This is a genomic window from Roseiflexus sp., from assembly GCF_057785375.1.
In genome coordinates, this window is the sequence record NZ_JBYNRX010000062.1 from 1 (window position 1) to 47,182 (window position 47,182).

Sequence of the window (47,182 nt, forward strand, 5' to 3'; positions counted from 1 at the left end):
ACGTGGTGCGGCTGACGCTGGCTGAGCCTGTCGAAGCCAACGTCAGCCGCACGACGGTCAACACGGACAATGATTGTGCACCATCTGGTTGATCTTCGCTATCAGGAGACGCGCATCCCGCCGCCGCGCGCCATCGACAACATACACCCCTACGCCTGCGAATCTCCTGCAAAAGCCTGATACAATACACAATACATGAGTCGACTGCACACCGGCTTAACCGCCAAGGACACAAAGCGCACGAAGGGAAAGAACCATGAAGCGCATTGCCTGGATGTCCCTTGGTGACTGCGTAACGCGGAATGTATTCCGCCCGTCTGCCGATAATGAGGCGCATGTCCTTCGTGTCCCTTGGTGACCTTCGTGGTTACAGCTTTTTGCAGTGAAGTCAATACATAAAATCGATAGCAATCCACGCTTCTGTTGAGATAATGAACCCATTTCGAGTCTTCTGGCAATCGGCACGCGACACGTTCGAGGACTTGTTGCCGCTCACGTTGATCGGCGCCGTCTGGTTGCTGGTCGTGCTGCCGCTCCCGCTGCTGTCAGGCGGATTCGCAGTCGGTGGCGCACCATTTGGCGCAGCGGCATTGCTGATGTTGACTACGCTGCCCATGGGGACGGCCAGTGCCGGGTTGACGGTCATTGCCCGACGGATTCACGAAGGGCGCACGGTGTCGTGGGGCGACTTCGTGGCAGGCGCGCGGCAACACTATCGCATTGGGTGGCAGGTGTACGGCGCGTGGCTTGCCGGGTTGCTGATTCTCCTGGTCAATGCCGCTTTCTACGCGCAGATGGACGCGCCAATCGGCATCTATCTGATGCTGCTGTTTGCCTATCTGCTGGTTGCGTGGGTCAGCCTGTTGATCTATCTCGGTCCGCTGACGCTGCTGCAAGAGCGCCCGAGTGTGCGTCTGGCGTTTCGCAATGCGTTCGTCCTGGCGTTCGGCAGACCGCTGTTTACTATTGTGACCCAGGTGTTGATGGGGATTCTTGTCTTTCTCTCGATGTGGCCGCCGCTGCTTCTGCTGCTGCTCATCATGCCCGCATTACTGGCAGTGTGGGGGTTTCGCGCCACAGTGGCGCTGATTGCCGATGCGGAAGCGCGGCGCCAGGCGCAGCAGGAGCGTGAACGCGCCGCAACGATGACGACCGCCAATCTGCCCGCCACCGAGAAAGGACGCGGCGGGCAGATCCGCCCGCGAGAATAGCATGTCGCCGCGACCGTCACACAGGAGGCGCTTTATGGACACGCCAGGCACATCGTTGACCGTATGGCGTCCGTTGGTTGCCGCAGTCGTTGTTGCGATGGCGGCCGTGGCGATCTGTTACCTGGCTGCGCCGGGCAATCTTGCGGCGGCGCCTCCTGCACAGATCGGCACGTTGAGCATGGAGATCTCGAAGCGCCTCCAGGGATCGGAGGTCATTCAGGTCGGACAGGAATTGACGTTCACAATTCGCATTACCAACACCGGCACGATCTCGATCACAACGCTGCCGTTGATCGATGAGTATGAGTCGAGCATTCTGCAACTCGAACGCACCGATCCGCTGTCATCGACCAACATCGTGACGCCGGCAACCGGCGGTGGATTGATCACCTGGAGCGATCTGACGACCGACACGGTGTTTGGTCCGCTCAATCCGGGGCAGTCGATTGAGATTATCACCGTCTTTCGCGCGATTGCGCCGCGGGTGGCGACGGTCAACCGGGCGCGTATCGGCGCCGCCGTGGGATTTGGCGGCGAGCAGTATGCCGGGGAAGGGCGCAGCAGCAGCGGTGATGCGATTGGCGGGCAGGTCATTGTGCGAAAAGAAGTCGTGACGGATACCGTCGCCGCCAGTGGCTTGCCGCTGACGTTTACCATTACGATCAGCAACGACGGCGCCGCCGACCTGACGCGCATTCCGCTGCGCGATACGTTCGATCCAACGTACCTGGCGTTTGCCAGCGCCGTTCCAACGCCAACGATCACTTCCACATCGTCGATCACCGAGAGCGTCCTGGAGTGGGACGATGTGCTGCCTGGTCTTGGGCTGACGCGGCTGCGTCCGGGTGAAGTGATCACAGTCACTACCGTCTTCACGGCGTTGCGCTCTGTCGATGCTGCATTCATCAACCGCGCCGACGCTGTGGGGGTGCGCGACGAGTTCGACGACGACGTGCAGGCGCCGCGTCAGGCGGAGGTCCCAATCCGAATTATTCCCGGACCAGCAGAGGCGACACGGACTCCTACACCGACCGCGACCTCCACGCCTACGGCGACCCCAATCCCGGCGTCTCCCGAAGAACCGCAACCGCGCCCGACGGACGTTCCGGCAACGCCAACTGAAACCCCAACGCCGACAGTCGAGGCGATCACCGCCACGGCGACCGCCGAAGCGACGGAGGCTGCGGCAACGCCGACGGTTCCGGCGCCGGCGACGCTGCCGCGCACCGGCGGGTCGGACGGCATCCTGTGGGTGGCGGCAGCCGTAGCGCTGGTTCTCGGCGCTGCGCTGGCGCTGCGCTCAAAAGTGCGATTCTGATATGTATTGGCGGTCACGTGTTATTCGATATGCGGTTGTCCCTTCCGCCTTTGGGCATATGCTGGCGGCGACGACTGAACATGGCATTTGTGCGGTTGCGCTCGGCGATGATCCGGCGATGGTGATCGCCGATCTGTCGCGTGCATTCAGCGATGCAACCCTCGCGCGGGATGAAGGGTTGCCCAATGGCTGGATGGATGCCCTGCTCGACTATCTGTGCGGCGAGCGGGTGAACCTCGATCTGCCGCTCGATGTGGCGGCAACGCCGTTTCAGCGGGAAGTCTGGAACGCACTTCGCACCATTCCTTACGGCGAAACACAGACCTATCAGCAGGTGGCGCAGCGGATCGGGCGCCCACGCGCAACCCGCGCCGTGGCGCGGGCTTGCGCCAGTAATCCGGTCGCGCTGATCATTCCGTGCCATCGCGTTGTGCGCACCAACGGCGCTCTGGGCGGGTATCGCTGGGGAGTGGAACGAAAACGCGCCCTGATCGCGCACGAGGCGGCGCATGTTGAACTTTGTGCATCTTGACACAAGTCTGGAAGGGCGTATAATGCCATACATCCGCGCAGAGAGGCGCAAGTAACGCCGCTGTGCGGCGCGTGCGCCCCGGTTGCTCCGTGACAACAAGGAGCCATTGATGTTGATCGACTACCTGCCGATTCTGACGCTGTTCCTGGTGGCGATGTTCATCGCCGTCTTCGTGATCGTGCTGTCGCGCTACCTGGGACCGCAGCGCCCCAGCCGGCGCAAGTTGATGCCGTATGAGTCGGGCATGGAGCCGATCGGTCCGGCACAGCGTCGTTTCCCGATCAAGTTCAACCTGGTGGCGATGCTGTTCATCCTTTTCGACATCGAGATCATCTTCCTTTTTCCCTACGCGCTGGTCTACCGGCAACTCGGCGTTCCAGGGCTGGCGGTCATGGGAGTGTTCTTCCTGGTGCTGGTGATCGGCCTGGTGTATGAGTGGCGGCGAGGAGCGTTGCGATGGGAATAGAGCAGAAAGCAGGCGACATGGGGATTGTCACCGCCTCGCTCGAGCAGGTGGTGAACTGGAGCCGTTCCAACGCGATGTGGCCCCTGTTGTTCGGGCTGGCGTGCTGCGCCATCGAAATGATGGGCGCGCAGAGCGCGAACTACGATCTGTCGCGGTTTGGCATGGAGATCAACCGCGCGTCGCCGCGTCAGGCGGACCTGATGATCGTCGCGGGGCGGGTGTCGCGTAAGATGGCGCCGGTCGTGCGTCGCCTCTACGATCAGATGGCAGACCCGAAATGGGTCATTGCCATGGGTGATTGTGCAGCGTGCGGCGGTGTGTTCAACAATTACGCTATCGTTCAAGGGGTCGATGAGATTGTGCCGGTCGATGTGTACGTCGCCGGATGCCCGCCGCGCCCCGAAGCATTGATCGACGGCATTATCCATTTGCACGAGAAAGTCCGACGGATGCGGCTCAACGGTACGCTGCGTGAGCCGGTGCACCTGTCGTAGACGAAACAATGCCGGGTGCGGCATCCTGCAGGTATGCGCAGCGTGACCCGCTGCCCGGCGCCGATGCCAGGAGAACGATCATGGCACTCGATAATCGAACCGTCCTGGCGCGATTGCAGACGGCGCTGCCTGATGCCATCCTCAGTTCGTCAGAGTTTCGCGGTGATCTGAGCGTGTATGTTCGCCCGGAACGGATCGTCGATGTTGCGCGCTTTCTGCGCGATGACCCTGAGTTGCGCTACAATTTCCTCGAAAACCTGTGCGGCGTCGATTATCTTGGTCGTGAGCCGCGCTTCGAGGTCGTCTATCATCTGCTGTCGTTCGCCAATCGCCACCGGCTCTGTCTGAAAGTCGGCGTCAGCGAACGCGACCCGTCGGTCCCATCGCTGACGGAACTCTGGCCCGGCGCCAATTACCACGAGCGAGAGGCGTTCGATATGTTTGGCATCACGTTCACGGGTCATCCCTGCCTTGATCGGATTCTGATGCCGGAGGAATGGGAAGGTCATCCGCTGCGGAAAGATGTGCCGCTCGGCGCCGAAGAAGTGGCGTTCACCTTCAACCAGGACCGCATCTACGCGCACAAGCCGTTTGCAAAGGAGTAGGCAGCGATGACGGTCACCGAAACCCGTGCGCGCAACCTGAGCATCCCCGCCCCCAGCCAGATCACCCGCCCGGCGCTCGAAGGGGCGAAAGAAACCATGGTGCTGAATATGGGTCCCCACCATCCCAGCACCCATGGCGTGCTGCGGCTGGTTGTCGAACTCGATGGCGAAACCGTGGTTGATACGGCGCCCGATATCGGGTATCTGCACACCGGCATCGAAAAAACGATGGAGAGCAAAACGTACCAGAAAGCCGTGGTGCTGACCGACCGCACCGATTATCTGGCGCCGCTCTCCAACAATCTGAGTTATGTGCTGGCAGTCGAGAAACTGCTCGGTTGCGAGATCCCCGAACGCGCAACCGTCGCGCGTGTGCTGCTGGTCGAACTGCAACGCATCGCCAGCCATCTGGTATGGCTCGGCACCCACGCGCTCGATCTGGCGGCAATGAGCGTGTTCCTCTACGGCTTCCGCGAACGTGAACAGATTCTCGACATCTTTGAACTGGTCTCGGGCGCGCGCATGATGACCAGTTATTTCCGTGTCGGCGGGCTGGCGTATGACCTGCCGGCCGAATTCGACGCCGCCGTTGAGGCGTTCCTGGAGATCATGCCAGGACGCATTGATGAGTATGAAGCCCTGCTGACCGATAATCCGCTCTGGATCGAGCGCACGCAGGGTATCGGCGCCATCGATAGCGATGCGGCGATTGCGCTGGGATTGACCGGCCCTGGTCTGCGCGCGACCGGCGTGGCATGGGATCTGCGCAAAACCATGCCCTACTGCGGCTACGAAACCTACTCGTTTGCCATCCCCACTGCTACCCACGGCGATATTTACGACCGCTACCTGGTGCGCATGGCGGAAATGCGCGAGAGCGTCTCGATCTGCCGTCAGGCGTTGCAGCGGCTGCGTGATATTGGTCCTGGACCGTACATGACGCCGGATCGCAAGATTGCGCCGCCGCCAAAGAGCGAGATCACGCACAGCATGGAAGCGCTCATCCATCATTTTAAGTTGTGGACCGAGGGCTTCAAGCCGCCGCGCGGCGATGCGCTGGCGGCGGTCGAGTCGCCGCGCGGCGAACTGGCGACCTATATCGTCAGCGATGGCAGCGCGAAACCGTATCGCGTCCATTTCCGCGCGCCCTCTTTTGTCAATCTCCAGTCGCTGCCGCATATGGCGCGCGGGCATCTGGTCGCCGATCTGGTGGCCCTCATCGCCTCGCTCGACCCGGTGCTCGGCGAAGTTGATCGCTGAACCCTGAAAGAACACGAGAACCTTGTATGTCCCTGACCGAAAAATACGGCGCCGAGATCGAAGCGATCGTGGCGCGTTACCCCCACAAACGCAGCGCGGTTCTGCCGTTGCTCTTCATTGCCCAGGATGAGTATGGGTATCTGACCGATGCAGCCGTGCGCGAAGTGGCGGATCTGCTCGACATGCCGCCAACCGATGTGTTCGAGGTTGCCGGTTTTTACTCGCTGCTGTATAAACAGCCGGTCGGCAAGTGGGTCTTGCAGGTGTGCGATGATGTGCCGTGCGCCTTTTGCGGCGCTGAGGACCTGATCGCCGCGCTGCAAGCGCAACTGGGCATCGCTGTGGACCAGACGACGCCCGACGGCATGTTTACGCTGCAACGGGTCAAATGCCTGGCGGACTGCGATCACGCGCCGGTGTTACAGGCGAACCTGGAGTACTACCACAACCTGACCGCGCCAGAGCACGTCGAAGCGGTGCTGGCGGAACTCCGACGGCGCGCAGAGTCTGGCGAGCCACTCAGCATTTCGGGGCGGTACGCAGACCGGTAACCTGTTTGCGAGGAGCGTCGTGTCGGACCACTCGCTCGATCAGCTTGCGGCAATGTCGCCGCTCGAAGTTTGCGCCGCGCTGCAGACCGCGCCTCACGGTCTTGATGAAGCCGAGGCGCGTAAACGCCGTGAACGCTACGGACCCAACGCGATTGCCGATACCCTGTCGGTCTCTACACTACGCCGTCTCATCGCGTCGTTCATCAACTGGATTTCGCTGATCCTGTTGATCGCCGGCCTGCTGGCGTTTCTCAGCGATACGCCGATCATTGGCTGGATCATCCTGGTCGTCGCCCTTCTCAACGGAATCTTCACCGCCTGGCAGGAATATCTCGCCGAACGCGCCATCGCCGCACTCCGTCAACTGTTGCCGGCAAACGCCTATGTGCGTCGCGCCGGGCAGGTGCGCCAGATTCCGACGACCGAGGTCGTCCCTGGTGATATTCTGCCCCTGAAACCGGGCACAGTCGTGGTCGCAGACGGCTACCTTATCTCCAGCGATGGGTTGCGCGTCAAGCAGACCGCACTAACCGGCAATGCCGCGCCGGTCACTAAAGTGGCCGGCGCCATGCCCGATCCGACGCTGGCGCTGGCGGAACGCCCCAATATTCTGCTGGCGGGTACGGTCGTGTTCGAGGGGCAGGGCAGCCTAGTCGTGGTGCATACCGGTATGCAGACTCTGCTGGGCACGATTGCCGAAAGCACTGCGGCGCTGCGCGCCGAGCCAAGCCCGCTGGGGCAGGCGTTGAACGCCCTTGCCGCCACGATAACCCGTGTCGCAATTGTCGCCGGTATTGGCGCGTTCCTGTTGACCGTTCTGGGGCAACAGTTTTCCATTCAGGCCGGCACCATTTTTGCCATCGGCATGATCGTCGCGTTTGTGCCGGAAGGGCTGTTGCCGACGGTCACGCTGGCGCTGGCGCTGGCGCGGCGGCGCCTGGCGCGCTATGGGGTGCTGGTGCGACGGCTGGCAGGAGTCGAAAGTCTGAGTTCGGCGACGGTGTTGTGCCTTGATCGGGTTGAGACGCTGACCACCAATGCGCTGACGGTCAACACCATCTGGGCTGGTGGGCGGGTCTACACCACGACCGGCAGCGATTATCGACCGGAGGGTGCGTTTCTGCACGAACGCGCCCTGGTGCGGGTGTCATCAGATCCCGACCTGACGGCAGTGTTGCGGGCTGCGGTGTTGTGCAACAACTCGCGTCTGTTGCCGCCTGACGCCACCAATCCCGACTGGCACATCGTCGGTGATTCACTGGAAGGCGCGCTGCTGGCGACTGCAGCGCGCGGCGGCATCACTGAAGCAACCATTGGCAACTGCGTGGTGCGCGTGCAGAGTTTCCCGTATGAGCCACGCCGCCAGCTTGGCAGCGTGATCGTGTCGCTCGAAGCCCACGGTAAACGCGAACTGGTGGCATATGTGCGCGGCGCCGGTCGTGTTGTGCTCTCGCTCTGCGCATCCATCCAGCGCCGGGGGGCGGTCACGACACTGGATGAAACCACACGGCGGGAAATCGAACAAGTCATTGACAATTACGCCCGCACCGGTCAGCGTGTGGTCGCCTTTGCCATGCGGATACTCGAAGAGCCGCAGGAAGGGATGATGTGGCGCGCGCGCGATATTGAACACGACCTGACCTTTCTCGGTTTCGCTACGCTCCAGGAACCGCCACAGCCAGAAGTCGTCCAACTGATCGAGGGATGCCGTAAGGCGGGTATTCGGGTGATCATTGTCACCGGTGCGTATGGACTGACCACTGAAGCGACCGCACGGCGAATCGGTCTGATCGACACGCCACACGTTCAGATTGTGACCGGCGCCGACCTCGACGACATGAGCAGCGCCAACCTCGGGTTGCTGCTTGCGCCGCTGGAAGATGTGGTATTCGCCCAAATGGACGCAGCGCATAAGCAACGAATCGTCGAAGCGTTGCAGCAGCGTGGTGAGGTGGTCGCATTTCTTGGTGACAGTATCAACGACGCGCCGGCGCTGCGGCAGGCGGAAATTGGCGTGGTCGTCAGCGCATCGGGAACGGCAGTCGCGCTGGCTGCCGCCGATATCGTGCTCAACGCGCAACACCCCGCCGGTCTGCTCCTGGCAATCGAGGAAGGGCGCGCGATCTTCGCCAATATCCAGAAACTCGCCGCGTATGTTTTTGCGCACAATGTCGCCGAAGCCGCCGTGATCGTCATCAGTGTCATCGCCGGCATCCCGCTGCCACTGACGGTGTTACAGGTGTTGGCAATTGACGTCGGAACAGAATTGCTGCCGTCGGTCGCGTTGAGCACCGAACCACCCGAACCAGGCATCCTGGAACAGCCGCCGCGCTCGCGCACCGCGCCGCTGCTCGACCGTGAGACGCTGCTGCGCACCTTCGCTATGCTGGGCGTGCTGGAAGGCGTGCTGGCGTTGCTGGCATTCTTCGCAGCGTACTGGAGCGCCGGGTGGCGACCAGGCATGCCGATGGATAACAGTGGCGATCTCTATGCCCAGGCGACGACCCTGACCTACATGGCGATTGTGATGGCGCAGGTGGGCGTGGCGTTCGCCAGCCGGACGCGCCGGAGTTCGGTCTTTCACATTGGGATCTTCACCAACCGGGCGCTGGTGATCGGAACGCTCCTCTCGGTCATCCTGATGCTGGCGCTGGTGTATATCGAGCCGCTGGCGGAACTCTTCAACTTTGTTCCGCCACATCCCGAACACTGGATCATGCTGATCTCCTTCCCGGCGATCATGCTGCTGGTGGACGAAATCTTCAAGTGGTGGCAGCGACGCCGCCAGACGGTACAGTTTGCCTTTTGATCCATTGCGAGCGACATGTGACCGAACAACGTGCTGCGCTGGCGCGCATTCTGGTCTGCATCAGTGAGGAAGAGCAATCGCAGGCGGTGATTCGCCATGCTGCGCGGGTGGGGGTTGAACTCGGCGCCGAACTCCTGGCGTTGCATGTCGAGCCGCCGGGCGCCGCCACCCGGCGTCCGGCGCGCGCTGCGCAGCAACTGGAGCGCAACCTGCGCCTGGCGCGCGACCTGGGCGCCCACGTGCGGGTGATCGACAGTCATCGCGTTGTATCTTCCATCCTCCAGTATGCGCACGATCACGGCGTGCAACGCATCATCGTCGGCAAGCCGCGCCCACGCACCTGGCGGCACTGGTTCACCGGCGACATTGTGACCCGGCTGCTCCGTGAGACCGATATTCCCATCGAAGTGGCGCCGGGGATCGCTGAAGAGCAGATCACGGTGGGTGGATAAGGGGGGATACGCAGGTCGCCGCTACCTCCTGCTCGTTTGTACTGGCTCAGAGTGAGGGTGTGCAAGATGCGCTCGCGCCGCTCGAAATCGGTGTTTTGCAACGCGAAGACGCGGAGGCGCAAAGGTTTTTCTTGGCGTCTTGGGGTTGCGATTTTGAACGCAAAGGCGCGGAGGCGCGAAGGGTTTCTATTTCTTTGTGCCGTGGCGTCTTGGGGTTGCGATTTTGAACGCAAAGGCGCGGAGGCGCGAAGGGTTTCTATTTCTTTGTGCCGTGGCGTCTTGGGGTTGCGATTTTGAACGCAAAGGCGCAGAGACGCGAAGGTTTCTTGGCGTCTTAGCGTCTTTGCGTTGCGCTTTGGCTACCTGGCGTTGCGATTCTTAACGCGAAGACGCAAAGCCGCCAAGGTTTTTTAGAGACCATTGACCACGCGGTGAATACCATCTTTGACCAATCTTTGCCCAAAGTTGATGACCAGACCAAGTTTCAAGCCGGTCAGCCGCAGATAAGTCAAAACTTGCGATTCAAAAATCGGATTGTACGTCACCACGGCTTTGCATTCCACAATCACCAGCCCGCCGACAAGCAAGTCGAGCCGCAAGGGGGCGCTGATAACCTGTCCTTTATACATCACTGGCACAAGTTTTTCGCGCTCCACTTTTGGACCTCGGCTTTGAATTTCGATTGCCAGCGCGTCGCGGTAAATGCCTTCGAGTAGTCCAGGTCCGCCCAGCGTGCGATGGACCTCGATGGCCGCGTCCACGATAACCTGACTCAGCGCATTTTCATCCATACCTGCTCCTTAGTGCTTCGCGTCTTGGCGTCTTTGGGTTGCGATTTTTAACGCAAAGGCGCAGAGACGCAAAGAGATTTTGGTTCTGTGCGCCTTCGCGCCCTGGCGTCTTTGCGTTAAGCGTCTCCGTAAAACTTCCTGTTCAACTGCTTCTCTTCCTTGCTGACCTGGAACCGCGCGTCGTCCATCTCGGAGAGATGGACGTACAACTTGTTCTTGTCCAGCAATTCCGCCAGCAGGCGTTTTTGCTGTTCCAGGACGCCAATGGCCATAAACTCCTTCACTGCCTCGTCGGGCATGCGCGGGGGGGCGAGCAGGCGGATGATTTCATCCTGCGCCAGCACTTCGTTGAAGAAAATCTCCCTGGCGCTGCTCTTCTTCCTTCGTCTGCCCGCCTTCGAGGACGCAGTCCTTGTAGGGCCAAACCGGCGCCACTTCGCCGCCTCAGGGGGTAGAGACTATGACGACGCTTTTGCCTGAACAAGTGTACAGTGAATGCGCGTCTTCTAACCGTGTTATACAGCATATCAGCGCGAAGAAGTATATAGCAACGCATGTTCTGTGTAAAGGGATTTGTTCACGCTCCCGGCTACCTCTCTCACAAGTGTCGATTTTTTTGATAGGAAGCCGCATGACACCGGCGGCTTCGCCGAAGGACGCACTCCTGTGCCGAAGGCGCTCAAACGCTGCTCTTATGCGCCAGGCTTTACGAAAAAATCTCAACAGGCGGCAAACCCGGTCACGCACCGCACGAACTCCAGCGGGCGTTCGAGGTGCGGCGTGTGCCCGGCGCCTTCGATGATCTGATGGCTCATCGCCGGGCAGCGTGCGCACATCTTGCGAGCAATCGCCGTAAACTTCTCATCGAGCGCGCCGGTGATCGCTAGCGTCGGAATAGTAAGACGCGGCAGATCATCCCAGAACGACGGTTGCGCACCCGTTCCCATGCTGCGCAGGCTGGCTGCCAGCCCTGCTGCGGTATTGCGCAGGCGCTGTGCGCGCAGTCGCTGCCGCACGTGGTCTGGCAACCGCTGCTGACTCGCCCATAGCGGCAGTCGCTCCCACTCGTCCACGAAGGCTTCAATGCCGTACTGTTCGATGCGCATGGCAAGCGCCTCATCGTGGGCGCGCCGCGCCGCACGTTCCGTCTCCGTCTCCAAACCTGGCGAGCCGCTCTCCAGAATCAGCGACCGCACCACGCCGGGATGCAATACGGCGATGCCAAGCGCCAGCCGCGCCCCCATCGAATAGCCGAGCAGATGCGCCGGCGCTGCCTCCAGATGGCGCAGCAGAGCGGCAATGTCGGCGGCGACCGACGGCAGCGACCCGCGCGCCGGGTCCGATGGCGCCGGTGTGCGCCCGTGCCCCGGCAGGTCGATACAGATCACGCGAAACTGCTGCGCGAAGTAAGAGACGACCTCATCCCAGGATGCGCTGCTGCCGGTGAAGCCGTGGAGGAGAACGAGCGGATCGCCTGCGCCGGTTTCAAGATAGCGATATGCGATACTGCTTGAGATGGCAACAAGAGGTTTCATTGACCAATCCAGAAGATCGGGTCTGAAGCATACCCATCATCAGCATCTCCGTCAATCGGCGTGTCCCGACGATCACGCTGCGTGAAGCAACCATTACCCTAAATTGCGCCAGACGCGCTACAATAAGAAGACTACAAGAATACTATGCGCCACCGCAACGGTGCGGCAGGCAACGGCGCCATTATGCTTCGCTTGCTTTGTCTGGCGCTCTCCGCCGCCTGTTCCGGTGGTGCGCGGAGGCGCCTGCGATGCGTATCAGGAAAGAGTTTCCTCCGCTCTTCCGCGACCGCCGTGAAGCCGGCAGATTGCTGGCGCAGCGGCTGGCGACATTGACCGACCATCCCGATCTCCTGGTGCTGGCACTGCCACGCGGCGGCGTGCCGATCGCGTATGAAGTGGCGCGCGCGCTCCGCGCGCCGCTTGACATTGTCCTTGTGCGGAAACTGGGTGTGCCTGGTCATGCCGAACTGGCAATGGGCGCGATCGCTGAAGGCGGCGTGCGTGTGCTGAACCATGCCGTGATCAGAGAACTCGACATTTCAGAAGATATTATTGATCATATTGCCAGAGAAGAACAGCGCATCCTCGAGCAACGCCGACGCCTCTACCGTGGCGAGCGACGACCGCCGACAGTCGAGGGGATGCGCGTCATCCTCATCGACGATGGACTGGCGACCGGCATGACGATGATGGCGGCCATCGAAGTCGTGCGGCGCGGCGGTCCGGCGGGGATCATTGTGGCCACGCCGGTTGCTGCACCGGAAAGCGTCGCCGAGATTGAGACGCTGGTCGATGACGTGGTGACGCTGGCGACCCCTGAGTTTCTCTATGCCATCGGTATGTGGTACAGCGACTTCACGCCAACCAGTGATGAGGAGGTGTGCACTCTGCTTGCCGAGGCGCTTCGCGGCTATGCGCCGACGCCCCCTTCTGAGATTGCGCTCGAACGTGGCAGCGAGAGCGCCTGACAATGACGGTGCGCACGATCACTCCATCACCGCGCAATGCAGGAGGTTCATATGAGGGTTTTGCTCAAAGGAGTGTCACGTGAGGAAGTGCGAGAACTGATTGCGCTGAACAAGACGCCATGGGTCTCGTTGTTTCTGGCGCCCTGTCCGCCTGGTGAAACCATCCAGCGCGCGATTCGACTCGAAAACCTGCTGCGCCGTAGCGAGGCGGACCTTGAGTCGCGCGGATATGATCGCAATGAGGTGCACGCAATACTGGCGCCGGTATGGAGTCTCACCGACGTGCGATTACTGGAGGAATATCAGGATTCGGGGCTGGCGTGCTATGTCGCACCGGAAGAGTTTCACCTCCACCGTCTGCCGTATCACGTCAGTGATGGCGTGACGGTTGGTCAGCGGCCCTCTATCAAGCCGTTGCTCATACCGCGCCCTGCGACCGATTCGTTCTATGTGCTGGCGCTGAGCAAGAATCGCATGCGACTGCTGCATGCCACGCCGTCGGGCATCACCGTCGTACCGCTGCCCGATGCGCCCGCCAGCATCGATGATCTGACGCAAACCGATCCGACCGGACGCCAGGCGCAGCGCCATGTCGCTCCTTCGACGCGCGGCGGCGCCAGTGGCGCAATGTACCCCGGTCACGGCGGCAATGTTTACGACGAAAAGGCCGAGGTGCAACGTTATCTTCAGGCGGTCAGCAGTGCGGTCGAACGCGCGCTCAACCGGACACGCGATCCGCTCGTGCTGGCAGGCGTCGATTATATGGTGGCGATGTATCGCTCGTTGAACGGCTATGCGCAGGTTATCGACGATCATATCAGCGGCAGTCCCGATCACGTCAGCGATGAGGTATTGTGCGAGCGCGGCGCGCAGGTGCTGACGGCGCACCTGAGTCGCCTTGCAACTGACGAACGCGACCGCTTCGAGGCGCTGTTGCAGCACACCCCGCCGCGCGCCAGCACGAACCTGCGTTCGATCCTGCCCGCTGCGCATGCCGGTCGTGTAGCGCGGATTCTCGTCGCCGGCGACCGGCAGGTGTGGGGACGCTACGACCCCGACGATGAAACGATCTCGCTCCATAATGAGCCGCTGCCAGGTGATGAGGACCTGCTGGATATTGCGGCGCAACAAACGCTCCTTCACGGCGGCGAAGCCGTTGCCGCGCCCGGGGCGGATATTCCCGGCAACAGCGGCGTGGCAGCGGTTTTTCGCTATTGAAGGTCATGGACATCCGTCTGATCGGCGTTGGCTGAGCCTGTCGAAGCCAACGCCAGCGGTTTAGGGAAAAAACAAGAAGCAAAGGGGGGCAAAAAAGGAGTTGGCTGAGCCTGTCGAAGCCAACGCCAGCGGTTTACCAGGAGGCGCTCGGGAACAAGCGCGGGGTTCAGCGGGACGGCAACTGTAGCGCGGATTGCTCAGGCAATGGCGCCCAGGGCGACGGGTTGCAGGTTCAATACCTTTCAAACAAGCAAGACGAGCCATCATTACGGGGTACATACGCGAGGTCTTTGTGCCTTTGCGCTTTTGTGTGCGCTTATTTGAAAGGCATGGGTTCCAGGTTCAATCTGACAATGGCGTGCAGAGCGCAATCCGTATGAATCCGTCTCAATCCATGAGCATCCGTGAACTATTATCCGCTTTGTTCAACGCGCAACCAACGTGAACATTCCTTTTCATCCCCTTCTCATCTTCGACGCTTTCTGCAAGCGCTTTTCCACCCTCTCTCCATTCCGTTTATACGCGCTGTGGCGTAGACTCAAAGTGACAACGAGCAGTGGCGCGACACCACTGTAGAAAGGGGAAAACCATGAAACGCTGGACATTTATGCTCACCCTCTTGCTGGCGATGACCGGCGTGCTTGTTGCGGCAGCGCCAGCAAACGCCGCCGAACGGCAGCGCTGCTTCCCGGAAACTGGCTACTGCGTCTCCGGCGCAATCCTGCGCTATTGGGAGCGCAACGGCGGTCTGCCGGTCTTTGGTTACCCGATCAGCGAACTGCGCGTCGAGACGGTTGAGAACTGGACCGGTCCAGTGCAGTGGTTCGAGCGCGATCGCCTCGAAGATCATGGCTCGATCGGCGTTCTTGCCGGACGGCTTGGCGCGCAGGTGCTCGACTGGCAGGGGCGCCCCTGGCAATCGCTGCCACGCCCAACGTCGATTCCGAAGGGATGCCAGTTCTTCCCGGAGACAGGACACACCCTGTGTGGCAAGTTCCTGGACTACTGGCGGCGCAATGGCGGACTGATGCGCTTCGGCTATCCGATCAGCGAGCCGATGACCGAAACGCTGGCGAATGGCGATGAACTCTGGACTGGCACGGTGCAGTACTTCGAGCGGCGACGCATGGAGTACCATCCGGAACTGGCCGGAACGCGGTATGAAGTGTTGCTCGGCTTGCTGGGGCGCGACATGTATACGGCGCTCAGCGACCGCTGCGCACCACCGGCGCCGTTCCTCGGACCGACGACGCGCGCCTACCCGGATATCCTTGGCTGCCCGTCACCCTTCCCGAAACTGGCGTTTCCGGCGGCATCGCAACGCTTCGAGCGTGGCGCCATGTACTGGGTCGCCAATCCCAGCACCATATCGTCCTGGATAACCGGTAACATCTGGGTGGTGTTCTACGACAACGCGCGCGGGTCGCTCGTCTGGCAACTGCACCCGGATTACTGGCGCGAGGGGGAGCCGGCAAGCGGTGGCATGACGCCGCCGCCAGGACTGTTCGAGCCGATCCGCGGCTTTGGCAAACTGTGGCGCGAGAACCCGTCCATCCGCGAAACGCTTGGCTGGGCTGTCGAACCGGAGCAGGCGGATACTGCGGTGGAGCAGTACTTCCGGGGTGGGGCGTTTGCCATCTACCGGATGAATAGCGACCGCATCTACATCATGAAACCGGACAACACGGCTGAGGACATTCAGCGCATTCGCTGAGCGGTAGAAACGACGAAGGACGGGGCGGGCATCCCGTGTGGATGTCCGCCCTGTGTGTTGAAACGCGCCTGTTTCATTGGCATCTCATCCTCGACGCGCCCTGTCAGGACATTGCCATCTTCTCGCTCTTCCTTCGATGCGTACAGTAGCGTAGAATCAACGTGACAGACGGCAACGGCGCTCTACCACTGCAGAAAGGAGACAACCTTGAAACGCTGGACGCTTGTGTTCACCCTGTTGCTGGCAATGACCGGCGTGCTTGTTGCGGCAGCGCCAGCAAACGCCGCCGAACGGCAGCGCTGCTTCCCGGAAACCGGCTACTGCGTCTCCGGCGCAATCCTGCGCTACTGGGAACGCAATGGCGGTCTGCCGGTCTTCGGCTACCCGATCAGCGAACTGCGCGTCGAGACGGTTGAGAACTGGACCGGACCGGTGCAGTGGTTCGAGCGTGACCGCCTCGAAGATCATGGCTCGGTCGGGGTTCTTGCCGGACGGCTTGGCGCGCAGGTGCTTGAGTCGCAGGGTCTCTCCTGGCAGTCGCTGCCGCGTCCCGACTCGGCGCCGCAGGGATGCCGGTTCTTCCCGGAGACCGGTCATTCGCTATGCGGCACGTTTTTGGAGTATTGGGAGCGCAACGGCGGACTGATGCGCTTCGGCGACCCGATCAGTGAGCCGATGACCGAAACGTTGCCGAATGGCGATGAACTCTGGACCGGCACGGTGCAGTATTTCGAGCGACGGCGGATGGAGTACCATCCGGAACTGGCAGGCACCCGGTACGAAGTGTTGCTTGGCTTGCTGGGACGCGATGTGTATACGTTGTATACGTCCGCCAAAGACCGCTGCGCCGCACCGGCGCCGCTCCTCGGTCCAACCGTGCGCGCCTACCCGGATATCCTTGGCTGCCCGGCGCCCTTCCCGGCTGTGCTGTTTTCGGCAGCATCGCAACGCTTCGAGCGCGGCGCCATGTATTGGATTCCCATAGCGCCTTTGTATGCGTGGAGGTATACCGGCAACATCTGGGTGGTGTTCTACGACAGCGCACGCGGCTCGCTGGTCTGGCAGGTGTATGCGAGCCGCTGGCGCGAAGGGATGCCTGAAAACGGCGGACTGACGCCGCCGCCGGGGCTGTTCGAGCCGATCCGCGGCTTTGGCGAGGTGTGGCGGAGCGTCCCGTCCCTCCGCGAGACGCTTGGATGGGCAGTCGAGCCGGAGCAGGCCGATAGGACTATCATGCAGTATTTCCAGAGCGGCGCATACGTTATCTACCGCGTGAATAGCGATCGGGTCTACATTTTGAAGCCGGATAAAACGGCTGAGGACATTCCGCGGATTCGCTGACCTGCCTCAGGTGACCGTCACCCATACCACTGCCCGCCGCGCCTGCCATGCCCCTGACCCCTGGCAGCCGATGGGCGATGCTCCCCGCCGCACAGTGACGGTCACCTCGAGACCCGCGCACCCTTGACGATACCGCCGCGCCTGCGTACAATCGTTCGTGTTGGATCGCACGGGCGCACCAGCGCCCTTTTGATAGAGAGTATCGGTGGATGCGCCATGCGCCTGCTTCATCTGGCTGACCTGCATATCGGCATCGAAAACTATGGTCGCGTCGATCCGGCTACCGGCCTGCACAGTCGTCTGCGCGACTACCTGGAGCGCCTTGATGAGGCGATTGACGTAGGGCTTGCCGAAGGCGTGGATGTCGTGCTCATCGCTGGCGACATCTACAAGAACCGCACGCCCAACCCGACGCAGCAACGCGAGTTTGCCCGGCGCATCCATCGCCTGCGCGCATGCGGTTTGCCAGTCTTCATCCTGACCGGCAACCACGATATTTCGCCTGCCGCCGGGCGCGCGCACGCCGTCGAGATCTTCGATACGCTCGCGGTCGATGGCGTGACCATCGCCGACCGGCCGCGCATCCACACACTGCACACGCGATCCGGTCCCCTCCAGGTCATTGCGCTCCCATGGGTGACGCGCCACGCGCTGCTGACGAAAGAGGAACTGCGCATGGCGTCGTTTCTGGAGGTCGAAACGATGCTAATCGAGCGGGTGGAACGCTTTCTGCGCCAGGCCGCCGATGATCTCGATCCGGCGCTGCCGGCGGTGCTGGCAGTTCACGGGACGATCGACGGCGCGACCTTCGGCGCGGAACGGCAGGTGCTGCTCGGGCGCGACCTGGTATATCCACGCAGTCTGATGGCGCTGCCGAATGTCGATTATGTGGCAATGGGGCATATCCACTGCCATCAGGCGCTTGGCGAGCATCCGCCGATCATCTATCCGGGCAGTATCGAGCGGATCGATTTCGGCGAAGAGGACGAGGACAAGGGATGTGTCATCGTCGATCTGGCCGCAAAGGGCGAAGTGCGCTGGCGTTTTCATAAACTGGCGGCGCGCCCATTCGTCACGATTGCGGTCGATGTGCGCGGCATGAACGATCCGATGCAGCGGGTGCTGGCAGCCATCGAGCGGCGTTCGTTGCACAGCGCGGTGGTGCGGGTGAAAGTCGACGCGCACTCCGAACAGACGGAACTGATTCAGACCGAGACCATTCGGCGCGCACTCGATGATGCTGGCGCGCATTTCATTGCCGCCGTGGCGGTCGAGGTCGAACGCGGCGCGCGCGGGCGATTGGGGAGCGGCGACGCGAGCATCCTCGACGGATTGACCCCGCGCCGCGCCTTGGAGTTGTACCTGCGCCAGAAGACGCCGCCGCTTGCAGAAGAACGCATCGCTGCGCTCCTCGCCGCCGCCGATGAACTGCTGGCGGAGGGCGCGCAGGATCACGCAGAACTGTTGTCCTGACGCAGGTTGTGGCGTGCACTCACCCGCACGGCGGACGTTGGCTGAACCTGTCAAAGCCAACGCCTGCCCTCCACCTTGCCGATGATCATCGTTTCGCGGCAGGCGTTGGCTGAGCCTGTCGAAGTCAGCGCCTGCCACTGTCCTTGTTTGTCCAGGTTCAGGTTGGTCGCTCTATGCGAAGACAGGCTTCGCACCCGTAGCGCGCGTTATGGAGTTTGAGAACATCATCCGGCATCGCCACGTCCAGCCCGCGCAGGCGGGCTTTGCAGCAGGAGCCCGCGGCTTATGAAGATTAACCATATAAGATCGGCATACTCTGGCTGGCGGTTGAAAGCGCGCCTTGGGGCGCGTACGCGCCGGGCGTCGGCCTGCGCCGACGCTTTCCCACCCGCGCAGGCGGGTGACCGGCCGGAGGCCTACAGGCGCGAATTCATTCGCCAGCCCGCATACCGGATTTCATTCTTAATGGTCATCAACCGCCGGGCGGACGAACGGATAGCGGAGTCATTGTTCAAGAACCATCAGTCGCCAGGCGTCGCGCCATCAACGGATGCGCGGCGCCACCTCTTCGGCGAACTGGTAGAGCGGCGTGTGGTCGTAAGCGACACGCGGGAAATAGGTGATAAAGTAGTCTATACCCACGTCCGCCAGCGCCTGCAAGCGTTCGACAACCTCTTCGCTCGTGCCGACGATGGCGTTCTGATGCAACTGGTCGACGCTCCATCCGTAGGTCGCGCGTACCTTCTCGGTGGCGGCAGCGATGTCGGCGCCTGGTTTGACCAGCACAATGTTGACGTTGCTCGATTTGATGATGTCGCCATAGTTGCGCCCAACCGTTTCGCAGTGCTCGCGGAGGATTGCAAGTTTGCGACTGACCGTTTCCGGTGAGCCGCCGATATTACAGGCGTTACCGTACTGCGCGACCAGTTTCAGGGTTACCTGTTCGCCGCTGCCGCCGATCCAGAGCGAGGGATGTGGCTTCTGCACCCCGCGCGGCTCGTTGATCGGACCATCGATGCGGCAGTATTCTCCCTCGAACGTCGGCGTGGTTTCCGTCCACATTTTGACGATAATCTTCGTCGCTTCGCGGAAGGCGCGCATGCGGTCGCGGGTTTCGGGGAAACCGTAGCCGTAGGCGCGCCATTCGTGCTCGTACCAGCCGGCGCCGATGCCGCAGTAGAGACGCCCGTGGCTGAGCACATCGACGGTCGAGGCGATTTTCGCCAGCAGCGCCGGGTTGCGATACCCGATGCATGTCACCATCTGCCCGATGTGGACGCGCTGCGTGTCGCGCGCCAGCGCCGCCGTGATCGTCCAGCACTCGAAGACGGTTTCCTGTTCGATCCGCGGCACAGTATGAAAATGGTCGTACACCCAGATCGAGTCGTACACCGGCAGTGCATCGGCGGTCTTCGCAACGGCGGTCATTGCCTCGTATTTAGTTATTGGGTCGTCGATCTCGATCAGGTCGAGCCGCCAGCCCTGTGGCGCAAAGGTTCCGAAACGAATGGTCATGATACCCGAATTTCCTTTCCCTGACGATGCTTTTGGCGTTCTACTGCACAGACTGCCTGGACGTTCGGTCATCCATATTTATCCTGAAACGCAAGACGTTCCCCAACTGCGCGATGCACATCGATCACCACCAGCGATCAGACTCACGTTGCGGGTCGTTCATAAAGCACCTGGGCGTGTTGCAGTGCGTGTTTCCAAAAGGGACGCTGTTGGAGACGGTCGAAATCTTCGCTGTTGTATGCAAAAATGTCAACGCTCTCGCTGCTGTCGATCACACTGTAGACCCAGCGCGTCAACTCACGCGGCGAGCGGGGATCCTCGAAAAGCGCCAGCAGATCGATGTCGCTAAAGAGCGATGGAGTGCCGCGCGCCAGCGAACCGAACAGGACGACCCGAATGGCGCCAAGCGCGCGGAGTTGATCCGCCAGACGACGGGCTTCACTCAGGAGATGTTCGTAATGGCATGGCGATGCGCGCATGGGAGAACCGAGAACCGAGAACTGAGAACTGTGCGCCTGGGAGACTACGATGCTTTTTGACGACACGCGGGTATAATAGCACAAGGTTAGGGGTCCGGGATTGGCGGAACTCACGGCTTCCTGGCAACGTCTTGAGGTAGAGGAGTGCCACAAACAGACAGGAGCAATGGTATGCCTCCGCTCTATCGCTGGTTTGCGTTGTTGATGGTGATTGCAACGACCATCGCTGCATGCGGCGGTCCACGCCCGCAGCCAACCCCAACGCCGGTGACGGCGCAACCAACGCCGGTCGCGCCGCGGCGCGATATTCCCCAACCGCCGACCCAGGCGGCGCCGATCCTGGTCGCCCGTTCGCCCGAACCGGGGCAAGCGCTCGATCCAGGTGCGCCGGTCGAATTGGTGTTCGACCGCCCAATGGATCGGGCGTCGGTGGCGGCAGCCTTGACCGTCACCGGAGTGACTGGCGCAGTGGAGTGGCCCGATGCGCGCACGGTGCGTTTCGTGCCGGGCGCGCCGCTCAAACGCGCCGCCACGTATGAGGTGCTGCTGCGCGAAACGGCGAAGAGCGCCGATGGCATGCCGCTGGCGGCGCCGCTGCGCTTCCGCTTCGCCACCGCCGGGTTCCTCGAAGTCGGGCAGGTGATCCCCGCCGATGGCGCCGCCGATGTGCAGCCCAATGCGACGATCACCGTCTTCTTCAACCGTCCCGTTGTGCCGCTGACGGCAATCGAGATGCAGGCGAACCTGCCGCAGCCGCTGACGTTCGATCCGCCAATTGCAGGGCGCGGGGAGTGGCTGAATACGGCGATCTACACCTTCATCCCCGCAGCGCCGCTTGCCGGCGGCGCCACCTACACCGGACGCATCGCCGCCGGTCTGACTGATGTGACCGGGAATCCGCTTCAGTCGGAGTATACCTGGCGCTTTACCGTCGCCCGTCCGCAGGTGGTAACGATTGATCCTTTCGATGGTGCAACCCTCATTCCATTGCAAAAGCCTATCACGCTGCGCTTCAACGTGCCAGTCGATCCCGCCTCGGCGCGCGCGGCGTTCCGCCTGCGCAGCCCCGATGGCGCCGACATCCCCGGCGATCTTCAGGTTACCGGCGAGACGCTGATCTTCACCCCCTCCCAACGCCTCGAATACGAGGCGCGCTACACGGTCGAGGCGGATGCCAGCCTGACCGGCATTTCCGGCGGGCTTGGCATGGCGAACGATTTCCGCGCGACGTTCCAGACGGTTCCGCGACTGCGTATTCTCGAGACCGACCCGCGCGATGGCGAGACGGATGCGCGCCGTGGCGGGTTGGCGATCCGCTTCAATGCGCCGGTCGATCCGACGACGGTGATGCCGAATGTTGCGATCACGCCGCAACAGACGGAGGTGTATACCTATTTCAACGAGTATGACAATACATTTGTGATCGGTTTCGATTCGCGCCCTTCGACCGAATATGCGGTAACCATTGGACCGGACATCGCCGATCCGTATGGCGCTCGCACCGGTCAGTCGCTGACGGTGCGGTTCCGCACAGCGCCGCTGGAGCCGGAGGTCTACCCGCTGACCCCCGGCTTCATCACGACGTTCGACGCTAATCGCGCGCCACGCCTGGCGTTGATGGCAACCAATGTCAGCAGCGCGTCGCTGGCGCTCTATCGCCTGCCGGTCGAGGCGGTGCTACGCCATGAGATTCTTGGACCCGACGGCGCTTCTCCGCCTCCTGGCGCGACGCTTGTGCGCCGCTGGCAGGCGCAGTTCAGTGTTCCCCGCGATGAACCAACGCCGGTGCGCATCGACCTGGTCGAAGGCGGCGGTCGCCTGGACCCTGGGCTGTATCTGCTGCTGCTCGACTCTCCCCCCGGCTACCCCGATGCGCGGGTGCTGGCAGTGTCGCCGCTGCACCTGACGCTGAAAGCGGCAGAACGCAATGCGCTGGTGTGGGCGAATGATCTGACGACCGGCGCGCCGGTTTCCGGTCTTGCGCTGGAACTGTTCGACAACCAGGGCGACTCGCTGGGGACGGTGACGACCGATGCGAATGGAGTGGCGCAGGCGACGTTCAACCGGACCGAGTACCGTGGGATGGTCGCGGTCGCACGACAGCCGTTTGCAATCTTCGGTGCGGACTGGAGCAGCGGTGTCAGTCCGTGGGATTTCAACCTCCCGGCGTCGTCTGATCTGCCAGAAGTCACCGCATATGTCTACACTGATCGTCCGATCTACCGTCCCGGGCAGCAGGTGTGGTTCAAAGGCATGGTACGCGCCGAAGACGATGTGCGCTATTCGCTCATGCAGGGAGTGACCACGGCTCAGATTACCGTCTATGATGCCGCTGGCGAGTCCATCTTCCAGCAATTGGCGACTCTGAACCCGAACGGCGCCTTCGATGGCGGGTTCGCGCTGGCAGCCGGTGCGCCAACCGGCCAGTATGCCATCAGCCTGAATATCGGCAGCCGCGAGTTCCGGTTCCCCTTTCAGGTCGCCGCGTACCGTCCGCCGGAGATCGAGGTGACGGCGACGCCGCGCGCTGCCGACATTGTGCGCGGCACACCCACTGATGTGACCGTGCGCGCCGGGTATTTCTTCGGCGCGCCAGCCGCAAACCTGCCGGTGCAGTGGAATGTGCTGGCTGAACCGTTCTCTCCGGCGCCCGATTGGGCTGGCAGGTATACCTTCGACGAGTCGGGCGATCTGTGGATCTGCCGCTTCTGCTGGTGGATTCCGGCGCCGCCGCCGCAGCCGATCCTCTCCGGCAGCGCCACAACCGATGCGCAGGGTCAGGCGATCATCAGCCTGCCGGGTGAATTGCGCGATACGGAAGGAAATGTCATCACCCGCAGCGTGCGCCTGACGGTCGAGGCGACCGTCACCGGGCGCGACAACCAGGCGATCAGCGGGCGCACCAACGTCATTGTGCATGCCAGCGATCTGTACGTCGGGCTGGCGCCGCGCACTTACGTCGGTAGGGCTGGCGCAGCGCAGCAGATCGACCTGGTGACGATCGACACACGCGGCAATCGCCTGGCGAACCGCACCGTCGAGATCGAACTGGTGCGCACCACCTGGGAAAACCGGTTCGTGCAGGACGACGCCGGCGGGCGCTGGGAGTCGCGTGAGGTGCGCGAGCCTGTCGGCACGCAGACGGTCACGACCGACGCGAATGGCGAGGCGGTTGTCTCGTTCACTCCCGACAAAGGCGGCGCCTACCTGGTGCTGGCGCGCGCGCGCGATGCCGGCGGGCGCGAGGCGCGATCATCGCGCTATGTCTGGGTCTATGGCGGCGATGCGCTCTGGCTGCGCGAGAACAACGACCGTATCAACCTGATCGCCGACAAGGGCGAGTATCGCCCCGGCGAAACGGCGACCATCCTCATTCCTTCACCGTTCACCGGAACGCACTGGGCGTTGCTGACTGTCGAACGCGGCGGTGTGCTGAGCCACGAGGTGCGCCAGGTAAGCGGCGGTAGTCTGGTCTACCAGTTGCCGATCACCCCCGATCATGCGCCGAATATCTTCGTCTCGGCGGTGCTGTTTGCGCCGCCGGACGGCAGCGGCGCACCAGCCGATTTCAAAGTCGGCATGCTGCCGCTGAATGTCGTACCGACCGCGCAAACGCTGCGAGTTGAGGTGACCTCCGCCGCGTCGCAGGCTGCCCCCGGCGATGCCGTCACATTCGAGGTGCGCGTCACCGACACGAATGGCGCACCGGTGGCGGCGGAACTGTCGCTCGATCTGGTCGATAAAGCCGTGCTGTCGCTGCAACCACGCGAGCCGGATGCTATTGTCCAGGGGTTCTATGGTCGCCGTCCGCTGGGGGTGTTCACCGGCGCCGGGCTGTCGGTCGCTGCCGAACGCTTCGAGCGGTTGCTGGACGAGGCGCAGCGCAATGTGCCGCCGGGGGCAGGCGCGGCTGGACCGGAGGCGGCCATTCCAATGGCGGCGCCAGCGGCAGCCATGCCCGCAGAGGCGATGCCAGCGCGCGCTGGGGATGCCGCGCTTCAGCAAGGATTGACCGTCCGCGAAGAGTTTGCCGATACCGCCTTCTGGCAGGCGGTTGTGACAACCGACGCCAACGGGCGCGCGACGGTGCAGGTCTCCCTGCCCGATAACCTGACGACCTGGGTGATGCGCGGCGTGGCGCTCACGGCGGATACGCGCGTCGGCGAGGGAACCGGCGAACTGGTCAGCACGAAGCCGTTGCTCGTGCGCCCGGTCACACCGCGCTTCTTCGTCGTCGGCGATGTGGTGGAACTGGCGGTGAACGTCAGCAATCTCACGAATGCGCCACTGGCGACTGAGGTCACCCTGAGCGCCGATGGGGTCACGGTCGCCACGCCGCTGACGCAGACGATCCAGGTTCCGGCGAACGGTGAAGCGTCGGTGACCTGGCAGGCGACGGTTCTCGATGTCGAGTCGGTCGATCTGGTGTTCAGCGCCATCTCCGGGCAACTGAGCGATGCAGCGCGCCCGCGCATCGCAACTGCGCCAGGTGGGCGCATTCCGGTCTACCGCTACAGCGCACCAGAGACGGTGGCGACCGGCGGGCAGATCGACAGTGCGGATGCGCGGGTCGAGGCAGTGGCGCTGCCGCCGAATGTCGATACGCGCCTGGGCGAACTCCGTATCCGTATCGATCCCTCGCTGGCGGCCGGCGTGCTCGACGGTTTGCAGGCTTTGGAGGAATACCCGTATGACACGGTCGAATCGACCGTCTCGCGTTTTGTGCCGAATGTCGTCGCGCTGCGGGCGCTGCGCCAGCTGGGGGTGACGAACGCCGAACTGGAGGCGCGTCTGCCGACGTTGGTCGCCGATGCGCTCGACCGGTTGTATCTGTGGCAGAATGCCGACGGTGGCTGGGGCTGGTGGTCAGAGGATGAGAGCAACCCGTATATCAGCGCGTATGTGGTATTTGGTATGCTGCGTGCGCGCGAAGCGGGCTTCACCGTGCGCGACGACGTGCTGGCGCGCGGGATGGAGTACCTTACTGCGCAACTCGTCGCTGATGCCGATGTGCGCACAGCGCCGCAGGCGAACCGGCAGGCGTGGCTGCTCTACGTCCTCGCCGACGGCGGCAAGCCGGACAGCGGACGGATGGATGCGCTCTACAACAACCGCGAGCGTCTGGGAGTGTACGGCAAAGCGCTGCTGGCGCTGGCGCTCCACCGCGTCAATACGAATGATGCGCGGCTCAAGACGCTTCTGTCGGACCTGAACAATGCCGCGATCACCAGCGCAACCGGGGTCTACTGGGAAGAACCCGTGCGGGACTACTGGGCATTCAGCAGCGACACCACCAGCAGCGCGATTGTGCTCCAGGCGCTGGTGCGGCTCGACCCGCAGAATCAGATCATTCCGAATGCTGTGCGCTGGCTCATGGTTGCTCGACGTGGCGACATCTGGCTCACCACCCAGGAGTCGGTATGGGCGTTGCTGGCGCTGACCGATTGGATGGCAACCACCGGCGAACTCAACGGCGCCTACGATTATGCCGTCTGGTTGAACGGCGACGAACGCATCGCCGGGCGCATCGACGCCACCAACGTGATGTCGCCGACTGTCGTGCGTGTGCCGACGACCGAATTGCTGACCGGCGATCCATCGCTGGTGGCAGTGGGGCGCAGTGAGGGACCGGGACGACTCTACTATACGGCGCACCTGAACCTGGCGCTGCCCGCCGATCAGGTGAAGGCGCTCGACCGGGGCATCGCCGTGACGCGACGGTATGTGGCAGCGGATTGCACGGAAGGACCACGTTGCCCGACGTTGACCAGCGTCAAAGCGGGCGACACCGTGCGAGTCGAGCTCTCGATTGTGGCGGAGCGCGATCTCTACTACCTCCAGCTGGAAGACCCGCTCCCCGCCGGTGGCGAAGCCATCGACCCGACCCTGGCGACCACCGCGATCGCCACGAACGTTGATCCGGCGCTCCGACCGGCGCCAGACGCCGCGACGCCGTACTTCTTCTGGTGGTGGCGCTGGTACGACCGGGTCGAACTGCGTGACGAAAAGGTGGCGCTGTTCGCCGATTACCTGCCGCGCGGCGCATACCTCTTCAGTTACACCTTCCGCGCCGTGCAGCCGGGCGAGTACCGCGTCATTCCGGCGATCGCGCAGGAGAGTTTCTTCCCCGAAGTGTTTGGGCGCTCGGAAGGGCAACTGTTCATCATCACACGATAAGCGTTCAAAAAAGCGGTATAATCAGGCTTCGTCAACATCACACGCGGAGGTCGTAGACCTCCGCATTATCTTCGCCGGAGGTTCTATGGCTCCCCAACCTGTGCGCATGGTGATGATTGGATGTGGCGGCATGGCGCGCCACCATCTACGGCGTATGTACGAATTGCGCGACAGCACGCAGATCATCGCCGTGTGCGAACCATCGCAGTCCGCCTATGACGCCACTGTTGCGCTCTTCGAGCAGGCAGGCGTTGCGCCGCCGCCCAACGAACCGGACCTGGAGAAACTGCTCGTCGATTATCGCGGCAGACTCGACGCCGCCTTCATCATCACGCCGCATGCGTACCACCACAACCAGGCGAAGGCGTGCATGGAAGCCGGTCTCGACGTGTTGCTCGAAAAACCGATGGTGATGAACGCTGAGGAGGCGCGCAGCCTGATCGAAACCCGTGATCGCACCGGGCGGTTGCTGGTGGTCGCATTCCCTGGAAGCCTCTCTCCGAATGTGCGCACTGCCGTTGCATTGCTGCGATCCGGCGCGTTCGGGCGTCTCCTGACGATCAGCGGCGTCGTCTGGCAGAACTGGGGACCAATGACCGTCGGGACGTGGCGACAGCAACCGGAACTGTCCGGCGGCGGATTCCTGTTCGACACCGGCGCACATCTGCTCAACACGGTCGTTGATCTGGCAGGCGAAGATGTTGCCGAAGTTGCGGCATATCTGGACGACCGGGGGCGTCCGGTTGAGACGCTGGGAGCGGTAATTGCGCGGTTACGCTCGGGGGCGCTGATCACGCTCCATGCCTGTGGTGAAGCCATTCCGTCGTGCCATTCGGATGTGCGAGTCTTTTGCGAACGCGCCATTCTATACACCGGCGTCTGGGGCGAACGGCTCGAGGTGCAGTACAACGGCGACAAACCGCCTGCTGCGATACCCGTGCCCGAGTCGCGCGGCGTCTGGGAGCAATTCCTGGCGGTACGCGCTGGGAAGCAGGAGAACCCCTGCCCGCCCGAAGTCGGCTTGCGTATGGCGCAGTTGTGGGATGCCATCAAAGCGTCGGCGGCGCAGGGCGGCGCACCGGTGGGTGTGCGCTAAAGCAACCAATGTCCCACCATCTGACCACCCGCCCCGCAGAAGTAGGGCGGGCTTCAGCCCGCTGCAAGACGGCGAATACGCCGGCACCCCCCTGCCCCTCCGCTCCTACACGGGGAGCGGGGGGGCGGGCTTCAGCCCGCCGCGAGACGGCAGATGCGCCGGTCCGCCTGGCGCCGGAAGGCGCAGGCTCTGGGCAGCAAAGCCTGCGTGCGCGGGCTGGACGGGTATGCACAGCCCCGCAGTCGCAGTATGGTACAATACGAAGGTTAGAGTAAGGATAAAGGCATTCTGATCGAGGCATGCCCGGCGAGACATCCGACATTTACCGCGCCTACGCGCCATTCTACGATGGAAGCGGTCAGATCCGCTTTGCAGTACTGTTCGCCAATTACCTGCTGGGTGACATCCTGCCGCGTCATCCGGTTGCGGGGCGGCGGGCGCTCGATCTTGCGTGCGGCACGGGAACGCTGGCGCTCATTCTGGCTGATGCCGGATGGTTCGTCGTTGGCGTGGATCGTTCGCCCGCGATGATCGCCATTGCACACAGCCGCGCACAGCCGGTGGACGCTGCGATCCGTCCGCAGTTCATTGAGGCGGATATGCGCTGGTTGTGGCAGGAGACGGCGCGCGTCGAGGCCGGAGATTCGGCGGAAGCGCCGCGGCGCAGTTCATTCGACCTGGTCACGTGCACGTATGATAGTCTCAATTACATGCTAACCGAAGAGGACCTGGCGGCCTGCTTTTCGACGGCAGCGGAGGCGCTGGCGCCGGAAGGACTGCTTGTGGCGGATATGAACACGCGCCATTTCCTCGAGCACGACTGGGGCGATGTGGAGATCATCGAGCGACCGGGATTTATTCAGGTGAATCTTAGCCGTTTCGACCCGGAGACCGCCTGTTCGACGATGCGCCTGATCGGATTTGTCGGCGATGATGCCAGCGGGTACGAGCGCTTCGAGGAGATTCATGTCGAGCGCGCCTACCCGCCGGAGACGATCGCATCGTTGATCGCCGCTGCTGGATTGAGTGTCGAGGCAGTGTATGATTGTTTCACCACGCAACCGATTGGTGCGTACACGCAACGGATTGCCTGGGTGGCGCGGAAACGGTAGGTGGGTGTGAAGAAGGTCATCGTTGTCACAACCGGCGGGAGCATTGCTTTCAAGCGCAACACTGCAACCGGCGCTCTGGTTCCGGTCGATGGCGAGGACATCATCGCCCAACTGACGAACAGCGGCATCGTGGTGGAATTCAACGAATTCAGCAGCCTGCCCGGCAGCCACTTCACACCGGTGCAGGGGCTCGATCTTGCGCGCCAGGTCGAGGCGTTACTGTACAACGATGCGGTTTTGGGCGTGGTGGTGACCCATGGGACCGATACGCTGGAAGAAACGGCGTATCTGCTCGATCTGGCGATCAACCACGAGAAGCCGGTGGTTGTGACGGGAGCGACGCGCCCTGCAACGATGCCCGGCTACGATGGGTTGCACAACCTCGCCAGCGCCATCCGTGTTGCTGCTGCCGCCGAAACCCGCGAGACCGGCGTGCTGGTGGCGTTTGCCGGGCAAATCCTCGCTGCAAGCGATGTGCAAAAGGTGTCCGCCCATTCGGTCGATGCCTTTACCGCGCCGGGGTCGGGTCCGCTCGGCTGGATCGTCGCCGACCGCATCTGGATGCGCCACCGTCCGGCGCAACGCATGTTCATTCCGTGCGCGCACCTCGAAGAGCGGGTCGATCTGATCACTCCCGGGCAGGGGAGTGATGACCGAATGATACGTCATGCCATTGCTGATCGGGTTGCCGGTATCGTGATCGAGGCGTTTGGCAGCGGTCGCTTACCTCCCTGGTGGCTGCCCGCGATCCAGGAAGCAACGGCGCAGCGCATTATGGTGGCCATCGCGCCATGCACCGGCAGTGGCGCACTCCACGATGAGTATGGCTATGTCGGCTCGTACCATGATCTCGAACGGTTGGGCGTGCTCTTTGCTCATTATCTGAATGGTCGCAAGGCGCGGATCAAACTGATGCTGGCGCTGGGCGCCGTGCGCCGTCCAGAGGATGTGCGGGTCTGGTTTCCATAGGACAGGGTGGATTATGCTGTTGACCATCGATATCGGCAATACGAACATCAAAATCGGCGTCTACCAGGGAGAACGGCTTACGGCGCACTGGCGCGTCACAACCGAACGCCACCGGCTCGCCGACGAATACCTGGTGCTGCTGCACAACCTGTTCGATCTTGGCGGCATCGATCCACGCAGTATCAACGGGTGCGCCATTTCGTGCGTCGTGCCGCCGCTAACTGGCGAATTTCGCACGCTATGCCGCACCTACTTCCGCGTCGAGCCGCTGATGGTCAATGCGATGACGCCAACCGGATTGCAGTACAAGGTCGATGCACCCGCCGAACTCGGCGCCGACCGCATCGCCAATTCGCTGGCAGCCTTCCGGCGCTACGGCGGTCCCGTCATTGTCCTGGCGTTCGGCACAGCGACGACCTTCGATGTGATTACCGCCGCCGGCGAGTATATCGGTGGCGCGATTGCGCCCGGTATCGGCATTTCCGCCGATGCGCTGTTTCGTCTGGCGGCAAAACTCTACCAGGTCGAACTGGTGCGCCCGCCAAAGGTGATCGGCGCCAATACCATTCACCATATGCAATCCGGCGTCATTCTGGGGTATGCCGGGCTGGTCGAAGGGCTGGTGCGCCGCATGCAGAATGAATTGGGCGCCTCCTGCCCGGTGGTGGCGACCGGCGGGCTGGCGGAGGTGATCGCTGCCGAAACTGAAGCCATTACGACAGTCGAGCCGTACCTGACATTAGAAGGATTGCGGCTGATCTACGAGATGAATCGACAATGAGTGCAGATGTTCTTCCCCCGCCCGACAAAAAAGCCGAGTATGTCGAGCGGATGTTCAGCCGGATCGCCCCTGGCTACGATACCATGAACGGCATTATGACCCTGGGGCTGGACCGGGGTTGGCGCGCGGCGACCGTGGCGCTGGCAGCGCCGCCGAGTTGCGGGCGAGCGCTCGACATCGGCACCGGCACCGGCGATTTTCTGGTCGAACTGGCGGAATGGATGCCCAATGGCCTGGCGGTCGGGGTGGATTTTACCCTCCCGATGATGAGCGCCGGTCTGCCCAAAATCGCTGGGAAACGCGCGATTTTCGTGGCAGGCGATGCGCTGGCGCTGCCGTTCGCCAATGAGAGTTTCGACGCAATTACGACCGGGTTCACATTACGGAATGTGACCGACATCGCCGCCGCATTCCGCGAGATGTGGCGGGTGGTGCGCGTTGGTGGAACGGTCGCCTGCCTGGAAGTGGCACGTCCGCGTCAGCCGTTGCTGCGGTTTGGGCACTGGGTCTATTTCCAGCGCATTGTGCCGCTCATGGCGCGCGTGCTCGGCGCCGACCCCGAAGCCTACGTCTATCTGCCGCAATCGGCGCGCGTCTTCCCCCCGCCCGACGAACTGGCGCAGATTATGCGCGCGGCAGGTTGGAGCGATGTGACTTACCGCCTGGTGGGGTTGGGTGCGGCAGCCATTCATACCGGCATCAAACGCGGATGACGCGCCGGAGGGGATCATGCCTCGCTACGACGACGATCCAGAAGAAGAGGAGGCGGCTCCTCCGCCACGTCGCCGGGTCGTGCGCCGTAATGAACTGATGCGATTGTCGCGCCGCGAGTCGCTGATGGAACGCCGGTTGCGGCGCGCTCGCGGCGAAGAGGTCGATGACGACGTCGAGGAACCGTACCTTCCATATGAGCCTGCCCGCCCCCGTCTCTCCGGCATACCGCTGGTTGGCAGCGGATGCGCTGCAACACTGCTGTATGTTGCGCTCGGCGCCATCACGGTCGTGGCGCTGCTCCTGCTCTTCTGGCAACAGATAGTCGCAGCGTTCGTTCCCAACGTGCCGCAACAGGTGGTGCAACTCATCGCTACGCCAACGCCAACGATCCGCGATTGGGGCGGCGCCATTCAACAGATGAAGGATCTCCGGCGTCTGGAGACGCAGCGCTTCGCCATCGAACGGGTTGTCGAAGCCTCGACCGCACGAGGCGATCCGCTCGATATGTTCCTTGGCGAACGATTGCTGCTGATCGCCAGTGGCGACGTGGTGGCCGGCGTCGATCTGAGCAAACTGACCGACCGCGATGTCATTGTTTCGTCTGACGGCATGAGCGTGACGCTGACGCTGCCCGCCTCCGAGATTTTCAGCGCGCGCCTGAACAACGAACGCACCCGCGTCTACGACCGGCAGACGCGCCTGATCACCCAACTGACCGGCGGGCAGGACCCGAACCTGGAAACGCAGGCGCGACAGGAGGCAGAACGCCAGATTCTGGCGGCAGCCTGTGAAAATGGCATTATGGAGCGCGCCGCCAATGAAGCGAAACGCTCGATGGAACAGTTTCTCCGCCTGCTCGAATTCGAGAATGTCACCGTCATTGCAACGGCGGGAGCGTGTGTCATCGAAGATTAAGGAACATACAAGAAACAATGCTGAGACCATTGCACAAAGGCTTAACCACCAGGGACACGAAGCGCACGAAGGTTGATAAAAATGAAGCGCCTTTCCTTTGTGACCTTCGTGGTTGCTTTTTGCAGTGAAGTCAATACTGCAGTTGATGTCATTCACCGTCGCAGCAGGCGAGCCGTGAAGAACCAAACCATCTTCACGTCAGGACATGTCACCATCTATCACGGTGATGTCGCCGAATTCTATCAGGAATGGCCAACCCCCGATGTCATTATTTCTAATGGCGGCTACGGTGTGTCAGGGTTTAAGGGGGACGCCAGGGAACCTGCAGAACTCCAATCCTGGTATCGTAGCCATATCCAGTTGTGGTCACACTACGCCAGACCTGGCGCCACGCTCTGGTTCTGGAACACTGAGATCGGATGGGCGACGGTTCATCCCATTCTTGATGAATATGGTTGGGAGTATGCAGGGTGCAATATCTGGAACAAGGGAATCCAACACATCGCTGGTAATTGTAATCTGCCGGTTCTGAAAAGTTTTCCGGTCGTCACAGAAGTTTGTGTTCAATATGTGCGACGCGCAGCGTTTTATTGCGATGGAAAAACGCTAAGTCTCAAAGAATGGCTCAGAAAAGAATGGGATAGAACTGGACTGCCAATGTATAAAACAAATGAAGCATGTGGCGTGACAAATGCTGCTTCGAGAAAATATTTCACTAAGGACCACTTATGGTATGCTCCTCCGCCCAAAATCTTTATTCGGATGGTTTCCTATGCTAATGAATATGGAGACCCAAAGGGGCGGCCTTACTTCTCTTTTGACGGCAAAAGACCTGCTAATCAGCAGGAATATGAGAAACTATTTCCGACATTTAAAGGAAGATACGGGGTGACGAATGTATGGAACCACCCTCCTCTTCATAATAGGGAAAGGTTAAGATTTCCTGGATCAAGCAAGTATGCGCACCTCAATCAAAAGCCTATTAAGTTAATGGAATTGATCATCGAAGCCTCCTCGAATCCAGGAGATGTCATATGGGAACCATTTGGCGGTCTCTGTACGGCAGGTCTTGTCGCTTACCTCACATCTCGCACTGCCTACTGTGCAGAGATTGATGAGGATATATATATGATGGCTATTTCTCGCCTGAAGGAGTGTGAGCAGCAGGAGAAACAGCAGTCCTTTCTTCTGGAAGATCTCATGTCCTATGAGGCATTTCGATGACGAACAATCCGCCAGAGAAGAAAGTTCCAGATTCTAACTGGGAACATTTTACAGTCTGGGAAACAATAAAATCACTTCTTCTTATTGAAGATTTATGGAAGGATGGCTCAAATGTATAAACCTGCTCGTCATGTTCTGGTTATTCGATGCCTATGATCACCCTGTTCTACGACCCGGACGCCGGGTCGCTTGCCTGGCGCTTTATCGAAACCGCCGAAGAGGATGCCACGCTCGAAGGCGAGTGCGAGGCAACGCTGCTGCTCGACTCGCAAGGTCAGGTCATCGGCGTCGAGCTGGCGCTGGACGATGAGACCGCCGCCGATGACCTGGCGCTGGCGCTCGCGCATCCGCAGGTGTCGTTCGATGCTGCGGAATGCACGCTGACCGTCAACCTCGTCGGTGAGGAACCGGCGTCGGTGCAGCCGCTTGAGGAACCGGTCATCCTCGATTTCGACCCGGACGAGCGACTGGTGGGGTTCGAGGTGTTGCCAGCCGATGAGTTCGACCTGGATCAACGCCTCGAACGCCTGATGCCGTTCCTGGTCGAGCGTGAAGAAGAGCATACCGGCGAAGCCGAAGAAACAACCCTGCCCCCTGCAACCCGTCCGGCACTTCCCGAAGGTCCGCATCGCTCCGGGTTTGTTGCACTCGTCGGGCGCCCGAACGTCGGCAAGTCCACGCTTCTCAATGCCCTGCTTGGTCAGAAAGTTGCGATTGTGTCGCCCAAGCCGCAGACGACGCGCACCGCCATTCGCGGCATTCTGACCCGCCCCGACGCACAGATTGTGTTCGTTGACACCCCCGGCATCCACGCGCCGCGCAACCGCCTCGGCGCTTATATGGTCAAACAGGCGCGGCGCGCCATTCCCGACGCCGATGTGGTATGCATGGTGGTGGACATTACACGCCCGCCGGGGAGCCTCGACGAGCGGATTGCGGCGCTGGTGCGCAAGGCATCGGCGCGGCGCATCCTGGTGCTCAATAAGATCGATCTCCGCACCAAACGCGGCAGTGACAACCTTCAAGCGTACCGCGCACTGGCGCCGTGGGATATGGAAGTCGCGGTATCGGCGCTGCGCGGTCACGGCCTCGATGCGCTGGTCGATGAGATCGTGCGCCTGCTGCCGGAAGGTCCGCCGCTCTACCCGGAGGAGCAGGTGACCGACCTGAGCGAACGCGAGATTGCCGCCGAACTGGTGCGCGAGCAGGTGTTGCGCTACACGCAGCACGAAGTGCCGCACAGCGTGGCGGTCGAAATCGAAGAGTGGGAAGAGAAAGAGAACGTTACCTACATCCGAATGACCATCCTGGTCGAGCGTGAGACGCAGAAAGCCATTCTGATCGGCGCCGGCGGCAGCATGCTCAAGAAAATCGGCAGCGGCGCCCGCCAGGCAATCGAAGCGATGCTCGAGCGTCCCATTTACCTCGATCTGTGGGTCAAAGCGCGCGAACACTGGCGCGACGACCCGAATGCTCTTCGCTGGCTCGGCTACACTGAATAGAAGGCATCTCTCGATGGAACGCAAATGGTGGGCGCTGCTGGCAGTGGCGACCGGCGTGTTCATGAGCACTATCGACGGCTCGATTGTCAACATTGCGCTCAAGACGTTGCAGGAGTCGTTTGGCGCCGGACTGCACGAGGTCGAATGGGTCGTGCTGGCGTATCTGCTGGGGATCACCTGCCTGCTGCCGAGTATGGGGCGCCTGGGAGACATGATCGGCAAACGCAGCGTCTATGTGGTCGGCTTCGTCATTTTTACCCTCAGTTCGGCATTGTGCGGTCTTTCGTGGAGCATTGGCGCGCTGATCGGCTTTCGTGTATTGCAGGCGATAGGCGCAGCAATGATCCAGGGCGTCGGTGCGGCGCTGCTGGTGGGAGCCTTCCCGCCGTCGCAGCGCGGTCAGGCGCTCGGCTATATCGGCACGGCGGTCGCCGCCGGTATTCTGACCGGTCCCGTGTTGGGAGGGGCGCTGATCGATGCGGTCGGCTGGCAGGCGATTTTCTTCGTCAATATCCCGATTGGCATTGGCGCGATTGCGCTGGCGCTGCACGCATTGCCCGCCGACCGCACCCACACTGCGCAGAAGTTCGATCTGACCGGCGCGGCGCTGCTGGGCATTGGGCTGCTGCTCGTGCTCCTGGCGCTGACCGAGGGGCAGGTGTGGGGCTTCGGCGACTGGCGCACGCTGGCGGCGCTGAGCGGCGGCAGCGCGCTGCTGGCGGGGTTTGTGTGGTGGGAATACCGCGCCGCTGCACCAATGATCGACCTGCGCCTGTTTCGCACGCCGGTGTTCAGTTTCAGCCTCATGGCTGCGTTTCTGATCTTCCTGGCGGGCGCGTTCAATTTCCTGCTCATCCCCTACTACCTCCAGAAGGCGCTCGGCTACTCGCCGCAAACGACGGGGTTGACCCTGATCGCCTCGCCGCTTGTGCTCTCGCTCGTGTCGCCGATCAGCGGGCGACTGTCGGACCGGTTCGGCGCGCGCTGGTTGGGGATCATCGGGCTGGCGCTGACCACTGCCGCACTGCTGAGCATGGCAACGCTGACCATCCAGAGCACGCAGATGGATGTGGTGCTGCGCCTGATGCTGATCGGTGCGGGGTTTGGTCTGTTCCAGTCGCCGAACAACAGCCTGATCATGGGGAGCGTACCGCGCGCCAATCTGGGAATAGCCGGAAGCCTGCTGGCAGTAATGCGCACCCTGGGGCAGACGACCGGCGTCGCCATTGCCGGCGCGATCTGGGCGACGCGCGTCATCACAGCCGCCGGTCAGCCATACGAGCCGGTGACCGCTGCGCCGCCATTTGCGCTGGTTGCCGGCATGCACGACGCCATGCTGGTCGCGGCGCTTCTGTCTGCTATCGCCATTGTGCCAACTCTGGTGCGCGGGCAGCCATCGGGGGAACAGCAGCGCGAAGCCGTGCAGCAGGCGAAGGTGTGATAGAGTGATCAACCAGATGTCGCACAATACTTGCCCGTGTTGACCGTCGTGCGGTTGACGTCGGCTTCGACAGGCTCAGCCAACCGCGCCCGCCAGGCGTGGCAGGCGCGCCAGGCGCGCAAGGTGCGGCTGACGTCGGCTTCGACAGGCTCAGCCAACGTCAACCGTTCCACGTCCTTGATCGTCCGGATTTTGTTTGATCGCTCTATGAGCTGCGTATTGGCGGGCGGCCTGAGGATAAAGGGCAGTCTGACGGCTGGCTTTTACCTGGACTGCGAAGCGCTGCGAGGCGAAGCCTGTCGGGTGCATGTGCTGGTCAGGCGGGCGATTCGTCTTATCAAGCGCTAATTATATAATCTTCGCTACAACTTCTTGCACTTTTTGAGAGGACAATACACCCGCTCGATATAGAATGATATTGGAGTCAGCGGTAAAGATACGATTAGGGCGAATGTTGCTCTCTTGATGCAAACTGCCACTGGTGAAATCGCTGTCTGAAATGGCAATAGCGTAATTATCGGCGACCGTCTTGCTGGTGCTTTGACACAAGATTACGTCATCACCCGTCAACATGGCTGCCACTAACGCAGGCCGTCTTTTCGTTGCACTCAGATCGGAGAATGGGAACGGGGACGACAACAACGTCACCTTTTACAAATTTGCCCATGCGAGGTCCTCTTCAGGCCGTTCCCAATCGCGCTTCAGAATAGACTCCGAAGCCAACGTGGTCTGAAAGGCTTCCGATGTCGTTCTGATTGGCGCTTGTCCCATTTCTCGCTCGAGCAGATAGGAAACAAAATCGTAGACGACTACAAGTTTGTCAACAGATAACCGTTGCAAACGTTCGACGATTTCAGCAACTGTTACTGTCTGCATCATTTCTCCTTTACCTGTTATGACTGCGATGAACTGATGCACGCCCGCCTGACTTCTCATTAGACGACTTCCGCCCAACACTCGCCCGGCGCGTTGAGACGGCTTCCGCCGAACTCCCTGAAACGTTGCGTTATGCGGCGCGCCCTGAGCAATGCGCTGAGCGTGTCGAAGCGCTTGTCAAAGGGCGGAGACTTCCCGCATCCTTTCCCTGCGAGGAATACCTTGCGGAACGCCAGCGCCTGATAGCCCGGCAGTCTCGCCGCGCGTCATACACCGTCCATCTTTTGAAGAATTGTATCCATTTGCGCTCCTGCTATCAACGAGGTGATCTGCAATGCGCTCCCTCAAACCGCTCGACCGGGCGCCTCCCGTTGTGTGTCTGATACCGCGTTTCGATCTGCGCGAATGCGCTTTTCATCTCTCCCGCCGGTACAAGACGAACATCAATTGAGCGCTTCTGCTGAAATCAACCCGATCCGCCCGGCATCGCAAAGGTCGTTCCTGGTCGTGCGCTACCCCCGCGCGTTGCGCAACCCGTGGTACAACTCCTCATGCCGACGGGCGATCACTTCCCAGGAAAACCGTCCCGCCAGCGCTGCGCCGCCGGCGCTCAGACCCTCCCGGAGCGCCGGATCGTTCGCCAGCCGCGCGATAGTCCCGGCAAGGGCGTCAGGATCACCGGCTGGCGTCAGCAGGACGTGGGTGCGATCAATCAGCGCTGCATCTCCCGGCGTCGCGATCGTCGGCACGCCGTGCGCCAGCGTCGCCAGCAGGCTGCCGCGCCGGAAGGAAGCGCCATCGGCGAAGGGCAGCGCCGCCAGATCCGCCGCCAGCAGGTGCGCCGAAACGGTCGCTGCGTCGCAATACCCGGTCATCGTCACGCGGTCGCTCAGGCACAGCGCGGCAATGAGCCGCTGCACCTCGTCCGCATACACGCGGTCTTGCGGCGCCGTCGCCTCGCCGCCGACGACAATCAGGCGGAACGTCTCCGGCAGGCGCGCCAGCGCCTGAACCAGCGTGTCCACCCCTTTGCTGCGTGACATCAACCCAAAATAGGCGATCAGCGTCATTTCTGGCGCAATGCCCAGGCGTGCGCGCCATTCGCGGCGATCCCAGCCAGGCGGCGGCGCAACTGCAAGGTTGGCGCCTATCGGAATCACCGCCAGCGTGTGACGCCCCTGCCCCGCACCCCAGCGCCGCAATCGCGCCTCGTCCGCCTCGTTCGTCGCCACCACGGCATCGACATCGAGCATCAACCGGCGCGTCACCCAATCACGGAGCGGACCTGCCTTCGGGAACAGGTAGGGCGGCAACAGATCGTGTGCGGTCACGACAAGGCACGGACGGTTCGCCTGGGAGCGCAGTCGCCGGGGGAGAAAGTTGATGGCCGGGTGCATCCCATAGGCGCCTGTCTGATACTGGATATGCAGCACATCCGGCTTCAGATCGTCCAGCGCACGGCGAACAACCCGCCAGCAACGCCAGTCCCACCGGCGCAGCGGCAACCGGACGACGCGCAACGGCGGATGGTCATCGGCACTGTCTGCCATACCGGTCAGTACCGTGACCTCATGACCGCGCTGAAGCAACGCCATACTCAGGTTACGGGTGTAGTCGCCGACGCCGCCGGGCATGGGAGGATATTCGGCGCTGAGCAGCACAATCTTCATATCCAGGGTTTCATCGGATAGAGCGATCAACCAAATGTTGCACAATAATTGCCTGCGTGGACCGTCTCAGGGCGAACGTTGGCTGAGCCTGTCGAAGCCAAGTTCGCCGCTCCACGTCTTTGATTGTCCAGGGTGTGGTTGTATGAGAGCAAATTGTCATGTACACGCCTCGATGGTACCGCGTAGGCGGTGGTACGATATCCATGGCTTTATCGAGCGTGTTTACGGTTCAAGACCCGCCATGCGAGCAGTCGCCTGCTTCTGTCGGCAGCGCACGTTCAGAAGTGTGTCGTTCCAGCTTGCGCAGACAGACTTCGCATCCCGTGGTTGCGAAGTCCGTCGCCCTGTCATACTAAGAGCCTATCCGAAAAATCGCTGACTGAAGTGCGATCGGGTAGGCGAAGGCATTGCCTTCGCCTACCCTCGGACCGCTAACGCGCGTTGTGGATCGTTACGCCTTGCGAACCGGCGCTCGAACATCTTGTCTGACTGACCGCAAGTTAGTATCAGATAACGAGGCTTCCATGATTATTATGCGCTATTCTACCAGACGCACATGTATCGGCGTTCTTGCGGCAATCCTGTTGCTTTTCCTGCTCATTGTCGCGCGGAGTGTAACAGCTTCAGACGAGCAGGGGGAAACGCCGCAAGCGCTAACCCCCACGCCGGAACGCACTGCTGCCCCGATTGGACCAGCGCCGTTGACGTTGACCAAGACCGTCTCAACCGACGCCGTGCTGCCGGGTCAATCATTCACCTACACGCTGCGCATCACCACCGGTCGAGACCAGGCGCGTGTGGAAGTGCGCGCCATGCTGGATCGCGGGGTTGAGGTCATCGGCATCGAAAGTGCGGCGGGCGCCTGCATCGGCGCCGGAATGATTGTGTGCAACGTGCAGGCAAAGGCACAGAAACCGGCAACCATTCTGATCACCGTGCGCGCGCACACCGCGGTTGCCCCCGATACCTTGCTGGTTGGTCAGGCGCTGGCTCAGGACGACCGCGACTTTACCGCCGCGTCGGAGCGTGTCGCCGTGCGCGTCGTCGCACCGCCGCCGGTGATGTCGGCGCCGGTCGCCGCTGCCCCGTCTGCTCCTGAAGCGCCGTCTGCCGGGGCGGCGCCTCCTCCTGAGCGCCAGACTGCGCCAGAGTCACGCGCTGCATCGCGCATGGGCGCTGTTCTTTCTTCTGCGCCGCAGCCAACCGCCATCCCGCCGACCCCGGCCACAGTGCCGCCGCTGTCACGCGCTGCCGGCGCCCTGAGCGGCGCAACCGATCCGGCATTCGCAGCACCTATCAACACGCCAACGCAAGCGCCAGCGCCGCCGCCGCAGCCGAACGCAGGACCATACACGGAGTCGTGGCTGGACCTGGTGACAACTATCAACCCTTGACCAGAAGCGGCGGTCAGGGGCTACAACTCTGGAATGCACAGACGGGGCAGACTATCGGCGAACCGTTTGGCGATGGGCAGGCCCGCGTAGGGCGGGATGCGCGGGATGCCTCTGGAACGCTGATCATTGTCACAGGAGATCGGGCGCAAATCTGGAATGTTTCAGGAGAGCCGCCAGCGCCGTAGGGACAGGCCCCTGTGCTTGCCCTTCGCGCCCATCGCCAGGGATGCACCCGGCTCACAGGAGTGGAGTTTTCCAGATGCGCCGCGCGTTGTCCGCATCCCGACGCCCTTTTCCTCACCCCCCAACCCCTGTCCAGCGTCGCTGAAGAGGGGAGTGGAGGCGTCCTGATGACCGAAATGAGCGATACCCTGTGAGGGCTTGCCAAAAAACCACACGTATGAGCGTGGGCGCCTGAACGCGACCGTCGCTCATGGACGCAGTTTCACGCACGCCGGCCCAGCAGGCTCGTGGCAATAGCGCGCAACTCATCGATCGCGGCTGCGTCGCCGTGCACGCGATCAAGCGCCGCAAACGCCTCGCCGTGATAGGCAGCAGCGGTCGTTTCGGCGTACACGCGCGAGCCTGCCGCTTCGAGGATCGTCAGCGCCTGGCGCACGGCTGTATCATCGGGCGTCGGTTGCGCGTACACGTCCCTTAATTGTTCTTTATCAGGCGATGTCGTCAATGCGTGGATGACCGGCAGACTGAGTTTGCGCCGGTACAGGTCCGCCGCAAAGGGCTTGCCGGTCACGGCGGGATCGCCCCAGATCCCCAGCACATCATCCTCGATCTGGAATGCCAGGCCAAGCGCACGCCCGAAATCGAACAGCGCCTGGATCGTCTCTTCATCGGCGCCGCCGGCGAGCGCGCCAAGTTCCGCCGACGCAGCGATCAGCGCCGCCGTCTTGCGTTCAATCATTGCCAGGTACGCACTTTCGTCGATCTGAAGATTCCCTTCATAGCTCAGATCGAGAAACTGTCCTTCACAGACGGCCAGGATCGTTTCATCGAAACGTCGCAGCACATCGAGGATTGTCGCCGCAGGCAGGCTGGTCAGCGCCAGACGATGGAGCGCGAGGTGGGCAATGGTAAACATGCCATCGCCTGTATTGATCCCCTGCGCCAGACCCCACAACTTCCATACGGTCGGGCGACCGCGCCGAGTATCGCTCTGATCCTGAATATCATCGTGGATCAGCGAGAAGTCGTGGATCAATTGAATCGCCGCCGCCAGCGGCAGCGCATCGCGCGGATCGCCGCCGACGGCGCGGCAACTCAGCAGGCAGAGGCGTGGACGCAATAGTTTGCCCGGATCGAACGACGCCGGGCGCAATTCTTCGTCGCGCCACCCCAGATGATACTCCTGCATGGCATAGAACCGCGCCACCCGTTCGTCGGCCTGGGGAAACGCCGCGCGCATCGCCGCCTCGATTGCCGTTCGCTCATCCGCGTGCTTCATAGGTGTCATCCTGCCGTAATCTTATGTAACCAGTCGGTAATCCGTCGCTCTTGAGGTTTGCGCGCGGCGCTAGTACACTGCATACGAGTAGAGCGCACCCGCTATCGTCAGTAATTTATCGGCGCTCGCCGGTACCGCCCGTAGCGCCACTAACGCCACCGAAAGGAGTAGCGTCGATGCCGCTGAACATGCGCTTCCGCTTCAGCCCGACCAAGGATGGTCTCGTCAAGGTGCTCGGACCGCTCGAGACGGACATCATGCAGATCATCTGGCAGGATGAGCGCAGCACGGTCAAGAAAGTCCATCGCAAACTGTCGCAGCAACGTGAGATTGCCTACACAACGGTTATGACAACGATGAGCCGTCTTGCCGAGAAAGGCGTGTTGCGCCGCCACCGCGAAGGATTGGCGTATGTCTACACGCCGGCGATCAGCGAGTCGGATTTTGTCACAATGGTGGTGCAGCAAGTGCTCGACGGCTTGCTCGACGACTACAGCACGACCGCAATCGACTACATGATCGACTACCTCGCGCGGCGCAACCCCAAAGAACTGCGGCGCATCCAGCAAACCATTCAGGCGCGCATCGCCGCTTGAAGAGAAGAAGAGGATTGCGAATAGCAGCAGGGTTTTCTATCCGACATCCTGCACGCAATGCGCGATCCTCTCTTTCTCTTCCCCATCGCACGCTGCGACGGCGTCGCCCCACAAGTCATAGTCAAGCGCCTGCGTCACACGCACATTGACGAAGACTCCAGGCGCCGCCGCGCCCCAGAAGAACACCTGCCCATCGACTTCAGGCGCGTCACGGAACGACCGACCGACGCTCAACGGTCGACCATCATCGGTTTGTCCCTGCCCCTCCACCAGCACGCGCACAACGCGCCCAACCCAGCGCCGGTTGCGCTGGCGCGAAATGCGCTGTTGCAGCTGCATGGCTGCATGCCAGCGGCGCTCGATAACTTTTGGCGTCACCTGACCCGGCAAAGCGGCGGCTGGCGTGCCTGGTTCGCGCGAGTAGCGAAAGACGCCGACCCGGTCGAACTGGACATCCTCGAGCAATGCCAGCAGCGCCTGAAACTCAGCATTCGTCTCACCCGGAAAACCGACGATAAACGTCGAACGTAGCGCAATATCGGGCATCGCCGCGCGCAGGTCGTCGATGATCCGTCGCGTGCGATCAGTATCGGGCGGCCGCCGCATCCGGCGCAGCGTCTCTGGATGTGCGTGCTGCAGCGGTATATCCAGGTAATGGCAGATCTGCGGATGGCGCGCCATCGTTGCGATCAGGCGCTCGCTTATGCCATGCGGATAGGCATACATCAGGCGCACCCAGACATCCTCCGGCAGCACGGCGCAGAGTTCATCGAGCAAGATCGCCAGACCATCCTTCAAACCCAGATCGCGACCGTAATCGGTCAGATGCTGCGCGACCAGCACAATCTCCTTCACGCCGGCGGCTGCCAGTTCCTGCGCCTCGCCGAGGATCGGCCCCACGGCTTTAGAGCGCATATCGCCCTTGAATGACGGAATCGTGCAGAACGCACAGCGCAGATTGCATCCGTCTGAAATTTTCAGATACGCCGAAGGACCGCTGACGCGGCGGCGGATCGGCGCGGTGCGCCAGTCGGCGTAGGCGCCGGGCACGCTCAGATCGTAAGCGGAGGAAGAGAGGGGAGCGGCGCCGGTCAGCGGAATGATGTCACGCGCAGGTGCAGGAGACGCTGGCGCAGACTGAAATGCACCGACAACATCACCAATGCGCATCCACTCACTAGTGCTGAGGATCGCATCGACTCCTGGCGTGGCTGCGACGAGCGCGCCGTGGCTCTCTGCCATGCAACCGGCGGCAATCAGGCGCTGTCCGGGTGTCTTACGCGCAGCGACATCGCGCAACACTGCGAGCGTTTCCTCGCGTGCCGCCGCAATAAACGAGCAGGTATTGACAATCACGACATCGGCATCATCGGCGCGTTCGGCGAACGTATACCCCTGGGCTGCCAGGATGCTGCTCATACCCTCGCTATCGACCTGATTTTTAGGGCAACCGAGGGTGATAATATGAACTTTCATCACTCAGCGATAGTTGGTAAACTGAAGCGGAATATCAAATTCATCCTGCCGTTCTTTGACCAGACGAATCACCGCCTGCAACTCATCACGGCTTTTACTCCCAACGCGCAATGCATCCCCTTGAATGCGCGGTTGCACTTTCGGAAAATGATCACGGATGAGTTTTGCCAGTTTTTTCGCTACTTCTTCAGGAATGCCGCGCTGCAACGTCGCAACCTGCCGCACACGACCGCCGCTCACTTCCTGAACCGGACCGAACTTGAAGATCTTGATCGACAGATTGCGTCGCAGGGCTTTTGTCTGCACAAGATCACGAACTGCCGCGAGGTGCATGTCCGATTCGGTCGTAATGACCAGTTCCTTCTCACTCAAAACAATCTCTGTCTTCGTGTCTTTCAAATCGTAGCGCGTGGCCACGTCGCGCCGCGCCTGATCGATAGCGTTGACCAGTTCCTGGCGCTCAAAATCGGAGACAATATCGAATGTGCTTTCAGCAGGCATGGCTCTCCTCCCGCTTACGGCGGCCACTCGAAGGTCACTACCTCACCGGGACGGACGCCGAGGCGACGTTCCTGATCGTTAATCACAACCGTCACCACTGCCGCATTACCGGCGCGCACCGACACCGAGCGGCGGGCAGTAAAGCGCACCGAACGACCCGGCGCCAGCACCCGGCGAAAGACCGACTCGCCGTCAGTTTTGATTTCCAGCCACGAACCGGGATTATCTCCTGGATCGATCCGCACTTCGAGCACAATTGGCGCTTCCGGCTCGCGCGTCGGCGTTGGCGACGGCTCAACCTCCCCGCCGGCCACAGCAACCGTCGGTGTTGTCACCGGTAATGGCGCCGGGGTCGCCTCTGGCGGGGCCGTCGGCAGCGGGCTGGGCGGGGGAGGCATCGTCGCCGTTGGTATGGTGGCGAGTTGCGCGTTTTCGCCGATCCGGTTGGTGGCGCTCAGCACCAGGTAGGTTATCCCGACCAGCGCCAGCACGACGAAGAAGACGCCGACCAGACTCGGCGCCACGCATCCATGCACACGTGGATTCGATGTCGCCGGGACGACGCGGATCGGATCGGTGCACCCACGCTCATGGCGATACAGATCGATCAATTCATCTGCCGACAGGCCAAGAAATGCGGCATAGTTACGGATAAAGCCGCGCACATACACATCGCCGGGAAGATTCTGGTAATCGCCATCCTCGAGCGCAACAAGGTACCGCTGTAGGATGCGAGTTTCAGCAGCAGCTTGTGAGAGGCTGATGCCCTGGCTTTCGCGAGCTGCACGCAGCCGCTCGCCCAGCTGGCTCATAGCGTTCTCCTGGGAACCTTATGGTCACAGGCGCGTTCATCAGAAGCTATTATAAATGAAAGCGCGCGTTGCAGCAAACGCGCGCGTTCCAGGCCTCCAGGGGCAGGCGAATAAGTTTGGCTACTTCAAGAGCGTGGCGATCACATTGTCGAATTCGGCGCCCGCTTCCGTGCTGAAGTTTTCCAGGTAGAGCGCTGCCTGGCCACTGGTGACGCGAGTATCGGTAAAGGTTTGCATCTCAACGCCGTTGACACTGAAGATGATGCGATTCCCCTGCGCTTTCAGCGAGACGCGATTGACCGCCCCCGGCTTAATCGCCGGATTCCTGATCGGCTCGCGCAGCGTTGTCCATCGGTCATTGACCGAGACAAAGCATCCATACTGATCGTTGCCATCGATCCAGCAGGCGTAGTAATTCCGGGTATCATTTGGTGTGCCGGCGCCGTAGCGCACTGCAACGCCGGCGCGTGAATTCCCTTGAATCAACACATCTGCACTTACTTCCAGGTCATTTGCCCGGCTGATATCCGGCGCCGTCAGGTAATACAGATCGGGTGTGCTCAGAACAATCCGATACACACCGTCCTCAATCACTACTTTGAGATCTGAAGAAACATCGGTGATCCATTTGCCCTCGTCACGCGTGAAATCGAACGCGAACCGCTGAGCCGACGTATCGCCCGAAAGCGGAACCGCCGGATCGACGATGTATGATCGCAGGATGGCGTCGAGTGAGGGTTTCAGGTCATCGAATTGTTCTGTGGGTATGCCGAATGTCAGCAGCGATACCTTATCGACATCGCGGTAGGCAAATGTGTTCGCCAGCACGGGGGCAGCAATGCCGCCGCTCGCCTGCGCTGTATAACTCCAGATGATCTGCACGCCGCCGCTGCGTAGTTTTTCCGGCGGATCCATCGAGAAGTCTTGCTCATCCTTGAAGAGATTGACGAACTCTGTGGCGCGTTCTGCCAGATTGTCCTGGGTGAGCGCCTCCTGCGTCTCGGTGATGCTGAGAATAATCAACGCATTCTCGGCGGCATCCGTCCACAAATAGAGCAGAGAGGTCTCGTTTGCATCTTGCTCGAGTTTCCAGTCAAACGGTATATCGATACTGAACAGACCAGCCGGGTGACGGAATGTCTCAAGTCGGTCGATCACGACAGGAACCAGCATGCCGGAACCCGTACTGGTCGATCCCGACGGTGTCGTGGGCGCCGTCGTGGGTTCAGGGCGCGCAGTTGGTTCAGCAGTCGCCAGCGGCGTGGCAGTCGGGCGCGGGGTCGACGTCGGGCGCGGGGTGGCGGTCGGGCGTGGTTCAGGCGTCGCGGTTGGAGTTGTACCGAGAGACACGCTGCAACCGGTCAGTGCGAGCGCCATGATTCCGACTAACACAAGGAGGCGTAAGCGGTGCATGGATCGAGGCCTTTCTGTGTGGCGCGAACAACAACCAGAGCAATGACACACAGCACGTCTTCTCTCGAATGCCGCATGCGCTCTTACGCCAATTGTAGCACGGCGCGGTATTGTTGAGAAGCCTCGGACGTGACCATTCCCCCACCTCCAGCCCCTCCCCCATGAAGGGGGAGGAGCGGCATGGTCCCCCACCCCCAGCCCCTCGCCCATGGAGGGGGAGGGGCGGTATGGTCCCCCACCCCCCGCCCCTCGCCCAGGAAGGGGGAGGGGCGGTAAGATCGGACGAGCGGCGGGTAGGGAAAGAGGGTGTGGCGAGAGG

Annotated in this window: 41 protein-coding genes; 27 read left to right on the forward strand and 14 right to left on the reverse strand. The window is 61.6% G+C overall.

Annotated features, from left to right (window positions below; all coding sequences use genetic code 11):
* The first annotated feature begins 431 nt into the window (after positions 1-431).
* The 10 genes from AC3EA7_RS11230 (at position 432) to AC3EA7_RS11275 (ending at position 9,698) form a co-directional block, all read left to right on the forward strand.
* Complete coding sequence (locus AC3EA7_RS11230; protein WP_488614143.1) at positions 432-1,211, forward strand: hypothetical protein; 780 nt, start codon at positions 432-434, stop codon at positions 1,209-1,211.
* A gap of 34 nt (positions 1,212-1,245) precedes the next feature.
* The gene (locus AC3EA7_RS11235) at positions 1,246-2,529 is read left to right on the forward strand and encodes an LPXTG cell wall anchor domain-containing protein (RefSeq protein WP_488614144.1); all 1,284 of its coding nucleotides are present in this window, start codon (positions 1,246-1,248) and stop codon (positions 2,527-2,529) included.
* Between the two features lies 1 nt (position 2,530).
* On the forward strand, positions 2,531-3,061 hold the full coding sequence (locus AC3EA7_RS11240) for a methylated-DNA--[protein]-cysteine S-methyltransferase (protein ID WP_488614145.1): 531 nt from the start codon (positions 2,531-2,533) through the stop codon (positions 3,059-3,061).
* 109 nt (positions 3,062-3,170) lie between these two features.
* Positions 3,171-3,527, forward strand: coding sequence for an NADH-quinone oxidoreductase subunit A (locus AC3EA7_RS11245; protein ID WP_488614146.1), 357 nt, complete (start codon positions 3,171-3,173; stop codon positions 3,525-3,527).
* Positions 3,518-4,021 (forward strand): NADH-quinone oxidoreductase subunit B, encoded by a 504-nt coding sequence (locus AC3EA7_RS11250; RefSeq protein ID WP_488614147.1) that lies wholly within the window; start codon positions 3,518-3,520, stop codon positions 4,019-4,021. The genes AC3EA7_RS11245 and AC3EA7_RS11250 overlap by 10 nt, the downstream gene beginning before the upstream one ends.
* 80 nt (positions 4,022-4,101) lie before the next feature.
* The gene (locus tag AC3EA7_RS11255; protein WP_488614148.1) at positions 4,102-4,626 is read left to right on the forward strand and encodes an NADH-quinone oxidoreductase subunit C; all 525 of its coding nucleotides are present in this window, start codon (positions 4,102-4,104) and stop codon (positions 4,624-4,626) included.
* A 6-nt stretch (positions 4,627-4,632) separates the two neighbouring features.
* Positions 4,633-5,886, forward strand: a complete 1,254-nt coding sequence (gene nuoD / locus AC3EA7_RS11260; protein ID WP_488614149.1) for an NADH dehydrogenase (quinone) subunit D — start codon at positions 4,633-4,635, stop codon at positions 5,884-5,886.
* A 26-nt stretch (positions 5,887-5,912) separates the two neighbouring features.
* A complete protein-coding gene (gene nuoE, locus AC3EA7_RS11265) occupies positions 5,913-6,437 on the forward strand; it encodes an NADH-quinone oxidoreductase subunit NuoE (RefSeq protein ID WP_488614150.1) in 525 nt (174 codons plus the stop codon).
* Positions 6,438-6,456: 19 nt separating this feature from the next.
* Positions 6,457-9,246, forward strand: coding sequence for a cation-translocating P-type ATPase (locus AC3EA7_RS11270; protein WP_488614151.1), 2,790 nt, complete (start codon positions 6,457-6,459; stop codon positions 9,244-9,246).
* Between the two features lie 17 nt (positions 9,247-9,263).
* Positions 9,264-9,698, forward strand: coding sequence for a universal stress protein (locus AC3EA7_RS11275; RefSeq protein ID WP_488614152.1), 435 nt, complete (start codon positions 9,264-9,266; stop codon positions 9,696-9,698).
* A 410-nt stretch (positions 9,699-10,108) separates the two neighbouring features.
* Here AC3EA7_RS11275 and AC3EA7_RS11280 read toward each other — a convergent pair whose 3' ends face one another.
* The 3 genes from AC3EA7_RS11280 to menH form a co-directional block, all read right to left on the reverse strand.
* The gene (locus AC3EA7_RS11280; RefSeq protein WP_488614153.1) at positions 10,109-10,489 is read right to left on the reverse strand and encodes a GxxExxY protein; all 381 of its coding nucleotides are present in this window, start codon (positions 10,487-10,489) and stop codon (positions 10,109-10,111) included.
* A gap of 116 nt (positions 10,490-10,605) precedes the next feature.
* On the reverse strand, positions 10,606-10,761 hold the full coding sequence (locus AC3EA7_RS11285; RefSeq protein ID WP_488614154.1) for a hypothetical protein: 156 nt from the start codon (positions 10,759-10,761) through the stop codon (positions 10,606-10,608).
* A gap of 447 nt (positions 10,762-11,208) precedes the next feature.
* A complete protein-coding gene (gene menH / locus AC3EA7_RS11290) occupies positions 11,209-12,024 on the reverse strand; it encodes a 2-succinyl-6-hydroxy-2,4-cyclohexadiene-1-carboxylate synthase (protein ID WP_488614155.1) in 816 nt (271 codons plus the stop codon).
* Positions 12,025-12,272: 248 nt separating this feature from the next.
* Between menH and AC3EA7_RS11295 the strand changes: the two genes are divergently transcribed.
* From AC3EA7_RS11295 to AC3EA7_RS11315, 5 genes are all read left to right on the forward strand, one after another.
* Positions 12,273-12,992: a phosphoribosyltransferase gene (locus AC3EA7_RS11295; protein ID WP_488614156.1), complete on the forward strand. Its 720-nt coding sequence runs from the start codon at positions 12,273-12,275 to the stop codon at positions 12,990-12,992.
* Positions 12,993-13,043: 51 nt separating this feature from the next.
* On the forward strand, positions 13,044-14,210 hold the full coding sequence (locus AC3EA7_RS11300) for a baeRF7 domain-containing protein (protein WP_488614157.1): 1,167 nt from the start codon (positions 13,044-13,046) through the stop codon (positions 14,208-14,210).
* A 589-nt stretch (positions 14,211-14,799) separates the two neighbouring features.
* Positions 14,800-15,924 carry a hypothetical protein gene (locus AC3EA7_RS11305; RefSeq protein ID WP_488614158.1) on the forward strand — a complete coding sequence of 375 codons (1,125 nt, stop codon included), beginning with the start codon at positions 14,800-14,802 and terminating at the stop codon, positions 15,922-15,924.
* Between the two features lie 207 nt (positions 15,925-16,131).
* Positions 16,132-17,265 (forward strand): hypothetical protein, encoded by a 1,134-nt coding sequence (locus tag AC3EA7_RS11310; RefSeq protein ID WP_488614159.1) that lies wholly within the window; start codon positions 16,132-16,134, stop codon positions 17,263-17,265.
* 216 nt (positions 17,266-17,481) lie between these two features.
* Positions 17,482-18,738 (forward strand): metallophosphoesterase family protein, encoded by a 1,257-nt coding sequence (locus AC3EA7_RS11315; RefSeq protein WP_488614160.1) that lies wholly within the window; start codon positions 17,482-17,484, stop codon positions 18,736-18,738.
* A gap of 543 nt (positions 18,739-19,281) precedes the next feature.
* Here the strand turns inward: AC3EA7_RS11315 and AC3EA7_RS11320 are convergent.
* A complete protein-coding gene (locus tag AC3EA7_RS11320) occupies positions 19,282-20,253 on the reverse strand; it encodes an LLM class F420-dependent oxidoreductase (RefSeq protein ID WP_488614161.1) in 972 nt (323 codons plus the stop codon).
* 143 nt (positions 20,254-20,396) lie between these two features.
* Positions 20,397-20,732, reverse strand: coding sequence for a nucleotidyltransferase domain-containing protein (locus tag AC3EA7_RS11325; protein WP_488614162.1), 336 nt, complete (start codon positions 20,730-20,732; stop codon positions 20,397-20,399).
* Positions 20,733-20,903: 171 nt separating this feature from the next.
* Between AC3EA7_RS11325 and AC3EA7_RS11330 the strand changes: the two genes are divergently transcribed.
* The 10 genes from AC3EA7_RS11330 (at position 20,904) to AC3EA7_RS11375 (ending at position 36,663) form a co-directional block, all read left to right on the forward strand.
* On the forward strand, positions 20,904-26,909 hold the full coding sequence (locus AC3EA7_RS11330) for an Ig-like domain-containing protein (protein ID WP_488614163.1): 6,006 nt from the start codon (positions 20,904-20,906) through the stop codon (positions 26,907-26,909).
* A gap of 85 nt (positions 26,910-26,994) precedes the next feature.
* Positions 26,995-28,005, forward strand: coding sequence for a Gfo/Idh/MocA family protein (locus AC3EA7_RS11335; RefSeq protein WP_488614164.1), 1,011 nt, complete (start codon positions 26,995-26,997; stop codon positions 28,003-28,005).
* 299 nt (positions 28,006-28,304) lie between these two features.
* Positions 28,305-29,117, forward strand: a complete 813-nt coding sequence (locus AC3EA7_RS11340; RefSeq protein WP_488614165.1) for a class I SAM-dependent DNA methyltransferase — start codon at positions 28,305-28,307, stop codon at positions 29,115-29,117.
* A 6-nt stretch (positions 29,118-29,123) separates the two neighbouring features.
* Positions 29,124-30,086: an asparaginase gene (locus AC3EA7_RS11345; protein WP_488614166.1), complete on the forward strand. Its 963-nt coding sequence runs from the start codon at positions 29,124-29,126 to the stop codon at positions 30,084-30,086.
* 13 nt (positions 30,087-30,099) lie between these two features.
* A complete protein-coding gene (locus AC3EA7_RS11350) occupies positions 30,100-30,867 on the forward strand; it encodes a type III pantothenate kinase (RefSeq protein ID WP_488614167.1) in 768 nt (255 codons plus the stop codon).
* A complete protein-coding gene (locus tag AC3EA7_RS11355; RefSeq protein ID WP_488614168.1) occupies positions 30,864-31,580 on the forward strand; it encodes a ubiquinone/menaquinone biosynthesis methyltransferase in 717 nt (238 codons plus the stop codon). The genes AC3EA7_RS11350 and AC3EA7_RS11355 overlap by 4 nt, the downstream gene beginning before the upstream one ends.
* A 16-nt stretch (positions 31,581-31,596) precedes the next feature.
* Positions 31,597-32,496, forward strand: a complete 900-nt coding sequence (locus AC3EA7_RS11360) for a DUF4230 domain-containing protein (protein WP_488614169.1) — start codon at positions 31,597-31,599, stop codon at positions 32,494-32,496.
* Positions 32,497-32,577: 81 nt separating this feature from the next.
* Complete coding sequence (locus AC3EA7_RS11365; protein ID WP_488614170.1) at positions 32,578-33,720, forward strand: DNA methyltransferase; 1,143 nt, start codon at positions 32,578-32,580, stop codon at positions 33,718-33,720.
* A gap of 146 nt (positions 33,721-33,866) precedes the next feature.
* Positions 33,867-35,222, forward strand: coding sequence for a GTPase Era (gene era, locus AC3EA7_RS11370; protein WP_488614171.1), 1,356 nt, complete (start codon positions 33,867-33,869; stop codon positions 35,220-35,222).
* Between the two features lie 13 nt (positions 35,223-35,235).
* Positions 35,236-36,663 (forward strand): MFS transporter, encoded by a 1,428-nt coding sequence (locus AC3EA7_RS11375; RefSeq protein WP_488614172.1) that lies wholly within the window; start codon positions 35,236-35,238, stop codon positions 36,661-36,663.
* Between the two features lie 8 nt (positions 36,664-36,671).
* On the opposite strand, the gene AC3EA7_RS11380 is transcribed toward AC3EA7_RS11375, so the two are convergent.
* The 4 genes from AC3EA7_RS11380 to AC3EA7_RS11395 all read right to left on the reverse strand — a co-directional run bounded on the left by AC3EA7_RS11380 (position 36,672) and on the right by AC3EA7_RS11395 (position 39,209).
* Positions 36,672-36,836 carry a hypothetical protein gene (locus tag AC3EA7_RS11380; protein ID WP_488614173.1) on the reverse strand — a complete coding sequence of 55 codons (165 nt, stop codon included), beginning with the start codon at positions 36,834-36,836 and terminating at the stop codon, positions 36,672-36,674.
* Between the two features lie 175 nt (positions 36,837-37,011).
* Positions 37,012-37,236: a hypothetical protein gene (locus AC3EA7_RS11385; protein ID WP_488614183.1), complete on the reverse strand. Its 225-nt coding sequence runs from the start codon at positions 37,234-37,236 to the stop codon at positions 37,012-37,014.
* Between the two features lie 78 nt (positions 37,237-37,314).
* Entirely contained in the window at positions 37,315-37,581 is a 267-nt protein-coding gene (locus tag AC3EA7_RS11390) for a hypothetical protein (RefSeq protein WP_488614174.1), read from the reverse strand.
* A gap of 470 nt (positions 37,582-38,051) precedes the next feature.
* A complete protein-coding gene (locus AC3EA7_RS11395; protein ID WP_488614175.1) occupies positions 38,052-39,209 on the reverse strand; it encodes a glycosyltransferase family 4 protein in 1,158 nt (385 codons plus the stop codon).
* 524 nt (positions 39,210-39,733) lie between these two features.
* On the opposite strand from AC3EA7_RS11395, the gene AC3EA7_RS11400 reads away from it, so the two are divergent.
* Positions 39,734-40,603, forward strand: coding sequence for a hypothetical protein (locus AC3EA7_RS11400; protein WP_488614176.1), 870 nt, complete (start codon positions 39,734-39,736; stop codon positions 40,601-40,603).
* A gap of 445 nt (positions 40,604-41,048) precedes the next feature.
* Here AC3EA7_RS11400 and AC3EA7_RS11405 read toward each other — a convergent pair whose 3' ends face one another.
* On the reverse strand, positions 41,049-42,065 hold the full coding sequence (locus tag AC3EA7_RS11405) for a polyprenyl synthetase family protein (RefSeq protein WP_488614177.1): 1,017 nt from the start codon (positions 42,063-42,065) through the stop codon (positions 41,049-41,051).
* 176 nt (positions 42,066-42,241) lie between these two features.
* Here AC3EA7_RS11405 and AC3EA7_RS11410 point away from each other — a divergent pair, with 176 nt between their 5' ends.
* On the forward strand, positions 42,242-42,661 hold the full coding sequence (locus AC3EA7_RS11410; RefSeq protein WP_488614178.1) for a BlaI/MecI/CopY family transcriptional regulator: 420 nt from the start codon (positions 42,242-42,244) through the stop codon (positions 42,659-42,661).
* Positions 42,662-42,697: 36 nt separating this feature from the next.
* Here AC3EA7_RS11410 and rimO read toward each other — a convergent pair whose 3' ends face one another.
* The 4 genes from rimO to AC3EA7_RS11430 form a co-directional block, all read right to left on the reverse strand.
* Positions 42,698-44,137, reverse strand: coding sequence for a 30S ribosomal protein S12 methylthiotransferase RimO (gene rimO, locus AC3EA7_RS11415; RefSeq protein WP_488614179.1), 1,440 nt, complete (start codon positions 44,135-44,137; stop codon positions 42,698-42,700).
* Positions 44,138-44,140: 3 nt separating this feature from the next.
* A complete protein-coding gene (locus AC3EA7_RS11420; RefSeq protein WP_488614180.1) occupies positions 44,141-44,638 on the reverse strand; it encodes a YajQ family cyclic di-GMP-binding protein in 498 nt (165 codons plus the stop codon).
* Between the two features lie 14 nt (positions 44,639-44,652).
* Positions 44,653-45,450, reverse strand: coding sequence for a helix-turn-helix domain-containing protein (locus AC3EA7_RS11425; protein ID WP_488614181.1), 798 nt, complete (start codon positions 45,448-45,450; stop codon positions 44,653-44,655).
* Positions 45,451-45,570: 120 nt separating this feature from the next.
* Positions 45,571-46,863, reverse strand: coding sequence for a 3-keto-alpha-glucoside-1,2-lyase-like domain-containing protein (locus tag AC3EA7_RS11430; RefSeq protein WP_488614182.1), 1,293 nt, complete (start codon positions 46,861-46,863; stop codon positions 45,571-45,573).
* Between the last annotated feature and the right edge of the window lie 319 nt (positions 46,864-47,182).

Excerpts from the sequence above, each read along its gene's own strand:
- AC3EA7_RS11330 (WP_488614163.1), top strand. The coding sequence starts at position 20,904 with ATGCCTCCGCTCTATCGCTGGTTTGCGTTGTTGATGGTGATTGCAACG.
- AC3EA7_RS11430 (WP_488614182.1), bottom strand. The coding sequence starts at position 46,863 with ATGCACCGCTTACGCCTCCTTGTGTTAGTCGGAATCATGGCGCTCGCA.
- era (WP_488614171.1), top strand. The coding sequence starts at position 33,867 with ATGCCTATGATCACCCTGTTCTACGACCCGGACGCCGGGTCGCTTGCC.
- AC3EA7_RS11420 (WP_488614180.1), bottom strand. The coding sequence starts at position 44,638 with ATGCCTGCTGAAAGCACATTCGATATTGTCTCCGATTTTGAGCGCCAG.
- AC3EA7_RS11350 (WP_488614167.1), top strand. The coding sequence starts at position 30,100 with ATGCTGTTGACCATCGATATCGGCAATACGAACATCAAAATCGGCGTC.
- AC3EA7_RS11255 (WP_488614148.1), top strand. The coding sequence starts at position 4,102 with ATGGCACTCGATAATCGAACCGTCCTGGCGCGATTGCAGACGGCGCTG.
- AC3EA7_RS11280 (WP_488614153.1), bottom strand. The coding sequence starts at position 10,489 with ATGGATGAAAATGCGCTGAGTCAGGTTATCGTGGACGCGGCCATCGAG.
- AC3EA7_RS11405 (WP_488614177.1), bottom strand. The coding sequence starts at position 42,065 with ATGAAGCACGCGGATGAGCGAACGGCAATCGAGGCGGCGATGCGCGCG.
- AC3EA7_RS11285 (WP_488614154.1), bottom strand. The coding sequence starts at position 10,761 with ATGGCCATTGGCGTCCTGGAACAGCAAAAACGCCTGCTGGCGGAATTG.
- AC3EA7_RS11245 (WP_488614146.1), top strand. The coding sequence starts at position 3,171 with ATGTTGATCGACTACCTGCCGATTCTGACGCTGTTCCTGGTGGCGATG.
- AC3EA7_RS11235 (WP_488614144.1), top strand. The coding sequence starts at position 1,246 with ATGGACACGCCAGGCACATCGTTGACCGTATGGCGTCCGTTGGTTGCC.
- AC3EA7_RS11385 (WP_488614183.1), bottom strand. The coding sequence starts at position 37,236 with ATGTTGACGGGTGATGACGTAATCTTGTGTCAAAGCACCAGCAAGACG.
- AC3EA7_RS11425 (WP_488614181.1), bottom strand. The coding sequence starts at position 45,450 with ATGAGCCAGCTGGGCGAGCGGCTGCGTGCAGCTCGCGAAAGCCAGGGC.
- AC3EA7_RS11315 (WP_488614160.1), top strand. The coding sequence starts at position 17,482 with ATGCGCCTGCTTCATCTGGCTGACCTGCATATCGGCATCGAAAACTAT.
- AC3EA7_RS11295 (WP_488614156.1), top strand. The coding sequence starts at position 12,273 with ATGCGTATCAGGAAAGAGTTTCCTCCGCTCTTCCGCGACCGCCGTGAA.
- AC3EA7_RS11395 (WP_488614175.1), bottom strand. The coding sequence starts at position 39,209 with ATGAAGATTGTGCTGCTCAGCGCCGAATATCCTCCCATGCCCGGCGGC.
- AC3EA7_RS11240 (WP_488614145.1), top strand. The coding sequence starts at position 2,531 with ATGTATTGGCGGTCACGTGTTATTCGATATGCGGTTGTCCCTTCCGCC.
- AC3EA7_RS11375 (WP_488614172.1), top strand. The coding sequence starts at position 35,236 with ATGGAACGCAAATGGTGGGCGCTGCTGGCAGTGGCGACCGGCGTGTTC.
- AC3EA7_RS11305 (WP_488614158.1), top strand. The coding sequence starts at position 14,800 with ATGAAACGCTGGACATTTATGCTCACCCTCTTGCTGGCGATGACCGGC.
- AC3EA7_RS11230 (WP_488614143.1), top strand. The coding sequence starts at position 432 with ATGAACCCATTTCGAGTCTTCTGGCAATCGGCACGCGACACGTTCGAG.
- AC3EA7_RS11250 (WP_488614147.1), top strand. The coding sequence starts at position 3,518 with ATGGGAATAGAGCAGAAAGCAGGCGACATGGGGATTGTCACCGCCTCG.
- AC3EA7_RS11335 (WP_488614164.1), top strand. The coding sequence starts at position 26,995 with ATGGCTCCCCAACCTGTGCGCATGGTGATGATTGGATGTGGCGGCATG.
- AC3EA7_RS11360 (WP_488614169.1), top strand. The coding sequence starts at position 31,597 with ATGCCTCGCTACGACGACGATCCAGAAGAAGAGGAGGCGGCTCCTCCG.
- AC3EA7_RS11340 (WP_488614165.1), top strand. The coding sequence starts at position 28,305 with ATGCCCGGCGAGACATCCGACATTTACCGCGCCTACGCGCCATTCTAC.
- rimO (WP_488614179.1), bottom strand. The coding sequence starts at position 44,137 with ATGAAAGTTCATATTATCACCCTCGGTTGCCCTAAAAATCAGGTCGAT.
- nuoD (WP_488614149.1), top strand. The coding sequence starts at position 4,633 with ATGACGGTCACCGAAACCCGTGCGCGCAACCTGAGCATCCCCGCCCCC.
- AC3EA7_RS11355 (WP_488614168.1), top strand. The coding sequence starts at position 30,864 with ATGAGTGCAGATGTTCTTCCCCCGCCCGACAAAAAAGCCGAGTATGTC.
- AC3EA7_RS11365 (WP_488614170.1), top strand. The coding sequence starts at position 32,578 with ATGAAGCGCCTTTCCTTTGTGACCTTCGTGGTTGCTTTTTGCAGTGAA.
- AC3EA7_RS11300 (WP_488614157.1), top strand. The coding sequence starts at position 13,044 with ATGAGGGTTTTGCTCAAAGGAGTGTCACGTGAGGAAGTGCGAGAACTG.
- AC3EA7_RS11400 (WP_488614176.1), top strand. The coding sequence starts at position 39,734 with ATGATTATTATGCGCTATTCTACCAGACGCACATGTATCGGCGTTCTT.
- AC3EA7_RS11325 (WP_488614162.1), bottom strand. The coding sequence starts at position 20,732 with ATGCGCGCATCGCCATGCCATTACGAACATCTCCTGAGTGAAGCCCGT.
- AC3EA7_RS11320 (WP_488614161.1), bottom strand. The coding sequence starts at position 20,253 with ATGACCATTCGTTTCGGAACCTTTGCGCCACAGGGCTGGCGGCTCGAC.
- AC3EA7_RS11410 (WP_488614178.1), top strand. The coding sequence starts at position 42,242 with ATGCCGCTGAACATGCGCTTCCGCTTCAGCCCGACCAAGGATGGTCTC.
- nuoE (WP_488614150.1), top strand. The coding sequence starts at position 5,913 with ATGTCCCTGACCGAAAAATACGGCGCCGAGATCGAAGCGATCGTGGCG.
- menH (WP_488614155.1), bottom strand. The coding sequence starts at position 12,024 with ATGAAACCTCTTGTTGCCATCTCAAGCAGTATCGCATATCGCTATCTT.